We start from the raw sequence: 57,671 nt of genomic DNA, 5'->3' as shown, positions 1-57,671 counted from the left end.
GATCATCGAACCAACCGTCGCAACGATGGCCAGGCGCGGCATGCCCTTCAAGGGCGTGCTTTATGCCGGCCTGATGATTACCGACCAAGGCCCGAAACTGATCGAATACAACACCCGTTTCGGCGATCCGGAATGCCAGGTGCTCATGGTGCGGTTGAAAGACGATATCCTGACACTGATGCTTGCCGCCGCGGATGGAACCCTGGACAAGGTCTCCGCCCGCTGGAAAGACGACGTGGCCATGACCGTTGTGATGGCCGCCAAGGGATATCCCGGATCCTACCAGAAAGGTACGGAAATCCGGAACCTGGAGGATGCTGCGCAGGATCCCGATATCGAGATCTTTCATGCCGGCACCAAAGCCGACGGAGACCGGATCCTTGCCAATGGCGGCCGGGTTCTGAACATCACCGCGGTCGGGAAATCCGTTGGAGAAGCCAGGGACAAGGCCTACGCCGCCATCGCCAGGATCGACTGGCCGGAAGGGTTCTGCCGTTCCGATATCGGCTGGCGTGCGATCTCCCGGGAAAAGTCCTCGTAAGCCAAAAGACGACGATCGTTTTCGGGACGGCGGCGACTTGCACGTCTCATTTGCCCGTGCAAATCTCCCGGCGCAGAACACAGCCGAGGGAGCGATCACATGTCGGAAGCCGCATTGCCGGACCTGTTTCCGGGCTTCGAAACCCGGCATATTGAAACCCGGTCCGGCAGACTGTTCTGCCGCGTGGGCGGTCAAGGGCAGCCTCTGCTTCTGGTCCACGGATATCCGCAAACCCACGCGATGTGGCACAAGGTGGCGCCGGAACTCGCCAAACGCTTCACGCTTGTGATCCCCGATCTGCCCGGCTACGGCCGGTCATCGATCCCGGCCCTCAGTGACGATCACGCCGCCTATTCCAAGCGGGCCGTTGCAGATGCCCTGGTCGATCTGATGCTGTCTCTGGGACATGATCGCTTCACACTGGTGGGACACGACCGGGGCGCCCGGGTCTCCTACCGCATGGCGCTCGACCATCCGGACCGTCTCGTCAGAGTCGCCGTTCTCGATATTCTGCCGACCTTCGATTACTGGCGCAGGATGGACCGGGCCTTCGCGCTCAAGATCTATCATTGGGCGTTTCTGGCGCAGCCGGCTCCTTTTCCGGAAAACCTGATCGCCGCATCGGCCGGCTCCTATCTCGACCATACGCTGGCGAGCTGGACCGCAACGAAGGACCTCTCCGCCTTTCACCCGGATGCACTTGCCCACTACCACGCCTTCTTCAGCCAGCCGGACCGGATCGCTGCCACCTGCGAGGATTACCGCGCCGGCGCAACCATCGACCTCGACCATGACACCGCAGATGTCGAGGCAAGACATAAGATCGACGTTCCGCTTCTGGCCTTGTGGGGCGGCGCAGGGATCGCACAATCGGGCGAAACGCCACTCGATGTGTGGCAGAGGTGGGCCTGCGATGTCCAGGGTTTCGCGATTAACGGCGGTCATTTCATGGCCGAAGAAAACCCGGAAGAACTCCTGGAAAAGCTTCTGCCTTTTTTGCAGGAAGCGGCCTGAACCCAAGAGAAAAATATTCTAAAAAATACCTAGTTTCGGATCGATCCGCATTCAAATCGTGTTTTGGCGCGCAGACTTGGCCGTTTCGCAAAACCTTGGACACAGGGAAACAGATGCATTGCGCAAGGCCCCGGCTTGCAAGGCAGGGCTTTTCCTCCAGCGGCGAAAACACCAAGCTTTTCCCCGGTTATTCGACATCCATTTCTTGCTTACATAGCCTGACCAATGCACCGCTCAACTGCTTTTCCCGGAAGCATGTTAAATCACATACTGGAATTTACTGCCTGCCCAACACGTTACTGGTCGGTTAATCTTGAAAGATTCAACCCAGGTTAACTTGTGCAGTGTAAATTGCTTGTTGTTGATGGTGCGTCTTAAGCCCATTCGAGGAAACCAGAGAACAGAACTCCTCGACCGGGCGGCCAGTTCCGACGGACCAACATCACAGGAACAAGCAGCAAAATGCTGCCGGGGAGTTAGTTGTGGGCGTCGAAAAGCCATCGTCGAACACCAATGGTAATCGCTCGTACGGTGCACGGTTTTCCGCGCGCCTCGACCGAATATTACGCGATTGGACCGCAGGTGGCCGTCAGATCGCCAGACCTCTGAAGGCGATTTTCCTGCTCTTTCTCTTCCTGACCGTAGCAGCCCTGACGACACAAAACTTCGTCAATGAATATCATAACCTGGAAGCTCCGCTGGATCAGGCGACAGACACGGCGGAAAAGCTGCTCCAGCATCAAAAGGCTATCGGTTCATCCGGACTTGAACAGACGCTTTTGGGCATCACGACCAACAGCACAATGATCGAGGCCATGAAGAGCGGCAGCACAGACAGGATCCGTGCCGCGGCCTCCAAGCTGCTTGCCGAAATGGAGACCTTTCACGACGTCTCCGAATTCACGATTTACGACGCGGGCTTAACCCACGAATATCAGGCTTTTGAGCCGGGCCTGTTCGAAAAGGCAGACACGACCTATCTCGTCCAACTTGCGAAGACGGTCGACCGGGTAACCCGCGGTTTTGAACTGGACAGCAACGGGCAGACGGCAATCGCGGCCGTTCGACCGTGGAAGGTGGACGGAGAACTGATCGGTTTCGTCAAGCTGACCATGACTCTTCAGCGGCCGCTTATCCTGATCGGCTCATCATTGAATACGGAAGTGCTGGAGGTGTATTCCCAGGATCACCTGCAGAACAATCCGGGACTTATGCTGCGTTCCGACGGATGGGACAGCAGCGGCGGATATGCTTACCTCAAGGCAACGTCCGGGCATCTTCCGGAGAGTTTCCACACGTTGCTCGAACAGGGCCTTACCGCCAGTTCGTTCCTGTCCAGAGTTTTCGTGGACCGCGGGCGCCTGAAAGTCCTGTCGAGTGTTCCGCTGACCATGGCCGACGGCAGCATGCCGAGCACGCTGATCCTTCTGCACGACATCACCGACAGTTTCCGCTCCTTCGCCCGAAGCACCGGTGTCTCGCTCCTGATCGGCGTCATCCTTGCGACCCTGTCCTGGTTCATCTTCAAACGCCTGATTTTCTCACTCCAGAACTCGATCCGCGAGACGCGGCAAAAGCTGGAAAGCGAAGTCGCCGCCAATACCAAGGAACTGGAACACAGCCGGTACCGGCTCATCGAGGCGCAGAAGATCGCGGCCGTCGGAAGCTGGGAACGGGACCTGACGACCGGGATGCTGCACTGGACCCAGGAAATGTTCCGAATCGTCGGCCTGCCGGGCGATACGGATCCCATTGTCGGCAGACAATATCTCTACCGGATCATTCCGCCTCCCGAGCGGCCCTATGTGGAGGCCTGCCTGGACAAGGCGGTCAAGGATTGCGCCGACTTCGACTTCGAACACCAGATCGTCCGTCGCGATGGCGCAATCCGATACCTTCGCGTGCGCGGCTATGTCATCGCGGACGAAAACGGCGTTGCGTCACGGGTCATCGGAACGACCCATGACATCACGGACTGGCACGCAGCCCAGGAGCAGAACCAGCGCCTGGCGGGTATTCTCGAAGCGTCTCTGAATGAAGTCTATGTCTTCGACGCCAACACGTTCCTGTTCGAGCATGCAAACAAATGCGCCCGCGAGAACCTCGGTTACTCGATGGAAGAGCTGCTGATCATGCATGCCTGGAGCGTCAATCCGGACTATTCGGAAGACTATTACCGGGACCTCATCAAACCGCTTCTGAGCGGAGAAACCACACTCTTGAACATCCATGGCGCGCTGAAGCGGAAGGACGGCTCCGAATATCCGGTTGAAGTGCGCCTGCAGGTCCATCGGGAACGCAACAAGGATCTGATTGTTGCCATTGCCAATGACATTTCCGAACGGATGGTGCGCGAAAAGGAAACAGAGGCGGCCCGGGAAAAGGCCGAACGGATGGCCTATTTCGATGCCCTGACCCAATTGCCGAACCGGGCCGGATGTCAGCGCGAGGCAGAACGCCTGTTTGCCCCGGAAAATCAGGACCGGCCCGCGTTCATCATCCACATGGACCTGGATAACTTCAAGCGCATCAACGACACGCTCGGACACACAGCCGGCGACAGCTGCCTGGAAGAGGTCGGCGAGCGCCTCAAATTGTGCTGCGTCGGACTTGGCACCGCCTATCGCTGGGGCGGCGACGAATTCGTGGTGATTGCTCAGGATCCAGGGTCGGATCCGGAAGAACTCTGCGAACGGCTGAACGTCGTCATGCGTGCGCCGATGGAATTCGAAGGCAACCAGATCTGGCCATCCGTCAGCATGGGCGTCGCCCGCTGTCCGGAGGACGGCGATGATTTCGGTACCCTGCTGGTGCACGCCGACCTGGCCCTTTACCGGTCGAAGGACGATGGAAAGGACCGCTGGAGCTACTTCACCAGCGACATGAAGATCGACAGCGACGAAGAAGCCCGCATGGACAAGGAGCTGCGCCAGGCGATCCGCCGCGACGAGTTCTTCCTCGTGTTCCAGCCGCAGGTCAACATCCGCACCCAGCGGGTGACCGGCATCGAGGCGCTGGTCCGCTGGCAGCACCCGACGCGCGGCACGCTCGGACCGGGCGCCTTCCTGCCTGTCGTGGAGAAATCCAATCTTGCCTCCACGCTTGGCGAAATCGTGATCAACAAGGCCCTGGCCGCGGCCCGGTCCTGGCAGGACCAGGGCGTGGAGTTCGGGCGGATCGCCGTCAACCTGTCGCCTTCGCACCTGACCTCGGGCACCTTGCTTCACGATTTCAACAAGGCGATGGAGCGTCACGGCGTGGGGCCGGAAAATATAACCGCGGAAGTGCTGGAATCGGTATTCCTCGACGACAGCCGCTCCGACAACGTACAGGTTCTCGACGAATTGCACAGGCTGGGCGTACACATCGAGCTGGACGATTTCGGCACGGGCTATGCGTCGCTGTCCCATGTCGCGGACCTGCCGATCAACGGCCTGAAAATCGACCGTTCCTTCACGGCCCAGATCCTCGATGACAACCGCAAGGAAATCGTGGTCAATCAGTTGATCCACCTGGCCCGGGCGCTCAATATCGACCTGATCTGTGAAGGCGTGGAAACGGAAGCGCAAATCGACCGGCTCCAGATGATGGGCGACTTCTCCGTACAGGGGTACTTTATCGCCCGGCCGATGCCTTATGAGGATATCACAGGCTGGCTTCAGGATGCTCCGGAAGAACTGGTCTCCATGATCTGATCTTCCGCCCCGGCCTCAAACACCCAAAAAGATGTCCTGGGCTAGGGACAGGCGATATCATTTTCCTGCCGCATTGGATTCGCATTTACGCTCGCCGGCTCCCGCTAGCGGGCGCCACCGGCTGAATCCGGGGCTTTGACATTGCCTATCTCATCCCCACTTTCAAAATGGGCAGCAAAGGAGAAACCGACCCATGACGCAGCCGCGCATCGGCCTTGCCCTCGGGGGCGGAGGCGCCCGGGGCATTTCTCATATCCCGGTGCTGGAGGCTTTCGACGACCTGGGCATCCGTCCGCACGCGATTACCGGATCCTCGATCGGTGCGATCATGGGCGCGGCCTACGCAAGCGGCCTCACCGGCGCGGATATCCGCAAGATTGCCCTTGAGACGTTTGCGGACCGAAACACGGTCCTGTCCCATCTGTGGAAGTTGCGGCCGAAACGCTTCGCGGAAGTCTTCACCGGCAATCTGGTCACATTCGATCCGCAGAAGGTGCTTGAAGTCTTCCTCGCCGAATATCTTCCGGATACGTTCGAAGACCTTGCCATACCACTCAACGTCATGGCGACGGACTTTTACGGCTGCTCGGAAGTGGTGATCAGTTCCGGCCCGCTTCTGCCGGCCATCGCCGCCTCGATCGCCATTCCGGCGGTCTTCAAGCCGGTCGAGCGCCAGGGCCGGATCCTGATCGATGGCGGCGTGATCAATCCCCTTCCCTTCGACCGGCTGCCCGCAGACTGTGACATCGTCATTGCGGTCGACGTGGTCGGCGCACCGGTCAGACAGGCGGGGCGGGAGGTGCCGACAACCATGGAATCCCTTTTCGGCACCTCACAAATCCTGATGCAAAGTATTACCGCCGGAAAGCTGCAAAAACAGCGGCCGGACATTCTGGTTCAGCCGGAACACGACAACGTCCGTGTTCTGGACTTCTTGAAAACAAAGGACATTCTGGAGCGGACGGCGCCTTTGCGGGAGCATTTGCGCGCCCAGCTGGAAGACCTCGTCCTCCATAGTTTTACCAATGAACGGTAAGAGATATCTCAAATATAAATTATAGACAGTACTACCTAATTATTTTACCCAAGTCCGCAATTAATAAAAAATTAATTCCGTAACGCGACTCTAGTCTCACGTTAATGGAGACTTTGATCGATGCTTCGGGGTGCTGGGTCAATAGACATCGAAGGATGTCCGGTCGCAGAGGAGTTTTTGAACACGCTTCTGCGCCTGACGCCGACCGATGTCACACAACAGACGAATGCCTTGCCCGATGAGCAACGCGGCCGGCTTGCCGTCTACTGCTATCGGCGCTCGCATCTGCGCAGACTCGGCCTGACGATCGCAAGCCAGTGCAGCCGGCGCAGCCTGGTCGAAGAAGCAGGGCACGCCGGAGAACTCATTCACTTCCAGGCCACGCACATGGCTGCGACGCTGGCAAGCGACACCTACATGTCTTCCCGGATCCCGAAGCGGCAGGTCAGCCTGCATAAAGTCTGAGGTTTCCAGTCCGTATTTCCGGGGCAGGTTCTTCCTCCCACCCGCCCCCACCTGGCAACCGTTCCAATCCCTTAGAGTTTCCTCCCGGAACGGTTGCCAATTCTTTTTCTCCTTCGGCCACGACGCACCCTCCTCACCCTGATGGCGCGAGAATAGGCTTGCAACGGCCGGCAGCTGCCCTACCCTTAGGTAATCTGGACATTCGGGTCCGGATGCAACGGCCAGCCTGCGGGAGGACCCATCTTGAGACCTCTTTCATATGCATTGCCGCACCAGAACGCCTACGCGTTCCTCGCACTCCTCTTCTCCCTTCTGATTTCAACGCCCGCGTCCGCGGTCTGTCAGTTGATTGCGGACAATGCGCCGGCATACGGACCGCGCCTCGTCCGGGTCGCGCTGGCGCCGAACGAGGTTCAGATCCGCTATATCGGCCATTCGACCTTTGAGCTGGAGACGCCTCAAGGCATCCGGATCGCGACGGATTACAACGACAGTGTCCGGCCCCGCCGTGCACCAACGGTCGCGACCATGAACGGCGCGCACAGCACCCACTATTCCCTGCTTCCGGACCCCGCCATCGAGCACCTGCTTTACGGCTGGAACCGGCAAGGCGGACCGATCGACCACGATCTCACCGTGGGCGACGTCCGGATCCGCAATATCCAGACCAATACCCGCGGCTGGGACGGAGAGGTCCACCGGCTCGGAAATTCAATCTTCATCTTTGAAGTCGCCGACCTGTGCATCGCGCATCTGGGCCATCTGCATCAGCGGCTGACCCAGGAGGATTTGACGCGTCTCGGGCAGATCGACATCGTCTTCGCCGCCATCGACAATACCTCGACCCTGCGGATCGACAGTCTGATGGATGTGCTGGCCGCAGTCCGCCCGGCAATGGTCATCCCCATGCACTTTCACTTCCATGGGGCGCTGGAAACCTTCATGGCGCGCGCGACCGCGGACGGCTATGACGTGCAGATGGCGACGGACCCTGTTCTTATCGCAAGACGCGACAAGCTACCTCTTCAGAAGACCGTTTACGTGATGATGCCCGGTGGATCCTAAAGCCGGGTCCTAAGAACGCTTCAGGAAGATGACCTGGCTGTCGCCCGCAGTCCGGCGATCCAGTTCCTCGAATCCGGCCGGCCGTTCCACGAGCACGTTCGCCCGTTCTTCCAGCACGCAGATCGCGCCGGGTTTCATCCAGCCGCCGGAGGCCGCCGAAGCAAGCGCCTTTTCGCCCAAGCCCATGCCATAAGGCGGGTCGGCGAAAACCAGATCGAAGGGTTCGATCGTTCCCGCGTCCCCCATCCGGGTTGCGTCCCGTCGGAGGATTTTCGCGGCCCCGTTGAGGCCGAATGCTTCCATGTTCTTGCGAATGACACCGCGCGCTTCGGCGGCATCTTCGATAAACGTGCAATGGCGCGCGCCCCGGCTGATGGCTTCAAATCCGAGCGCGCCGGTACCGGCAAAGAGGTCCAGGACCCGCATGCCGTCCAGATCCAGTCCGATGCCGTGGGCGAGGATATTGAAAACCGTCTCGCGCAGGCGGTCGCTTGTCGGCCGCGTCGCCTGGGACTTCGGCGTCGCCAGTTGAGCGCCTTTGAAACGGCCCGCAACGATCCTCAAGAGCGGCCGCCTCTCGAGCCCCCGTCACGGGGCGGACCTTTGGGTCGGGACGTCCGGCTTTCCTGCTGCTTGTCCTCGACCAGCCCCTCGTCGCTCCAGATGCGGCGCTTGGGTGCTGCCGGCGCTTCGTCCCGGTCGAAGTCTCGCCGGGGCTTGGGTTCCGATGTCATGCGGAACCGGCTGCGCGGCGAAATCTTTTCTTGGCGCTCGCCCGCATTCTTGCGCCGCTTGGGCTTGTCGCCTCCCCGGTCCGGTCCGGACGGTTTACGAACCTTCTTGCCACGGGATGTCGCCTCAGCCCCGTCGCGGGCGGTCATCCAGCTGCCTTTCGGTCCGTCCTGCCGGCCTCTTTCCTGAGACCGCGCCCGGCCTCCAGCCGGTTTTTTCTCGGCAACCGGTTTCGGCTCGTGGAGGATCGGTGCGTCGAAATCGGCGCCGGCTTCCTCGGCCAGTTTTTCACCGAGCTGATCCCGCAGAACCCGGCCGCGGATTTCGCGGACCGCGCCTTCGTCGAGATCCTGAAGCTGGAAGGGGCCGAAAGAAAGACGGATCAGGCGGTTCACGGCGAGGCCGAGATGTTCCAGCACCCGCTTGACTTCCCGGTTCTTGCCCTCGCGCAGACCTACTGTGAGCCAGACGTTGTCGCCCTGCTCCTTGTCCAGGGTTGCCTCGATCGCCCCGTAGAGGACGCCGTCGATGGCAATGCCTTCCGCCAGACCATCCAGATCCGCCTGGGTTACCTTGCCGAACGCACGGACCCGGTAACGGCGCAGCCAGCCGGTCGCCGGCAATTCCAGAACGCGCGCCAGGCCGCCGTCGTTGGTCAGCAGCAGCAGGCCCTCGGTGTTGATGTCCAGCCGCCCCACGGCCAGCACCCGCGGCAGATCGTCGGGCAACCGGTCGAACACGGTCGGCCGGCCTTCCGGATCGCGGTTGGTCGTCACCAGTCCGCGCGGCTTGTGATAGAGCCAGAGCCGGGTGCGCTCGCGCAGCGGCAGCGGCTCGCCGTCGACCAGCACCTTGTCGCCTGCCGTTACTGTGACGGCCGGCGTGTCGAGCACCTTGCCGTTGAGTTCCACACGGCCTGCTTCGATCCATTTCTCCGCCTCGCGCCGGGAGCACAGGCCGACGCGTGCCATCACCTTGGCGATGCGCTCGCCACGATCCTGGCCCTCGTCTCTGAAAGAAGGTGCCTGCTCCGGACGGTCGCCCCGCTTTTGCGTGCGGGACGGAGCCCCTTTTTTCGGTCCGGCCGAACGGTTCTTGGGCCCGCCCGGTCCGGACGGACGATCGTTCTTGCGCGGCCCGGCATGGTCGCGGGCACCTGCGGCACGCTTCTTACCGCCTGAACCCTGGTGCGGAGGACGGCGTTTGCGGGAAGTCTGATCTGTTGTCATGCGCGCGTCATAGCAGAGCTTTGCCGTTTCGGGAATCGGCAAGTTCATCCATATTCGTCTTCCGTAACATTTTGGAAAAGCCTGCCCAGCGCGCATCTGCTGACTTTTTCCCGGCGCGCCGCTAGAACGGGGACAGGATCCACCATCGCGCAGCCGGCCACATGACGAAAGACAGCACCGCAAGTTCCATGAAATCCTTCATGGATATTGCCCATCAGGAAGCCGAGCGCGCCGGCGAACGCGGAGAGGTGCCCGTGGGCGCCGTGCTGGTCAGGGACGGCGAAATTCTTGCACGCGACGGCAACCGAACCCTGGAGTTCAACGATCCGACCGCCCATGCGGAAATCCTCGTGATCCGGGCAATTTGCCAGTCGCTTCAATCCCAGAGACTTCCCGATTGCGATCTGTATGTCACCCTGGAACCCTGCCCGATGTGCGCGGCGGCCATTTCCTTTGCCCGGATCCGCCGCCTCTATTATGGTGCGGGAGACGAGAAGGGCGGCGCGGTCGATCACGGCACCCGGTTCTTTTCCCAGAAAACCTGCCACCATGCGCCGGAAGTCTATGCGGGCATCGGGGAGCGACGTGCGTCCGAAATATTACGCAACTTTTTCAAGATCCTGCGATAGTATTTACGTTACGTTAGATGTAAACGTTCACGGCCCTAGCGTTAATTCAGGTTAAAAATTGCTTTCCAACACCTGTAGATCGCCCAAAATTTAGTCAATTACCTAAAATTAGTGCCGTTTTGATTTCGTCAAATTTTGCTATGAAAACCACTACTTAAGGAATTGGCCTCCAGTCTGGTACCCGAGACACCTCAGGGCCAGTTCATGAAAACGCTCACCCGTAACCTGTTCGGGTTATTCTTCATTTTGCCGATCTTTTCGCTCGTTTCGGGCGGGCAGGCCCATGCCGAATCCGTCACTCCGAACGTGGTGGCCGACCTTCAGCATCTCCTGAATCTGGTGTGGGTGATGATTGCCGCGGCACTCGTCCTGCTGATGCAGGTCGGGTTCATGCTGCTGGAAACAGGGATGGTCCGCTCGAAGAACTCCATCAATGTGGCACAGAAGAACCTGCTCGACTTCACGTTTTCGGTTCTGATTTTCGCCGCCGTCGGCTTCATGTTCGCGTTCGGCCAATCCAATGGCTACTGGGTCGGCATCGACAGCAAGCTCTTCATGCTGCAGGGGCTGGACAGCTGGTGGTTTGCGGTGTTCGCGTTTCAGGTCATGTTCTGCGGGACCGCGGCGACGATTATCTCAGGCGCTGTCGCGGAGCGCATGCGGCTGGCGGCCTATGTCTGGTGTTCGCTGATCACGGCCGGACTGATCTATCCCTTCTTCGCCCACTGGGCCTGGGGCAGCGCGATCGTTCACAATACCAGTGCCTTCCTTGCCGAAGGCGGGTTCGTCGACTTTGCTGGTTCGACCGTCGTTCACGGAACCGGCGGCTGGATCGCGCTGGCCGCCTGCCTCGTCATCGGACCGCGTATCGGCCGGTTCGATGCCAAGGGCCGGGCGCTACGGATCCAGGGGCACAGCGCCGCCACGGCAACGACGGGCGCCTTCCTGCTGTTTGTCGGCTGGATCGGCTTCAATGGCGGCTCGACGCTGGCCGCCAACAGCGACGTGCCGCTGATCATCGTCAACACCGTTGTGGCCGCAGCCGCGGGAGCTTCCATCGGCTATGGGCTCGGGTGGTATCGCGACAAGATCGTCCTGCCGGAAAACTCGATCTCCGGCATGCTCGGCGGGCTGGTCGCCATCACGGCCGGCTGTCACGTCTTGACCCCTGGCACATCGGCCGTCATCGGCCTTGTCGGCGGCGCTGCCGCTGTCTTCGGAGCGACACTCATCGAGCGGTTCAGGATCGATGATGCGGTCAACGCGATTGCCGTTCACGGCATTGCCGGTGTCTGCGGAACACTGGGACTTGCCCTGCTCGCTCCGCTAGAAAATCTTCCGCTCGACGACCGGGGCGCCCAGTTCCTGATCCAGCTCGAAGGGGTCGCGGTCAATTTCGTCTGGTGTTTCGGTCTGGGCTATCTGTCACTGAAACTGCTCAGCCTCGTCGTTCCCCTGCGTGTCGACCGGGAGGCTGAGGAAATCGGCATGAACGAGGCCGAGCACGGAACACGGCTCGGGATCGGCCATGTGGAGGATGCCCTCGACCGGTTGATTGCCGGCAAGGCGGATCTGACCATGCGTCTCGATGTGACGCCCGGTGACGATGCCGAACGGCTGACGCGCATGTTCAATGCCTTGATGGACACGATCCAGAGCGAGGAAACCGCTCATCTGAAAGCGGCTGACGCAAAGCGCACACGGGAAGAGGCAGAGCGCATGTCGGCGCTTGCCAATGCAACCTTCGATGCCATCGTCATTTCCGTGGACGGCCGGATCCTGGACGGCAACGCGGCACTGGAAGGCCTGCTCGGCCATCCGGTCGAAAAATTGAAGATGCGCGGACTTTACGAATTCGTGCAATCTGATCTCGCCGGAGATCTCGAACAGCATCTGGTCAAGGCGGAGAAAGAGCCCCGTGAGCTTCAGGTCACCCACAGCAGCGGCGAGCTGATCCCTGTCGAAATTCGCACCCGGGTGATTTCCTATCGCGGCATCCCGACCCGGGTTTCGGCCCTGGTCGACCTGCGCGACCGGAAGAAGGCGGAAGCCCAGATCCTGCATCTGGCCCAGCACGATCCCCTGACCGACCTTCCGAACCGGGCGGTGTTCAACGCGGAACTCGATCACGCGATCGACCAGGTTCTGACCGGTGTCGACACGGCCGCCCTCTTGCTGCTTGATCTGGACCGTTTCAAGGATATCAACGACCTGCACGGCCATCCGATCGGCGACACGGTGATCCGGATCACGGCGGAACGCCTGCGCAAATACACACGCGCCTGCGATACCGTTTCCAGGCTTGGTGGCGATGAATTCGCGATCATCCAGCACAAGATCCAGTTCGCCAATCAGGCCGAAGACATGGCCCACCGGCTGGTCCGCAGCCTTTCCGAACCGATCAATTGCGGCAACGGCCTGATCATCCGTCCGAGCGCCAGTATCGGCGTTGCCATGATCGGCCGGCACGGAACCATTGCCGAGCAACTGATCTCCAACGCAGATATCGCTCTCTACAATGCCAAAAGCCTTGGCCGGCACACCTATTGCCTCTTCCAGGAGGGAATGGGTGACAAGGTCCGCCAGCGCCGCGAACTGGAAGGCGACCTGCATGAGGCGATCAGCAAGGAGCAGTTCGAACTCTACTTCCAGCCGCGCCTCAACCTGCGGACCGGCGTGATCGATTCCTATGAAGCGCTGATCCGTTGGAACCATCCGGAAAAGGGTCTGGTCAGCCCGATGGACTTCATCGCGGTTGCCGAAGGGTCCGGCCAGATCATCCCGATCGGGAAATGGGTCCTTAAAGATGCACTCAAGACGGCGGCAGACAAGATCCGCGATGCCCGCATCAGTATCAACGTCAGCCCGGTCCAGTTCCGCGACGCGGACTTCGTGGACAATGTTCGCGCGGCGATCGAGGAGTCCAATGTCGCGCCACACCGTCTGGAGCTGGAGATTACCGAGAACCTCCTCATCGAGGACGACGCACGCGCGCTGTCGATCCTGACCCAATTGAAGGGCATCGGGGTCAATATCGCGCTGGACGATTTCGGAGTGGGCTATTCGTCCCTCGGCTACCTGAGCCGCTTCCCGTTCGACACGATCAAGATCGACCGGTCATTCGTTCGCGAAGCCGGATCGAACTACAGTTCCTTCGCCATCATCGAAACGGTCGTCCGTCTCGGCAAGGTCCTGAACATGACCATCGTGGCGGAAGGCGTGGAAGACCTGGAAAAACTGCGTCTGCTCGCATCGAACGGCTGCGACGAAATCCAGGGCTTCCTGATCGGCCATCCCGAACCCCTGGAGCGGCTGTGCACGACCGTGCCGCAGGAAGTTCTCGATGCGCTCAACGAAGATGAGACGCCGGCAGCCGACGAGAAGAAAACGGCCTAGCCGGACTATTTCCGCCCGAACAGACGCTCGATATCGGAGAGCTTGAGTTCCACCCAGGTCGGACGGCCGTGGTTGCACTGGCCCGACAAGGGGGTCGCCTCCATGTCGCGCAAAAGGGCGTCCATTTCCTGCGGCCGCATGCGCCGGCCGGCCCGGACAGATCCGTGGCAGGCCATGGTCGCCGCTACATGGTCGAGTTTTTCCCTCAAGCCCGTGGCCGTATCCCATTCGACCAGCTCATCAGCAAGGTCCGTGACCATGCCACGAATATCCATGTCGCCAAGCATGGCCGGCGTTTCCCTCACCGCGATGGCGCCGGGGCCGAACGGTTCCAGGACGAGGCCGACCTCCTCCAGTTCCGCCGCGTGCTCCGCCAGACGGCCGACGTCCTCCTCCGGCATCTCGATGATCTCCGGGATCAGCAGCAGCTGCCGGGCCACCTGTTTGCTGGCAAGCGCCTCTTTCAGCCGTTCATAGACGAGCCGTTCATGGGCGGCGTGCTGATCGACGATCACCACGCCGTCTTCCGTCTGGGCGATGATATAGGTTTCATGCACCTGCGCCCGGGCGGCCCCAAGCGGCAGCCGGGTCCGGTTTTCCTCAACCGGTTCCTCGTGCGTCCGGGCATCTGCGGACGGACGGACCAGTTCGGCGAGGCCTTGTTCTTCCAGCGGCTGTGAAAATGCCTGCGCAGGTTCAGCGAAACCGCCGAACTGAGGCGCCGGGGTTGTTGCATGGGGGCGAAAGGCGGAAGCGTCCCAGCCTGCGGAGCGCTGGAAGCTGCCGGACCAGCCGGCTTGCGGACGCGCGCCCGGACCGACTGCGCCGGATCGGATCGCTTCCATGGCGACAGCCGCATTGGATGTCGATGAGCGGTGCCCGGACTGGACCAGGGCCTGCTTGATCGCGCCGACCAGGAGACCGCGGACCAACTGGGGATCGCGAAAACGGACATCCGCCTTGGCCGGGTGGACATTGACGTCGACCAGGGCCGGATCGAGTTCGATGAACAGAACCACGACCGGATGACGGTCGCGGGCCAGGACATCCGCATAGGCGCCGCGCAAGCCGGACAGCAGCAGCTTGTCCTTCACCGGGCGGCCGTTGACATAAAAGAACTGCAGCTGGGCGTTGCCGCGATGGAACGTCGGCAAACCGGCAAAACCGGTCAGGGTCACGCCTTCGCGCGCCGCATCGATTTCCATGGCGTTGTCGACGAATTCCTGGCCCAGAACCTGGGCAATGCGTGCCTGGCGCGGGTCCTCGCCACGGGCGGCCGGCCAGCTCTGGCTTTGCCGGTCGGCGCCGGAGAGAGAAAATCCGACCTCCGGATAGGCCAGCGCAATGCGCTTGACCACCTCGGTGATCGCGGACGCTTCAGCCCGGTCGGATTTCAGGAACTTGAGCCGGGCGGGCGTGGCGAAGAAAAGATCCCGCACCTCGACCTGTGTGCCTTTGGTCCTGGCGGCGGGAACCGGCGGCGTCTCGGTGCCGCCTTCGACGGCGATCTTCCAGGCATGGTCATCCTCCGCATGGCGGGTCTGGATCGCCAGGCGGGCGACGGAACCGATGGAAGGCAGCGCCTCGCCGCGGAACCCGAGGCTGCGGATATCGAACAGATCGTCGTTGGAGATCTTGGACGTGCAATGGCGGCGGATCGCAAGCTGCAGGTCCTCCCGCTGCATGCCGATCCCATTGTCGGAGACGCGCATGAGGGTCTTTCCGCCGGCCGCGGTCACGACATCGATGGAAGACGCATGGGCATCGACGGCATTTTCGACGAGTTCCTTGATCACACTGGCCGGCCGCTCGATAACCTCACCGGCCGCTATCCGGTTGATCACCGCCTCGCCGAGCTGTCTGACCTGCATTCAATTCCCTTTCTGCGGTTTCCCGTTACGCACCATTCCTATATGGTCCGCCGCGCATCACTGTCGAATCCTTAGAGCGAGGCGCATTTAAATTGAACCATTTGACCGAGGTGATTTTGTCTGCTGACAAGGCGGGTTGCGCGCCGTGGTGTAGGTCCACCACAAGTGCGAGCCAACGCAGTCAGCGGGCAAAACCACCCGGCCCTTCGGGTGGAGAAAAGCGGTCCATCGGCAGCGTTGCGCCGCTTGCCCGATGCGCCGCATCGCGCTTCACGACGCGCCTTGCCGAGTGACCCGCTTTTCTCCATTAAATGGCTCAATTTAAATACGACTCGCTCTAATCCTACCAGATCCTACCATCCCCGAGTGACCCATCATGAACGCTTCTGCACCGCTTCTTGTTCCCGGCCTTGAAGCCCTTTCGGCCGACTATTCCGCTGTTCTGTGCGACGTCTGGGGCGTGCTGCACAATGGTGTCGCCGCCTTCGAACATGCGCACAAGGCGCTCAGGGCCTTCCGCGAAGAAACCGGTGGTGTCGTCGTTCTGATCACCAACGCCCCCCGCCCCGCTCCGCCGGTGCGCGAACAGCTCGCCCAGCTGGGCGTTCCGAACGAAGCCTATGACGACATCGTCACCTCGGGCGACGTCACCCGCGAATTGCTGGTGCAGAACGCCGGATCAAAAGTGTTTCATATCGGTCCGGGCCGGGACCTGACGGTCTACGAAGGGACAGGCGTCGCTCTCGGCACGGAAGGTGAAGCAGAGATCATCTGCTGCACCGGGCTGTTCGATGACGAACAGGAAACGCCTGACGACTACCGCGATCAGCTCCAGGCGCTCGCGGCACGCGGTCTGCCGATGATCTGCGCCAATCCTGACATCGTGGTGGAACGGGGCGAGCAGCTGATCTGGTGCGCCGGTGCCCTGGCGCGCCTCTACGAGGATCTCGGCGGTACCGTGATGATCGTCGGCAAGCCGCATGCGCCGATCTACGCCGCAGCCCTTGCCAGGGCCGCCAAGGCCAGCGGCAAGGATGTCGACAAAGGCAAGGTTCTCGCCATCGGAGACGGTCTTCCGACCGACATTCGCGGCGCTGTCTCCCAGGACATCGACGTCCTGTTCATCACCGGCGGCATTCACGCCTCGGATTTCGGACCGACCGACGCTCCCGACGAACAGCTCATCCGCCGCCGGCTTGCGGAAGAGGGACTGACCGCCCTCGCCGCAGTGCCGCGCCTGGTCTGGTAACGTCCACTTCCCCTTTCAAAAATTGTCAATCCGGCCGGGTCCGTTTGCCAGCAATTGGCAGACGGGCCCTGCCCTGCGACGTCTTCTGCCTTGGCGTAAGGGAGCGCTTATGTTTGAAATAGTGAAACTATAAATGCGCGAGGTCCCGGAATCACCCCGCGACGGCTGAATGCCGGCCCATCGCCCTGGAGCTGTTCATGTCCCTGCTGCGCAAGTTTCTCATCCTTCCGCCCATTCTGATCGGAGCAGGGCTTGTCTTTTATGCCGTTTCGCACCGCCAGCCACCGGTCAGAACGGAAATCGCGGAGACCGCGACAACGGCACGCGTGATAACGACCGCTCCGCAAAGCTTTGTCCCGCGCATCAGCGGCTTTGGCACCGCCGCACCGGCCCGGACCTGGAACGGCATCGCCCAGGTCGCCGGCCGGGTAACCTATCTCAACCCGAATTTCGTCAAGGGCGCCTTCGTCAGGGCAGGCGATGTTCTCGTGAAACTCGCTCCGGAAGACTATGAACTCGATATCGCGGAAGCGCAGACCGGTATCGCCTCGGCAGAGGCGGATATCGAAGAACTCAAGGCCACATTGGAGTTCAAGAACAAGTCGCTGGAAATCGAAAAGGCGGTGCTGGACCTGGAGCAAAAAGATCTTGCCCGCAAACAGGAACTGTCCGGGCGCAATGTGGTGTCCAGCCAGACGCTTGAGAACCAGCAATCCGCCCTGTTGCAACGGCAGATCTCGGTTCAGAATCTTGAAACCGAAATCGCCCTGATCCCGACGAAGCTGAAAGCCCTGGAGCAAGCGAAAAAGAAGAGCGAAGTCCAACTGGACAATGCCAGACTCGATCTGGAACGCACCACCATCACCGCGCCATTCGATGCGCGCGTCGCGGAAGTGACTATCGAGATCGATCAGTTCGTCGGCGGAGGCAGCACCATCGGCCATCTCGACGGGATCGATGCCTCGGATGTCGAGGTCCAGATTACCCCGAGAAAGATGGCCGGCTTCATCAAGCTGCAGTCGAACCACGGCTCGGCGCCGACCATCAGCTTCGAGAAGATGACCCAGCAATTGTCCCGCATGTCGGCGACCGTGCGCCTCGATCTGTCGGGACTGTCGGCAACCTGGCAAGCCGATGTCAAAAGGATTAGCGATACGGTCGATCCGGCGACACGATCGCTCGGGGTAATCGTCTCGGTCGCTGAGCCTTATAGGAATTTTGTCCCGGGAAGAACCCCACCCCTCATCAAGGGCATGTTCGTGGATGTGGAACTGCGCGGACCGGCGGTTGACGGCGTGACGGTGCTGCCGCGCAGCGCCCTGTTCGAAGGCCGTCTCCGCCTGGTCGATGGAGACAACCGACTGCGGTTTGAGCCGGCCGAAACGCTTTTTGAATCCGGCGATGCGATCGTTCTCCAGAACAGTCTTCCGGACGGAACGCGTGTCGTCATCGGCGATCTCTCCCCTGCCGTAGAGGGCATGCTTCTGGCGCCGATGGAAGATCCCGCCATGGGAGATTACCTGAAGCGCCTCGCCGCGGCCGACGACGCTCCGGAGGCGAACGACCAATGATCCGGTTCTTCGCCAAACATCCCACCGGGGCCAATCTGCTCATGGCGGGCTTTCTGCTCATCGGCCTGATCAGCCTGCCCAGGCTCTTGATCGAGACGTTTCCGAAGATCCCGATCAAGGAAGTCACGATCAGTATCCCCTATCCCGGCGCGACGGCGGCGGATGTGGAACGCACGATTTGCCGGCGGATCGAAGATGCGATCGACGGCGTCGAGAATGTCGAGGAAATCCAGTGCGATGCCCGCGAGAACGTGGCCATTGCCACCGTCACCATGATCGAGGGGAACGATATCGAACAGTTTCTGCTCGACATCGACCGGGAGATCGGCGCGATCAACGATTTTCCGGAAGCGGTCGAGGACGCTGTCGTCGAACAGGCGGGCCGGATGAGTTTCGTTGCCTCGCTTGTGGTCACGGGTATCTCGGACCGGACCCAATTGAAGGTCTATGCGGATGACCTCAAGGATCGGCTGCTCCGGTTCGGCGGCATTCCGAAGGTCGAAGTCAAAGGCTTCTCCGACCGGCAGATCCGGATCGAGGTGGACGATGCGGCGGCACGAGAACTCGGCCTGACGCTTGAAGAAATCGCCAATACCGTTTCTCGCCAGAACATCAACCTGCCGGCCGGTGAAATCGTCTCCAGGGACGGAACGACCCTCCTGCGGTTTTCCGATGAACGGCTCGCGGCCGACGCCTACCGATCCGTGATCATCCGGTCGTCGTCGCAAGGCGGCCAGATCCGTCTCGGCGATATTGCGCGGATTTCCGACAGGTTCGAGGATGAGGAGGTCGAAACCCGGCTCAACGGCGAAATCGCCGCGGTTCTCGACGTTTACATGACCCGTCAGGACGACCTGATCAAGGTCATCGATCGCCTCAAAGCGTTTGCCGACGCGGAACAGCACAGGGCGCCACCCAGTCTCAAGCTGACCGTGATCCGCGACGGCTCCGTTGCCCTGAAAGACCGTTTGAGAATTCTGATCTCCAACAGCATTCAGGGGCTGCTCCTCGTGGTCGCGGCCATGTGGATTTTCTTCGGCGGGCGCCAGGCGTTCTGGATCGGAATGGGGCTGCCTGTCTCGTTCCTGGGCGCCGTCGCCCTGATGGTTGCCTTCGGCATCACGATCAACATGCTGTCGCTGGTCGGGCTGTTGATCGTCATCGGCATCGTCATGGACGATGCCATCGTGATTTCCGAAAACATCGCCACCAAACGCCAGAACGGTTTGCCGCCCCTGGAGGCGGCGGTCGAAGGAACGAAGCAGGTCCTGCCCGGCGTGATGGCCTCGTTCCTGACAACCGCGGCCGTTTTCGGCGCGCTTGCCTTCCTGAGCGGGGATCTGGGAAAAATCCTGCGCGTCGTCCCGATCGTCATGCTGATGGTCCTGTGCGTATCGCTGGTCGAAGCGTTCCTGATCCTGCCGAACCATCTTTCCCACGGCAGCGGGTTTGAGAAGCCAAATTGGGTTACCCGGAAGGCGGAAGCCGGGATTGGTTGGGCGCGCGATCATTTCATCGGTCCGGTCGCCTCCTGGGCGGTCAGATACCGCTACATGACGCTCGGAATCGCAGTCATGATGTTCCTGGGAACTCTGTCCCTGCTGCTCGGCGGCGTCGTCAAGTTCCAGGCCTTTCCGGACGTCCAGGGCGACCAGATCGAAGCCCGGATCGAACTGCCGTCGCGCGCGACGCTCGGAGACACGCGAGCGGTGGTGGAGGAAACGGTCGCAGCACTCCAGCGGGTGAGCGACGAGCTGTCGTCCGGCAACGTCGATCGGCAATCGCTTACGACCAATATACTTGTCCGTTTCAACGAGAACGTCGACGCCGGCACGAACGGCGCCCATCTGGCGACAATCAACGTGGATCTGATCGCGGGAACGCTCCGGTCCGCGACGAACGAGGACATTATGGCCCGATGGCGGGAAGAACTGCCGGAGACGCTCGATGTCCGGAAGATCATTCTGACCGAATCCACCCGCCGCGCCGCGGGCCGACCCATCGAGCTGCGCCTGTCTCACGCCGATGTCGCCACACTGGACAAGGCTTCGGCCGACCTTCAGGCCTGGTTATCCGGCTACAAGGGCGTCTACAACATTTCCGATGACCTGACCGCGGGCAAACCGGAATTGTCCCTGTCCCTGCGGGACGGCGCCGGCGCCCTCGGGCTCGATGCCCGCTCGATCGCCAATCAGATCCGGGCGGCCTTCAATGGCATTGTTGCCGATGAAATCCAGATCGGCACGCAAAGCTATGAGATCGACGTCCGGCTGACGTCTTCAGGGCGGGACAGCCTGGAGGATATCGAACAGTTCACGATCGAGACGCCGCAAGGCAATCGGGTTCCGCTCGGCGCGGTCGCCAACGCGTCCTACGAGCGCGGATATACGCGGATCAACCGGATCGACCGGATGCCGACGGTGACTGTCACCGGCGACATTCAAACCGGTATCGCCAACGCCAATGAGATCGTCAGGAACACGCAGAAAGCGTTCCTGCCGAAACTGCTCGCCGCCTATCCGGGCCTGAGCGCCTCGACGGAAGGACAAAATGCAAAGGCCGGCAAGACCCAGGGCTCGATGATCACCTCCCTCGGGATCGGCCTGATCTTCGTCTTCTGCCTCCTGTCCTTCCAGTTCCGCAGCTACGCCGAACCCATCGTGGTCATGACGCTGATCCCGTTCGCCCTGATCGGCGCGGTGTTCGGCCATTATCTGATGGGGATCGACTTTTCGCTACCGAGTACGCTTGGCTTCATTTCCCTGACCGGGATCGTGGTCAATGACTCCATTTTGCTGGTGGAATTCATCAAGAACCATCATGCGCCGGGTGTCACCAGCGTCAGTGAAATCGCGCCGGCCGGGGCCAAGGCCCGGTTTCGGGCGATCCTGCTGACATCGTTGACGACAATTGTCGGGATGATGCCGCTTCTGTTCGAAACCAGCACTCAGGCCCAGGTCCTGGTGCCGCTGGTAACGTCCATTTCCTTTGGTCTGCTCGGCACGACCCTGATGATTGTTTTCATCGTCCCCGCTTTCTATACGATCCTGGACGATTTCGGCCTGACCTCGCTCGCACGGGAACGCAAACGGGCAGCAGCGGTGGAAGCCGGCAGAGAGCCGGCGCCAGCGGAATAAAGCGGTTTGCGCCTAAACGTCGTCAAGACATGAAAAAAGCCGCCCCGATAACGGAGCGGCTTTTTTGATTCTTCCGAATTCGGAACCGGTCAGTCGAACAGCTTGTCGATCTCGCTCTGGGCTTCGGCGAGCATGGCGTCGACATCGGACTGGGACACACCCTCACCCGCATGCTGCGGCCCGTGCAGGATGAGCTCGCGCTTGCGGCGCTCTTCCTCGGTTTCCTCGGTGGAAACACCCTCACCTTCCGGCAGCCGGAGCTTGTCCACGAAAGCCGAAACGCGCTCATCGATGAAGTTGAGCGTGGAGACGACCTTGGAAATCCGCTGCCCGGTGATGTCCTGGAACGTGCAGGCTTCGAAGATCGTGATCATCTTGCCGCTGACGAAATCCTGGTAAGCCTGCGGATCGCTTGCATCCGCGCTCATGATTTCTTCGGCCGCTTCCATGATGGTGTTGGTCGCGTCCTCGGTCGCCTCGACAATGGCGTCCAGCTCGCGTCCGGCTTCCGGAATGCGGCTGTTCTTCATGTCGTCGGCGCGGAGGTCCGTGATCTCCTGCTTCATCCGGGAGATTTCGCGAGCGATCGCGGTCAGCTCCTCGGTGACGGCAGGCTGGATCTTGGTCAGAACCTCATGCATCGAGCCGGACATGACCTCGGCCAGATGCATGACATCGGACAGGGACACGTCGCCGCCGCGGTTCTTGTTTTCTTGCAGGAAATCGATGACTCGCGCCACGTTATCCTTGGTCATTGCGGCCATTTTCTAAGCCTTTTCTTCCAGTCTGCTCCCTGCCGCAAACCTGTTTTCACATTGTTGCAAACAAGGAACAGGAGTCCGTTGCGCCAATGCCCCCGCACCAGTTTGTCAACGAACTCTTCCAATTCCGGTGGCAGATCCGGCCTGACGCCGGGGTCCGCCCATGTCGCCCGATTAGTCGGAGAAGACAGCTTCGATCTTGCCCTTCAAGGTCTGCGCATTGAACGGCTTCACGATATAGTTGTTCACGCCGGCCTTCTTGGCGGCAATGACGTTTTCCGTCTTGGATTCCGCCGTCACCATGATGAACGGGGTCTTGCTGAGGCTTCCGTCTGCACGGACCTGCTTCAGCAGCTCGTAACCGGTCATGGGTTCCATGTTCCAGTCGGAAATCACCAGACCGTAGCGGCGCTGCTTCATTTTTTCGAGCGCTTCGGTACCATCTGCTGCGTCATCAATGTCTTCGAAACCAAGCTGCTTGAGCAGGTTCCGAATGATCCGGATCATCGTCTTGTAGTCATCGACCACGAGGACCGGCATCTGAAGATCAAGGGCCATCATCTACTCCATACTGTCAATCGGCGCGGCCCCTGGCCTTGAGCCGTGGAAACGCGTTCTGACTTCAAAGGAGAGAGACACTTCACGTGTCCTCGCCTCCCCATACTCAAGCGAAATTACGCCAAGCCCCTGAAAAGACCGTTAATAAGACAAGTTTTTTTCTTCGCCCAAAGCCCAATTGTCGCCGCAACACCGCTCGCCTAGGGTCATTCTGCTTGGAATCCTCAAGACAAAACCAAAAAAGGCCCACAATGCTTGAACTGCAAAAACTCTGTTTCGAAGATCTCAAAGTCGGCATGACCGAAACGCTGCTCAAGCATGTGAGTTCGTCTGACGTTGTCGGTTTTGCCGAGGTCTCGGGAGACCGGAATCCGATCCATCTCTCCGAGCACTTCGCCGCACGGACCCCTTTCAAGACCCGCATCGCCCACGGGCTCTATACCGCAAGCCTGATCTCCGCCGTTCTGGGCACAAGGCTTCCCGGCCCCGGCGCGATCTATCTGTCGCAGACGCTGAACTTCAAGGCCCCGGTCAAGATCGGCGACGATGTTCTGGTCACGGTGAAAGTGGAAGAGCTGATGGAACGGGGCAACCGCGCACGGTTGTCCTGCGTCTGCAGCGTTGATGACATGGTCGTGCTGGAAGGCGAAGCACTTGTCAAGGTACCTTCCGCGGACGAAGACCGCTCCGGGCTTTAGGCGGTTTCGGCCAGCGCTTCCAGCCGGCCGGCCATTGCAACAGCAGTGCTTGACCTTTCGTGGCGGAGACGGCAGTTTCCAGCGCGCATTACCCCTGAGCGCGTCTGGAATCGCGGCATCGGGCGATGCGCACGAATCCCAATTAAGAGGGTAGCCGGGCGAGGCCGGTTCTGCCCGGCCACGAAGGTACCCTGAATGTCCGTTGCAAACCCGGCTGAATTTTCGGTTATCTCCGGTCTTGAGGCCTTTCCCGATCATCTGAGGGGCGGCGTGGTTGCCATCGGCAATTTCGATGGGGTTCACCGCGGGCACCGGGCCGTTCTGGAAGCCGCTCTTGCCGAAGGGCGCAAGGACGGGGTTCCTGTCTTTGCCATGACCTTCGAACCGCATCCGCGCACGGTGTTCAATCCGGACAAGCCTGTCTTCCGTCTCACGCCCCGCGACCAGAAGGCGGATATCCTGAAAGCCTGCGGTCTGGACGGCGTCCTGGTGCTGCCGTTCACCCGCGAATTCGCCGGGATCGAAGCGTCCGACTTTGTCGGCAACATCCTGATCGACCGGCTCGGGATCAGCCACGCCGTGACCGGTTATGATTTCCATTTCGGCAGGGCCAGGGCCGGAACACCGGATTTCCTGAGGGCCTCGGGCCAGACGCACGGTTTCGGCGTGACCATTGTTCAGGCCGAACAGGACGAAGCGGAGGAGACCATCTCCTCCTCGCGGATCAGGGAGTGCCTGGCGAACGGCGAACTGACCCTTGCAAACGGCCTGCTCGGTTACCGGTGGTTCGTGGATGCGGACGTCCGCCATGGCGACAAACGAGGCCGGGATCTGGGGTATCCGACGGCGAACCTGCAACTCGATCCCCATTGCCCGCTCAAGCACGGCATCTATGCGGTCAGGGTCAGGACACCGAAAGGTGTCTTTGACGGCGTGGCGAATTACGGCCGGCGCCCGACCTTCGATAATGGTGCGCCGCTGCTGGAAGTGTTCCTGTTCGATTTCGAAGGCGACCTCTACGGCGAGACGCTCCGGGTGCATCTCGTTTCCTTCCTGCGAAGCGAAGAGAAATTCGATTCCGCTGACGCGCTGATCGCCCAGATGGACCGGGACAGCGAGGAGGCGCGCGCTGCCCTTGCCTCGCTGCGGCCGATCTCCCCGGTCGACCTGACGCTGTTCGAGTTCGACAGATGACGGCCCCGGCGGGCGCGTCCGGCTCGAGCCAGGACAACAACCTCGTCGCTCTTTCGCTGATGTCCGGCGCCATGATGATCGTTCCGATCATGGACGTCATCGCCAAGTACCTCGCCCTGTCGCTTCCGCCGCTGGAGGTCACCTTCGGCCGGTTCGTGTTCCAGCTCATCATTTCGCTGGCGGCCGCCATTCTGACCTGGAACCTGAAGGGCCTGCGCAGCAAAAGACCCGCGGTCAATTACCTGCGCGGTATCCTGCTGTCGGCAGCGGTTTTGTGTTTCTTTACCGCCGTCAAATACATGCCGGTGGCAACCGCGATCTCGATCTTCTTTGTCGAGCCGATGATCCTGACGATCCTCGCCGCGCTGATCCTGAAGGAAAAGGTCGGTCTGCGCCGGATCACGGCCATCTTCATCGGACTTGCCGGCGCGCTGATCATTCTTCGGCCAAGCTTTGTGGAGATCGGCCCGGCGAGCCTGCTCCCTTTGCTGACGGCGACCTTCTTTGCAAGCTATCTCCTGCTCAACCGGCTCTACGCGGGCGCCGACGGGCTTCTGGCGATCCAGTTCAGTGCCGGGCTGGCGGGCAGTGTCGTCTTGGGAATTGCCCTGGCGGTCGGTACCTTGTTGGGCAATCCGGACTACGCCTTTGCGGTTCCCGACCTGAACCAGACCGGCTTTCTCTTTGCCATCGGCGCGATTTCCTTTGTCGGCCACGGTCTGGTCGTCTCCGCCTTCCAGAAAGGCGAAGCGGCCCTGTTGGCACCCCTGCAATATCTGGAGATCGTCAGCGCGACGCTGTTCGGCTTTCTGGTGTTCGGCGATTTTCCAGACGGGCCGACCTGGATCGGCATCGCCCTTATCGTCGGCAGCGGGCTTTACATCACCCAGCGCGAACGGGCGCTAAACAAGCGAAGAGCAAACGAACCGGGAGCTAAGCTGTAGCCGTTTTCCCGGTCGCGCCCTCGGTGCAACGCCAACCGATCCAGATCATGATGACCAACAGGATCGGTCCGAGGAACGGGAAGCCGACCTCACCCGCAAAGCGGGTCCCGGCCGCCATCAGTACGACAACGAGAGCAAGCGTCGCGCTCCAGGGCGGCAGGCTTTCGGTCTGGCCGAAGCGAAGCAGGAAGGCCAGCGCCACAGCCAGAAGAGCGAGGTCATAGGACAAGGCAAAGGGTGTCGCCAGCAACCCGGCGGCAACCAGAATAATTGCCTTCGCCTCAAACGGCATGCGGCTTCGCCAGGACAGCCAAACCGTAACCAGGGCTGTGAGCGCTGTTAGAGCCTGGAGGCCATAGGCAATTTGGATCGGCGCGCCGATTTGCCTTGCCGCCGCGTAGACCGAGATCATCTTGTGCAGGTCGACCAGGCCAAGGTTGAGGGTTTTCTGCGCAAACCCTGTCTGGGCGAAAAAGGCCTCCCAGGTCGCCGTTCCAAAGACGAGCCAGCTGAAAACGGCCAGAAGCACCGTTGTCACCGCCGCAGACAGAAACGTCCGTCCATACCCGCCCGCAATCAGCGCGAAGGGAATGAGCACGCCCAATTGCGGCTTGAATGTCATCAGGCCGATGAAGACACCGGCCAGGATTTGCCGCTTTTCGGCCAGCATGATCAGGCCTGCACCGAGGAATGCCGCAGCCAGCAGGGAATTCTGTCCATAAAAATAAGTGTTGAAGCTGGTCGGAAGGGCCGCCGCCAGAAGCAGCCCGTGCCAGTGGCGCATGATCCGGCAGCACGCCCATCCAGCCGCAAGGGATGCGAGGATCTGGAAGACCCAGTAGGCGGCCACGCCGCCCAACAGGCCGAGCGGCAGGAGCATCAGAAGGAACGTCGGCGGATAAAAGAATGCGAAATAGTGACCGGCACCGATATAGACCGCCTGGAGCGCGGCAAAATCCTCGATTTTGTAAGGCGTGGCAGGAGCCCCGCCAACGGCTTCGCGGGCGGCGACCCAGAAACTGAGAAAGTCGTTGACGACAGCAGTCCAGCCCGGGGCGGTCAGGATGCCCGGATAAAGGTAGAGGTAGCCGAGGACGACAAGATAACCGCCAAGGGCCATGAAACCAGCCGGAACCAGCCGGTCGCGGGTCGCCCAGCGCCCCTGCCTCAATGCCTCGATCATCGTCCCATCCATTCCCAGGTCCCTGCCCGTTCCTAAGGCAGGAGCGTTAAGAAACGATTTGGTGCGGGCGCGTCGCTCGATCATGCGCGCCAATGCGCGGAATGACTTTATTCATCGACAAAGTGCTGCTATGTCCTGCGCATGCTTCGCTGGCTGGAAACGAAAAGAGACTGCACCCTGCTGCAGCACCGTCGAATTACCGGCCCGGCCTTCGGCTGACGCATCCCTGCGGCGCCCAAGGACCGGGATAAATCTCTCATGGCCGGCATCTTCCGATCGCCGTGCAGCCGATAATGACCGTAGCAGCGCGCACGGGGCCTTTTCTCAAACCTGCCGTGCGCCTCTCCGAACGGATCCCATACGTGATGACCGAGACACCTGAACGCGACTATTCAGAAACCCTGAACCTGCCCAAGACCGACTATCCCATGCGCGCCGGCCTGCCCAAGAAGGAGCCGGAAATCCTGCAGCGCTGGCAGGAGATGAACCTTTACAAGAAGCTTCGGGAAGCCGGCACCGACCGGAACAAGTTCATCCTCCACGACGGCCCGCCCTACGCCAACGGCAACATCCACATCGGTCACGCGCTGAACAAGACGCTCAAGGACATCGTCACCCGCTCCATGCAGATGATGGGCTGGGACTCCAACTACGTTCCCGGCTGGGACTGCCACGGCCTGCCGATCGAATGGAAGATCGAGGAACAGTACCGCGCCAAGGGCAAGAACAAAGACGAAGTTCCGGTCAACGAATTCCGCCAGGAATGTCGCGAGTTCGCCGAGCACTGGATCGGCGTGCAGCGCGAGGAATTCAAGCGCCTCGGTATCGAGGGCGACTGGGAAAACCCCTATCTCACCATGCGCTTCGAGAGCGAGGCGGTGATCGCCCAGGAACTGATGAAGTTCGCAATGTCCGGGCAGCTTTATCGCGGGTCCAAGCCGGTGATGTGGTCCGTGGTGGAAAAGACCGCGCTGGCCGAAGCGGAAATCGAATATCACGACTACCAGTCGGACACGATCTGGGTGAAGTTCCCGGTGGTCGAGGCCGGCGGCACCAACGACGCGGAAGCGGACGAGTTGCTTGACGCCTCCGCCGTCATCTGGACGACGACCCCCTGGACGATCCCGGGTAACCGGGCGGTCTGCTTCTCCTCCAGGATCCATTACGGCCTCTACAAGGTGACCCAGGACGACCTGCCGGAGGAGAACTGGGTTCAGAAAGGCGACAAGCTGATCCTGGCCGATGCGCTCGCCGGCGCCGTCTTCGAGCAGTCCCGTGTGGAACGCTACGAACACGTGCGCGCCGTGACGCCGGAAGAACTGGCTGCGCTGACGCTCGCCCATCCGTTCCGTGACCTGGACCTTGGCGGTTACCAGTTCGACGTGCCTATGCTCGATGGCGATCACGTCACCGACGATGCCGGCACCGGCTTCGTTCACACCGCTCCGGGCCACGGCGCGGACGACTTCGAGATCTGGATGGCGAATGCCCGCGAACTGGAAGCGCGCGGCATCGACACCGCCATCCCGTTCACGGTCGCCGACGACGGCTTCTACACCAAGGATGCGCCCGGTTTCGAAGGCAACCAGGTGATCACCCACAAGGGTGAGAAGGGCAAGGCCAACAAGGCCGTGATCGAGGCGCTGAAGGAAAGCGGCGCCCTGATCGGTCTCGGCCGGCTGAAGCACCAGTATCCCCATTCCTGGCGGTCGAAGAAGCCGATCATCTTCCGCAACACGCCGCAGTGGTTCGTCTATATGGACCGCGACATCGACGGCAAGGACGACACGCTGCGCGCGCGCGCGCTGAATGCGATCGACAATACCCGCTTCGTTCCGGCCTCCGGCCAGAACCGGTTACGGTCCATGATCGAGAACCGGCCGGACTGGGTCCTGTCGCGCCAGCGCGCCTGGGGCGTGCCGATCACCGTGTTCATCCACAAGGAGACGGCGGAGGTCCTCAAGGACGAGGCGGTCAATGCCCGCATCTACGAAGCCTTCGTCTCCGAGGGCGCCGATGCCTGGTTTGCGGACGGCGCCAAGGAACGGTTCCTGGGCAACGACCACAAGGCCGACGACTGGGACATGGTCACGGACATCCTGGATGTCTGGTTCGATTCCGGCTCCACCCATGCCTTCTGCCTGGAAAAGCGCGAAGACCTGATGCCGAAACGCAAGGGTCTCGGCGGCGACGACTACGTGCTTTATCTGGAAGGCTCCGACCAGCATCGCGGATGGTTCCACTCCTCGCTGCTGGAAGGCTGCGGCACCAGGGGTCACGCGCCTTACGACGCGGTCCTGACCCACGGCTTCACCATGGCCGAGGACGGCCGCAAGATGTCCAAGTCGCTGGGCAACCAGGTGTTTCCGCAAGACGTCATCAAGCAGTACGGCGCCGACATCCTGCGCCTGTGGGTGGCCTCTTCGGATTATGCGGAAGACCAGCGTATCGGTCCGGAAATCCTGAAGACCAGCATCGACAGCTATCGCAAGCTGCGCAACACCCTGCGCTGGATGCTGGGTTCGCTCGGCCATGCGACCGGTGAAGAGGTGGCTCACGCGGACATGCCGGAGCTGGAGCGGCTGATGCTGCACCGGTTGGCCGAACTCGACGATCTGGTCCGCAAGGCCTATTGGGACTTCGACTACAAGCGCATCTTCCATCACCTGTTCACGTTCATGACGGTGGAACTGTCGGCCTTCTATTTCGACATCCGCAAGGATGCGCTTTATTGCGACGCCGCCTCCTCGGTGCGCCGCAAGGCGTCCCTCTATGTGATCGACAAGCTGTTCAACTGCCTGGTGACCTGGATGGCGCCGATGCTGCCGTTCACCATGGAAGAAACCTGGATGTCGCGCCACGGCGACGACGCTTGCGTGCATCTGGAACAGTTCCCCGCCGTTCCGGCGGACTGGCGCGACGAAGCGCTGGCCGCGAAATGGGCCAAGATCCGCACCGTTCGCCGGGTGATCACCGGTGCGCTCGAGGTGGAGCGCCGGGAAAAGCGGATCGGGTCTTCTCTGGAGGCCCATCCGGTCGTTCATGTGACCGATCCGGACCTCATGGCCGCCCTGGAAGGCAAGGACATGGCCGATATCGCCATCACCAGCCAGCTAACCCTGAGTGCCGATCCGGCTCCTGCCGGCGCCTTTGCGCTGGACGACACACCGGGTGTTGCGGTCGTTCCCGGCCTTGCCGAGGGGCGGAAATGCGCCCGTTCGTGGAAGATCCTGCCGGAAGTCGGGTCCGATCCGGACTACCCGGATGTGACGCTTCGCGATGCGGCAGCTCTGCGGGAATGGGATGCAGCGCATCAGGCGGCCTGATCGAGAAACCGGCAAAGGACAGTGGAACCGCCGATGAGAGATGGCGAAACCGCACAGAGCCCCTCGTCCTGGACTGCCCGCTGGCTCTGGGGGCGGCAGAGCGGTTTCGTTCTCGCCATCGCCTTTGCCGGACTGCTGCTGGACCAGGCGTCGAAGCTGTGGCTTCTCCATGGCTTCGGCCTCGCAGGACGCGGCCCCGTGCAGCTGCTTCCGGTTCTGGATCTCACCCTGGTGTGGAACAGGGGCATTTCCTATGGCCTGTTCCAGCAGGACAGCGAGGTCGGACGATGGGTCCTCGCCGTGGCAACCCTGATTGCCGCCATCGGCCTGTGGATCTGGTCGGTTCGCGCAGGTCACCGTTTCCTTGCCCTGGCATTGGCCCTGGTGATCAGCGGCGCGATCGGCAATGGCATCGACCGCCTTCTTTACGGCGCTGTCGTCGACTTCATCCATTTCCATGTCGGCGATTTCTCGTGGTACGTCTTTAACTTCGCCGACGTATGGATCGTTGCCGGAGTTTGCGGACTGCTGTATGACGGGTTGAAATCCGGTCCTAATTCAGCCGCAAAATAAGTCTTTATTGGGTGGACTGATCAGGAACTCAGGCTGAGTCCGGCTGCGCGCCCGAAGGTATGCGGCGGGAATCGCTTTGACGAAAACTAAGGAGTCTGCGGTGCTGCGGACCTATTTGAGAAAGCTTTCACGCCCGGTCGCCCTTCTGGCGTTTTCCGCGCTCGCCGCATGCCAGGCAGCCGATGGAACGACCCAGGCCCCGGATACGGCCATGGTCAGCGCGATCATGTCCGGGCTCGGCGCTGTCGACCCGAAGGCAAAGCCGATCGATTACAAGCCGCGTGCGCCGCTTGCCATGCCGGCTGAGCCGACCGCGTTGCCGAAACCGGAAACCAAGGTCGCCGGCTCGCAATCCCAAGACTGGCCAGCCGCTCAGGCGTCAGACGATTACGAAGCCGTGAAGGCGCTCTACGCACAAAAGAACGTTGGTGGACACGACGGCAACGAGAACACGCGGCTGACCCCGGAACAGGCCCGCGGGATCAATATCTACAATACCAAGCCGCGCGACTTTGCAGCCGAAAAACGTCAGAACGAGTTGGAAGACGGCGCCAGATTGACCCCGGAAGAAATGCGGGCGCAGGGCGCGGCAGCCGGCGATTTGAAGCAACGGGCGACCGGAGGCTCGCAGGATAAACTGGCCCGGCGGTACCTGATCGAGCCCCCGAGCGAATACAGCACGCCTGCCGAAGGGACGACTTTGCCCGAAGTTGTCGACGATGACGTCAAAAGGAATGCGTCCAGCGCGATCGCCTGCACCGGCGACAACCGCAACCTCAAGTGCAAGGATTAGAGCATCGGGCGATAACAGCGCCGGATTTCGGCGCTCCGTCAAGATGACCAATAATTAACGGGACCGACGCGGATCTCCACCCTATATGGGAAGGTGGAGTCTGTGCAGGTCCAAGCGAATCAAGGGCCTGCGGAACCGAGGAAGAACCCGGAGACGGATGTGCCCTGTTTCGAAAAACCAACCGTTCACAAGAAACCTACCCGCCTGACCCTTCCCGCGCTAGCGATGTGCCTGGCCGGCTTTCTAAGCGTTGCGCCCGGGATTTCCGCCTATGCCGCGGAGCCCGCGGCATCGGACCCGTCGGCGGGAATCTTGAAAATCGCGCCGAACCTCAGCCACTTCACGCTCGAAAACGGACTTGAGGTCGTGGTCATCCCCGACCACAGGGCGCCGGTGGTCACGCATATGATCTGGTACAAAACGGGCTCCGCCGACGAGCCGGAAGGCCAGTCCGGCGTGGCACACTTCCTTGAACATCTCATGTTCAAGGGTACGACCAAGCATCCTGACGGAGCCTTTTCCAAGATGGTTGCCGACATCGGAGGCCAGGAAAACGCATTCACCTCCACGGACTACACCGCCTATTTCCAGCGGGTGGCAAAGGAACATCTGCCCCTGATGATGGAAATGGAGGTGGACCGCATGGAAAACCTCCATCTGACCGATGACATGATCGGCTCGGAACGGGATGTGGTGCTGGAAGAGCGACGAATGCGGGTCGACAGCGAGCCCGCTTCGAAACTGCGCGAGACCATGAACGCGACCCTTTTCGTCAATCATCCCTACGGTTCGCCGGTAATCGGTTGGGAACACGAGATCCAGGCGCTCAACAGGACAGCGGTCATCGCCTTCTATGACCGCTTCTACACGCCGAACAACGCGGTGCTGGTGGTTGCCGGAGACGTGACGGCCGACGCGGTCCGGAAAATGGCCGAGGAAACCTACGGCAAGGTTGCCCGCCGTGCGGAACCGGGTGCCCGCGTCCGCCCCGCCGAACCGCCTCTGACGGGAGAACGCAGGATTTCGGTCTCCGATGCGCGCGTCCGCCAGGAAAGCCTGTCCCAGACATGGATTGTGCCGAGCCAGACGACCGGCGAAGGCCGTGTCCCCGTGTCCTTCGATGTTCTGTCCTACATTCTCGGCGGGGGGCCGACGAGCCGCCTCTATAAATCCGCCGTGCTTGGCAGCAAGATCGCCATCAATGCGGGAAGCTACTATCAGGGCGATGCGCTGGATCAGGGCAAGTTCGGGTTCTACGGCACACCTGCCCCAGGACATTCCCTTGGCGAACTCGAAACCCTGTTCACCGAAGAACTGAACAAGCTCATTGAAAACGGTGTCACCGAAGACGAACTGAAACGGGCCAAGCACAGCATGGTTGCCGACGCGATCTATGCCCAGGACAGCCAGTCGAGCCTTGCCCGGATATTCGGCAGCGCGCTGACGACAGGGCAGACCCTGGAAAACGTGCAAACCTGGCCACAACAGATTCAGAACGTCACCGCCCAGGACGTGCAGGATGCGGCCCGTACCTTCCTTTCGGGCCCGCCGGTAACGGGTCTGCTGAAGCACGCCGAACCGATCAAGGAAACCCGGACAGGGACTGCCGGCTCCGCAGAAGCGAAAGGAAAGTCCTGAACCATGCGTGCTCTTTTTGAAAAAAGCCTGGGTGTTCTGACTGCAGGTTGCCTGAGCCTGTTTGCCGCCTCCCTGGTCGTTCTGCCGGTACAGGCCGTCGAAATTCAAAAGGTCATCAGCCCGGGCGGCATCGAAGCCTGGCTGGTCGAGGACCACACGATCCCCCAGATTGCCGTGAATTTCTCGTTCAAGGGCGGCGCGGCCCAGGATCCGAAGGGCAAGGAAGGCCTGACCCGGCTCCTGGCGGCGACCATGGACGAAGGCGCGGGCGACCTCCCGTCGCAGGCCTTTCAGGCCCGTCTGGAGGAACTGGCCGTCAACATCAGCTTCGACACCGGAAAGGACCAGTTCTACGGCAATCTGCGCACGCTGACGCCGACGCGGGACGAAGCCTTCGACCTGCTGCATCTCGCGCTCACCAAGCCCCGGTTCGACACGGAAGCGGTCGAGCGAATGAAAGCGCAGCTGATTTCGAGTGCGAAACGCAACGCGGAAGATCCCAACGCGATCGCCGCCCTCAGCTTCACCGAGGCCGCCCTTGGCGACCATCCTTACGCGCGTCCGACCGGCGGCACCCCGGAAAGCCTCGAAACATTGTCGCCGGAAGACCTCGTAGAGCATCACAAACGGCTTGTCGCCCGGCCCGGACTGACGATCGGCGTGGTCGGCGCGATCGATGCGAAAACCCTGGCGCCTCTGCTTGATCGCGTGTTTGCGGGACTGCCGGAAGACAGCGACCTGTCACCGGTCCCGGAGGCAACGCCGAAGACCGGCCTGACCATTTCCAAGTCGCTGCAGGTTCCGCAAACGACCCTGATGTTCGGATTGCCGGGCCTGAAACGCGACGATCCGGATTACCAGGCCGCTTATGTGATGAACCATATTCTGGGCGGCGGAAGCTTCACATCCTGGCTCTATGAGGAAGTACGCGAAAAGCGCGGACTGGCCTATGGCGTCAATACGTCCGTTATCCCCTACGATCACATGGGACTGATCCTCGGATCGACAGCGACCCGCGCCGACCGGGCGGACGAAACCCTGAAAATCGTCCTGGAACAGGTAGACCGGATGGCCACCCAGGGACCGACGCAGGCGGAACTCGACAGCGCCAAGCGCTACCTGACCGGGTCCTATGCGCTCCGCTTCGATTCTTCGGGCAAGATCGCCAGCCAGCTCGTCGCTCTGCAGAATGCCGGCTTGGGGATCGACTACTTCGACCGCCGCAACAGCGAGATCGAAGCCGTCACGCTCGAGGATGTGAACCGGGTCGCGCAACGCCTGCTGGCCGGGAAGGAACCGACCGTCGTTTCGGTCGGGCCGGCGACCGACTAAGTAAAAAAGATCAGCCGGCTGCCCGCTGCTTGCGCGGCGCGGGAGCCGGCGCGCCCTGCAGGACTTCCGAGCGTACGGGGCGCGGCGGCGAGAACAGGTTGCCCTGGGCCAGCTTGACCTCGTAGTCGAGAAGTTCCAGCACCTGACTTTCGGTTTCCACGTGGTCGGTAATCAGCTCCATGCCATACCGATGAAGAAGATCGCCGAAATCCGACGGATGGATATGTCCGTGGTCTGTTGACCGGCGGCCGATCAGGAAGTCGGCTTGAAGCTTGGCGTATTTGAAGCCGCGCTGCGCGAGCGACTTGAAGTCCATCTTCATGTCGGTGATGCGGTCGATGGAGAAGTGGAAACCGATTTCCGCAAGCGCGTTCAGGCTCTCCATTTCCACGACGCCCATTCTGGACACATCGTCCTGAGAAAACTCGAAAATCAGAACATCGGCGATATTCTTGTTTGCGCTCGCGAAATCAAGGAACCCAGGGAAAAAGGTCTCGTCCACCAGGGATGAGGACGAAATATTGCAGAAAAGCGCGGCATTGCGGTTTCGGGACGTGAGGCGACGGATCACCTGGATCGACCGGAACAGCAGCAGATTGTCGATACGGGCAATCAGTCCAGCCCGAACCGCCTCGGGCAGGAAGGTGGCTGCCGGAACCAACTCGCCCTTCCCATCACGCAGTCTCGTAAAGGCCTCGTAATATTTCACCTGGCGCTGTGGTAGCGTCACGATCGGCTGCAAATGCAGTTCGACACGGTTCGCGTTCAACGCCGCGGTAATCAACTCCCGCATTGCCGGATCCGGCTGCGGCTCCGCCTTCCGGACGCCATCCGTTCCGAAATCGTCGCCGCCACCGAAAACACCGGAAGTTTCGGGAGTGTCGTACGGATCCTCTCCCTGAGGGAGATACGCCGAACGCGAGGCCGGTTCGTCCCGGCGAAAACCGGATGCGGCATCATGGTCCGAAGAGCCATACGGCCGTCCATAGTCTTCGCCCCTGGCGTAGTCGGAGGTACTGCCGTAGTCAGGCCCCCTGCCGTAATCAGTCGACCTCATCTCCGGTTCCGCTCGGGAATTCGGAGATCGATAAGGATCGTCCATAGGCGGAACACGCCGCACCGGGCTGGATGTCGCGCCCGGATCATAAGACGATACCGGAGTCCTATAGTTGGGTAGACCCGGCGCGGCAGGCGGCGGTGCCAGGCGTTGCTGATCATCGAAACGCGTTTCGAGGTCGGTCATGGCCTCTGCCATCTGCTTGACCAGAGAGCCCAGAACCTCCACTTCAGCGAACAGCGGATCGATTTCCTCGCGCGTCCGACGGGGGATGTTGCGCTCGACGCCGGTCAGGCGCCCTTCCAGATTGCCCACATCCTCATCGAGTTCCACCATCCGGTCTTCCAGACGATCCACGGTGTCGCTTACAGCGCTTCGGTCCGTCGCCCTGGCAATGAGCAGGTGGAACATGATCATCGTGCACATCAAGGCCAACGAGAGCGACACCGCTTCCCCGAACGGCCTACCGAACTGGAACACCAGCACAGCCGCAGCAGAAAGCGCAATCACGCTCATGCATATCGCTATGAATATGGTCGCCGTGCGGCCCATGTTCGCAAAACGCTCTCAACTCGAATCACAAATTCACCGTTAATCATGCCTTAAGAATTGGCCGCTTCCGAATCCGTTCCAGAGGCCATCGGGCGGATTCTCGCGGTTGTCCCCGATTAAGCGATCCGGTTTTCGGCAGATTGCGCATATTTACCCGTGATCCGCGGGGCGGATCGAAACAACCGAACTCATGAGCTGCCTTGTTTTTTTGCTTCCCTATCATCAATGTCTTGGCTAACCTTACGTAACGACATTTTCGATCCTGATTTCATACGTCATCGGAAGAATGCACGACTGATCAGAAAATGCAGGGGGGCAGACCATGACGACAGCCGGGCAACATTCCCGGCTTCCGCGGGAGAGCGAAAGCGAAACGGGCAGCCCCATATCTGCCGATCAACCGTCCGGCTTAACCGATCCGGCTCTGGTTTCCCGCGACGACGCGCGGCTGGCCCTGCACAAGGTGCTCACCAGCCCCGAATTCAACTCCGTCATTCAACTCCGCGCTTTCCTGAACTACGTGGTCTCCAAGGCGATCGAGGGCCGGCTTGACGAAATCAAGGGCTACACGATTGCGGTCGAAGCCCTCGGCCGGGACGTTTCCTTCAATCCGGTCACCGATCCGATTGTCAGGGTGGAAGCCGCCCGATTGAGGCGTCGGCTCACAAAATATTATGCGGGCAGCGGTTTACATGACCCGATCGTGATTTCGATCCCCAAGGGGAGTTATGTGCCGGTCTTCGAATTGAGGGCGAACGGCCCCGGGTCGACTGTCCCCTCGCCCGATAAGATCGCGGAACCAAGTGGGCAGCCTTGCGAAAATCCAAACCGGATCCCCCCCATCACCGGACAGATCCTTACCTATGCGGACAGCCCGGTTGCGAAGACACCACCCGAAACGGCCGCTTCCGAAATCCTGACCGGGACGGATTCCTTCGAAAATCAGCCGCCGACTTCTGCCGAAGCGACCACGATCTTGGGAAATATTCCGAACAAAATCAGGCTTCCCGTCGCAATTTGCATCCTGCTTCTTTCTTTTATTGCCGGCTATGCCCTTTGCACGGTTCTATGAGGCAAGCCCTCGTTAATCCGGGCCATTCTTGCTGAATTGACTGCGGGGCCCCCGCCGGTCCGGCACTATCCTGTATCGTTCTCCCTCCATGACAACGCTTTGTTTACCCTGTTCGTAGAAACATTCATCAGGTGATCAGTTCGATCCATGTCGAACCCTGCTTGAAATGATGGGGGATGCCCAGCGATGGGGAGTAATGAGGGTCTCACCGGACCCGTTATGGTACGCGTTCTTGACGCTTCGATCTCCGAAGCCACTCGCACCGCCGCGGTTTGTGCAAAACTGGCTGCTCCATGCGCGCAACCCGCGCTTTATACAAATCCGGACTCCTGTCTTGGAGAGCTTGCCGATAAGACGACCGACATCCTGATCCTGGACCTGGAAACAATCGGTGGTGAAGACGTCCTGGAATCTTTTGCGGTGCGCTGCCCCAAAACTGTTCTGGTCGCCGTCTCTTCGAAAGGCTCCGTGTCACGTGCCGTCAATGCGATGCGCGCCGGCGCGCATGATTTCCTGACCAAACCGTTCTCCCTGGACGCACTGGCTTCAAAAATCAATTTCCAGCTGGACCAGCGGGACCCGCGTCCCTGGGCTGAAACCGCCGTTTGTGCCGACGACCACACCATCGCCGCTGCGCCCGACTTGAGCGCGCCGATCATTGCCCCCGCCGCACACACCCGAGGTCTTGAAAAGCTGATTGGAAACTCGGCGCCGATGCTTGCCGTGTTCGATCAGGTGAAACGGATGGCGCCTTCGCAGGCCCCCGTTTTCATTACCGGGGAATCCGGAACCGGCAAGGAGCTGTGTGCCAGTGCCATCCACACGCTCTCCGACAGGAACAACAAGCCGTTTGTCACCATCAATTGCGCGGCCATTCCGCGAGACCTGATCGAAAGCGAAATTTTCGGCTACATGCGCGGTGCCTTTACCGGAGCGACCGAAAGCCGACCGGGCGCGGCCGAACAGGCGGATGGCGGGACCCTGTTTCTCGACGAGATCGGCGAAATGGACCTGCTGCTTCAGAGCAAGCTGCTGCGGTTCCTGCAGACCGGGACGTTTCAGCGCCTCGGCGACACAGCCAGCCGCCAGGTGGATGCGCGCATCATCTGCGCGACCAACCGCGACCCTCTCGCCGAAATTACCGCTGGCCGGTTCCGCGAGGACCTCTACTACCGGCTTCATGTCCTACCGGTCCAGCTTCCGCCCCTGCGCGAACGCCGTGATGACATCCTCCCGCTCGCCCAGACCTTCCTGGATCGGTTTTCCGCGGAAGAACGTCGCGGTTTCAAGGGCTTCGACGCTGACGCGGAAGCAAAGCTGCTGACCTACCCCTGGCCGGGCAACGTGCGCCAGCTTGAGAACACAATCCGCCAGATCGTCGTGATGAACGACGGAGCCGCCGTCACCCTGGATATGCTGCCGATGCTGATCCGCGACCCTTCCGGACGCGGGCACACGATCGTCGACCTGTCGCGGGAACGGGCGCGGGCGGCTGCGCCAAGCCGGGCCTTCGGCGCCATCGAACCGCTCTGGGCGCAGGAACGGCGGATCATCGAGGATGCCCTGGACGCCTTCGACGGCAATATTGCCATGGCGGCAGCGGCGCTTGAAATCAGCCCGTCGACAATCTATCGCAAGCGTCAATCCTGGACGGGGCGAAGCCTTTAGCCGGTTTCGCGTTTACCGCACTGCACGCAAATCCTTGTGTCTTGGCCAAAGGCGGTCTATATCGGCTGAAAAGCAGCTGAAAAAACAATGCTGTTGGGCTGGCTCAGGGGTAAGTAAATGCAAAACGGTTTCTTTGCACGGCAAGCGGTAAGGGGCGCGCTATTCCTGGCCGCGACGACGCTTTCCTGTGCATCTATCGCTCAGACAGGTACACCGGACTTTCCAAAACCGGAAGGCGCGCTTGCCGATAGTCTGGCCGCGCTCTCCGATGCCTGGAATACTTCCGGACTTGCCTTCACGGTGGCGGCCTTTGCCGAAGCGCCCGCAGCCGGATACGGACAGTACACGCCGCGCGCCAGCGCGTCCTTTGCCGCCGATGAGCCGCTCACGGTTTATGCAGAACCGGTCGGCTACGGATTTTCCTCGTCGGATGCCAGTTACAGCTATTCCCTTCAGGCAAGCTACCGCCTCTTGAATACGACCGGACAGGTTCTTGCATCCCAGGAGGGGTTCGCGGATTTCTCGGGCACGACCCGGTCCGCCAAACGGGAACTGTCGGCCTCCCTGTCGTTCCAGTTCAGCGGCCTGCCGGCCGGCAAATACACGCTGGAAACGACGTTCGCCGACAAGATCGGCGGAAAATCGGGAACGATCTCCCTCCCCTTCACCATTTCCACCAGCCAATAAGCCCTGCCGGGGAGCGGACGCGCACAGGCGAAGCGACCCGGCGGCGGACGCCTGATCGGTTAATGACGGTTAACCTGTCGTTTTCATCGGTTTCACAGGCGAGTTTTCTCCCGACCGACCATTGACAAGCCCCGGCGGCGGACCTAAATCGTCGCTTGTTAGCACTCGCCCGATGGGAGTGCTAGCAGACGCCGCGCCCGAGGGCCGGTGTCTTTATAAGACCCTTAAGTTCATGCCAGCACGCTGCCGTTAAGTGTGGGGCGTGCCCCATGAGAGGAAAAAGCCAAATGACATTTCGTCCGCTGCACGACCGTGTCGTTGTCCGCCGTGTCGGTTCCGAAGAAAAGACCGCTGGCGGCATCATTATCCCGGATACCGCCAAGGAAAAGCCGCAGGAAGGCGAAGTCGTTGCCGTTGGCAATGGCGCTCGCGACGAATCCGGCAAGGTGGTCGCTCTCGATGTGAAGGCCGGCGACCGTGTTCTGTTCGGCAAGTGGTCCGGCACCGAAGTCAAGATCGACGGTGAAGATCTCTTGATCATGAAGGAATCCGACATCATGGGCGTGATCTCCTAACCGGAGCCCCCTGATTTCATCCGATATTCCAAATAAAAAGTGAGACGGAAAAATGGCTGCGAAGGAAGTTAAATTCTCCTCTGATGCCCGCGAGAAAATGCTCCGCGGCGTCGACACCCTTGCAAACGCTGTAAAAGTGACCCTCGGCCCGAAAGGCCGCAACGTGGTCCTCGACAAGGCTTTCGGCGCACCGCGCATCACCAAGGACGGTGTTTCGGTCGCCAAGGAAATCGAACTGGAAGACAAGTTCGAGAACATGGGCGCCCAGATGGTGCGCGAAGTGGCTTCCAAGACCAACGACATCGCTGGCGACGGCACCACGACCGCAACCGTCCTGGCTCAGTCCATCGTCAAGGAAGGTGCCAAGGCTGTTGCCGCCGGCATGAACCCGATGGATCTGAAGCGCGGCGTCGACATGGCCGCTCTGGAAGCCGTCAAGTACCTGGAAAGCGCTTCCAAGACCATCACCACCTCTGAAGAAGTGGCTCAGGTCGGTACCATCTCCGCAAACGGCGACACGCAGGTCGGCAAGGACATTGCCGAAGCCATGCAGAAGGTCGGCAACGAAGGTGTCATCACCGTCGAAGAAGCCAAGTCGCTGGAAACCGAACTCGAAGTCGTTGAAGGCATGCAGTTCGACCGCGGCTACCTGTCGCCGTACTTCGTCACCAACGCCGAAAAGATGCTGGCCGATCTGGAAAAGCCGTACATTCTCCTTCACGAGAAGAAGCTTTCCAACCTGCAGGCCATGCTGCCGATCCTGGAAGCCGTGGTTCAGTCTTCCCGTCCGCTGCTGATCATCGCTGAAGACGTCGAAGGCGAAGCTCTTGCGACCCTCGTCGTCAACAAGCTGCGTGGCGGCCTGAAGATTGCCGCTGTCAAGGCTCCGGGCTTCGGCGACCGCCGCAAGGCCATGCTGGAAGACATCGCGATCCTGACCGGCGGTACCGTGATCTCCGAAGATCTCGGCATCAAACTGGAAAACGTTACCCTCGACATGCTCGGCACCGCCGAGAAGGTGTCCATCACCAAGGAAAACACCACGATCGTCGATGGTGCAGGCTCCAAGGACGACATCCAGGGCCGCGTGAGCCAGATCAAGGCTCAGATCGAGGAAACCACTTCCGATTACGACCGCGAAAAGCTGCAGGAACGTCTTGCCAAGCTGGCAGGCGGCGTCGCAGTCATCCGCGTCGGCGGTGCGACCGAAATCGAAGTTAAGGAAAAGAAGGATCGCGTCGACGACGCCCTGAACGCAACCCGCGCTGCGGTTGAAGAAGGCATCGTTCCGGGTGGTGGCACTGCTCTGCTTCGCGCCAAGGCGGCCGTTTCCAAGCTGACCTCCGACAACCCGGACATCATGGCTGGCATCAAGATCGTGCTCCGCGCTCTGGAAGCTCCGATCCGCCAGATCGCCGAAAACTCCGGCGTTGAAGGTTCGATCGTCGTCGGCAAGATCCTGGAAAACGACGACATCACGTTCGGCTTCAACGCCCAGAGCGAAGAATTCGTCAACATGATCGAAGCTGGCATCATCGACCCGACCAAGGTCGTGCGCACCGCGCTTCAGGACGCTGCTTCCGTCGCAGGCCTGCTGATCACCACCGAAGCCATGGTTGCCGAGCTTCCGAAAAAGGACGCACCGGCCATGCCGGGTGGCGGCGACATGGGCGGCATGGGCGGCATGGGCTTCTAAGAAGCCCCGCTCAAAAGCTTACGGAAAGGGCGGTCCTCGGGCCGCCCTTTTTGCATGTCGGCTCGCCGCCTATCATCCCGTCTAGCGCAGCTGTGCTGCGCGGGGGGCGGCATGGGCGGTATGGGCTTCTAAGAAGCCCCGCTCAAAAGCTTACGGAAAGGGCGGTCCTCGGGCCGCCCTTTTTGCATGTCGGCTCGCCGCCCATCATCCTGTCTAGCGCAGCTGTGCTGCGCGGGGGGCGGCATGGGCTTCTAAGATACCCCGCTCAAAAGCTTACGAAAAGGACGGTCCTCGGGCCGCCCTTTTTGCATTCCGGCGACCCCGCCCATCATTTTGGTTTGCGCAGCTGTGCTGCGCGGGGGCGGTATGGGCTTCTAAGAAGCCCCGCTCAAAAGCTTACGGAAAGGGCGGTCCTCGGGCCGCCCTTTTTTACGTCTCGCGGTCTCTGCGGGAGGGAAGATATTGTTAACCATCAGCCCTCAAGCTTAATTGCGGCACAGCGCCGCTATAACGGATAACAAGGCCCACCGGCTTTTTGACCATGCACAGACGTTGGATTGAATGGACACCGGCCCGGACACTCTTCGGGATCGATCTGCGAACCCTGGCCCTGTTCAGGGTGCTGCTGGGGTTCTATGTCCTGTTCGATCTCCTTCTGCGCGCCCGTGACCTGACCGCCCATTACACCGATCAGGGCATCATGCCCCGCGCGGTTCAGATCGATCAGCTGAATTCCGGTTCCTGGTCCCTTCATCTTGCGAACGGTCCCGCCTTTTTCCAGGGCCTGCTTTTCGTCATTGCCGCGCTGGCGGCCATCGGGCTGATCCTCGGATGGCGCACGCGGCTGATGACCGCACTTTCCTGGGTACTGCTTCTGTCCGTCCAGAACAGAAACATCTTCATCCTGTCGGGCGAGGACAATCTCGCGCTTCTGTTGATGTTCTGGGCCATGTTCCTGCCGCTCGGCGCCCGTTATTCGCTGGATCGTGCCTTGAGCCGAACTCCGGACTACACGGATAACGCTTATTTCTCCGTTGCAACGCTCGCCCTGCTTATCCAGGGCATGTCGATGTATTTCTTCAGTGCCCTTCTGAAAACCCACCCGATCTGGGTGTCTGAGGGCAACGCGGTCTATTACGCGCTTCAACTTGACTACCTGGTGACGCCATTTTCGCTGTGGTTCCGCCAGTTCCAGGGCGCGATGACGGGCCTGACCTACTACGTCTATGGGCTGGAACTGATCGGACCGTTCCTGATCTTTTCGCCGATATTCCACCGCACGTTCCGGACGCTCATCATGGTCGCCTTCATGACCATGCATCTCGCCTTCTGTTTGTTTCTTGAGATCGGGCTCTTTCCCTACATCTCCATCGTCATGAACCTCACCTTCATGCCTTCCTGGATGTGGGATGCGATCGCCGGACGCTTCTTCCGCAAGCCCTCTCCGGCCATCATCCTGTGGTACGATAAGGGCTGCACCTTCTGCGAAAAGACATGTCGTATCCTCCGGGTGTTTCTGCTTCTGCCCGAGGCTACTACTCGCCCCGCACAGGAGGATCCGGAGATCGGGGCCGAACTGACGGCGCGCAATTCATGGGTCGTGACGATCGGCGATGACCGGTTCTTCAAGGCAGGCGGGCTGATCGCGCTCCTGTCCGCATCCCGGGTGTTCCGGCCTCTGGCAATGATCCTGAGCTTTGCGCCGTTTCGAAGGCTCGGCGACCGCTGTTATGACTTGGTCGGCCGGCACCGGAGCGGATTTTCGCGCCTTACCACACGGCTTTTGCCATGGCGGGAGAGAACCGTCCGGATCGGATTGCCGACCCAGGTACTGGCGGCCGTTTTCCTCGGGTTCATCACCGTCCAGAATATCTCGACGCTACCGGCCAGCCCCTTTTCGCTGCCCAACGCCTTCATCAACCCGCGCCAGGCTTTGGGCCTCTATCAGAACTGGACCATGTTCGCTCCCTATCCGGAGATGAACAGCCCCTGGCCGGTCATTCCGGGCGAGCTGGAGGACGGAAGCCAAGTGGACGTCTATAACGGCAGGATCGGCCCCGCCGTCTTCCAGAAGCCCGACGTCGTCTCGAGGGTCTATGCCAATTACCGCTGGCGGAAATTCCTGTCCAATCTGGAAGACAATTCCTATGAGGACGGTCCGCAGATCCTTGCTCTGAATTACGCACGGTTCCTGTGCCGGAACTGGTCCGAGGAACATCCGGACCTGCCCGCCCTTTCCACCTTCAAGATTTACTTTCAGGTGGAAGAGACACCGCCTCCGGGGGGCAGCAAGACGCCGAAACCGCGGCTGGTCTGGAGCCACAACTGTTTCGGCTGATGACGGCAAATAGCCTTCGCGTAGGCAGTCCAGGACCAATTCCCCGCCGACCGGCCTCCAAGCTATCCCCGCAGATATAAAAAGGGCGGCTGAAACGCCGCCCCTCACCGGTTGAAATCGCACTCAAGGATGCCTGCAGTAACGCAGTTCCGACCCGGTTCATGCTACGCGCACCTGGGCCAGGAAATCGTCGACCTGGTGGCGCAGGGTTTGCGCATGGTCGGAGAGATCCACGGCAACGTCCAGCACTTCCCGCGCCGCCGAGCCGGTCTCAGAAGCGGCCCTTGCCACTTCGTTGATCGTGTGTCCGACTTCCGCGGTACCGGCAGCCGCCTGTTGCGTGCTCGCGGCGATTTCCTGAGTCGCAATGCCCTGCTCGCCCATGGCGCCTGTGATCGTATCGGAGATATCCTTGATACGGCCGATGGTCTGGCTGATCGACTGGATCGCCTCGACCGCATCGCCCGTCGCCGACTGCATGCCGGAAATCTGCATTCCGATTTCCTCGGTGGCCTTTGCCGTCTGCGTGGCAAGGTTCTTGACCTCGGACGCAACCACCGCGAAGCCCTTGCCCGCTTCACCGGCGCGCGCGGCCTCGATCGTCGCGTTCAAGGCAAGCAGGTTGGTCTGTTCGGCAATGCCGCTGATGAGCTCGATGACCTCACCGATCTTGCTTGCGGCGTCGGCCAGCCCGCGCACGGACTCATTCGACCGGAGCGCTTCGGCATTCGCCTGATTGGAAATTTCCGCGGATTCGCCGACCTGCCTGTTGATCTCACCGATGGATGCGGACATCTCTTCGGCGGCGGAGGCAGCGGTCTGGACGTTCTCCGATGCACTTTCTGCAGCGGATGCGACCGCGGACGCCTGACGCTGTGTCTGTTCGGCGACCGATGACATGGACTGAGCGGTCGTCCGCATCCGGTCGGAAGAGGCCGAGACCGTCTCGACAATATCCACCAAGGCGGCTTCGAACCGATCGGCAAGGGCATTCATGCTGGCGCGCTTTTCTTCCGCCGCCCGTTGTTCGTTCGCGATCTTTTCCTGTTCCATACGCTCGACTTCGATCGCATTTTCACGGAACACTTCCAAGGCCTTCGCCATCCGGCCGATTTCGTCGCGGCGCTCGGTCGCCGGGACGTCGACATTCGCATCCCCGGCCGCAAGAGACGTCATGGATCCAATGATTTCGGTGATCGGGCGGGAGATCATGCGGGTGATCAGCCAGTTGAGCAGAATGCCCATGGCGGCGACAACGGCAACCGTAATCAGAAACAGGCGCAAGGATTCATCCGCACCGGCCATTGTGGTTTCTGTGGCGGAAACCCGGAGCGCATCGACCGCCTTGTTCAGGCTATCCACTTCCTTGACCAGTTGCTCGTGCGTGATAATGGCGTCGTTCATAAAGATGCTTGCGGTCGCAACATCCACCGTAGCCATGTCAGAGGTACCCAGCGCGGAAGTCTGGTATTCGCCGGACCTGGCAACGATGGCATCGCGCATTTTCTGGATTTCGGCGTTCCCGAGCGCGCTCAGGTCCAGGGCTTCGAAGTTCGAAACGATGGCGTTCAGCTTTTGATTGGTTTCTTCGAACTGGGCATTGATCTTGTCGGTATCGGACTCATTCACCGCAGTCGTCATGAGATCGTAGAGGGACAACTGCGCATCCGCCAACTCCTCCTTGACCTTGCTCATATCGGCGAAAGCCTTGATCTGGACATTGCTCAGTGCGTCGATCGCGTTTCTTTGCTGATCGATCGCGAAATAAGAAATCACTGACACAATACCCAGGCCGACCAGCAAGATGAACGGTGCTACGAACATCTTCTTGGCAAGGGCGAGATTGGCGAACCAGTTCATGGATTGTCCCCATCCGTTTTTATTCTTGGAAGGACCGATGGCTGTTGGGTCATCGGTCCTTTTGTAGATTGGTAAACCAAAGCAATCCGCCAGAAGCGGCCGTCTGACTTACTTGTAGATACCTACACCGCAGACATAGTCGCCTGCCTGCTTCACGATCGAGGACTTCTGCTCCACCTTCTTGCTGACCGGGTTCGGCCACCGGTAGTCGACCCAGCCGCCGCCGGCATACCCGGTCGAAAGCAGCTCGCCTACGAAGGCCTTGCCATCCGCATCCTTGAGCTGGGAGAGGTCACGGCCCAGCAATTTTTCGTTGGCGCCGTGCGCGAGCGTTGTTCCGTTCTTCTCGAAGCAAAACACATAGAGGTCGCGATCCTGCCAATCACCGCCTTTCGCGGTAAAGTCCTTGAACGCCTGATCCGCACCCACTTCGTTGTAGTGGGCAATTGCCTTATCCAGCATTGCCGTTGCTTCATCGGCCGAGCCGTATTCGCCTGCCATGGCGGACGCAACGCCAAACATAAGAGTGCCAGTGATTGCAAGCGCTGCGATTTTAGCTTTCAGCATTTTTATCTCCTCCTGAGAGCTTGGCTAACTCTCCGAAGATTAGAGAAAAGCACTAAAATAAAGCTAATTCCCTCAATATAAATATTTCAAATATTCCATTTAAGATCGATCATTTCAAATAAAACCAAAATTTTGGAAGTAGTATTGTTATAATTACGGATACTTTCGCGGCGTAATTCGCCATTACCGGCGAATTTATTCTTACCTAACGTAATCTATACTAATTATCGTATTTTATTCTAAATTTTCGAAATTATAAAATATTCTTCGTATTCTGTCAGATGAATCGAAGATTTTCCGCTCCCGCCAAATACATTCTCACCATTTTATCGATATATTCTTCTTCCTCAGCCTCTCCTCCTCCCCAAGGGACCTTGCCTGCCACCGGAGACGTCACACCGTTCAATTGTCATCCTTTGTCCGGTTCAAATTCCCAGCACCTTGTGCTGACCTTTTGTCCATGGATGGGGTAGAAAGGGCGAATGATACCCGTAAGGAGCCGCAAACCGTGAGTGACGACCACGAATCCCGCATCGAAAAACTGGAAATCGACCTGGCCCACGCCACTCACACGATCGATGAATTGAACACGGTCGTCTTCGACCAGGGCCGGCAGATCGACCGTCTCACCCGCAAGTTGTCAGACATGACCGATCAGATGGAAGAGCTGATCGAGAATGCCTTACCCGGACACCGGGTCGACAAGCCGCCGCACTACTAGGGTACGAACTCATAAAATAGCTCAGCGTTACCCACAGGGTCCTGGCTGCCCGCCACCTGCCAGCCACAGTTGCCGGCTAACGCTCGATCCGTGCTTGCGGAGATGAGGGACCCGTGTCATAAGGCCCGCCATCATCAAGAGAAGGGCTGGCGCCCTCACCAACCTGCCTGACCGGGCAAGGTGGTTCCCGCCGGGGATGTGGCCGAGTGAAACGTCTTGCAGGACGTTCGGCAACCAAGCGGTTCGACCAGGAATTTTTGCGCCAGTCCTCCTCGGGAAACCGATGGAGGATTTTTTGTCTCAAGACGCTCTTGCCGGACAGGCGGCCAGCCTGATTGCCGGTTTCGAAAACCCGGATACGGGCCACAGCTTCGCCGACGAAGCACAGCGATGGATCGAAGCGGCCGAGGCGTGCGTTCTGATGCGCATCGATCAGTTGCGTCTCATCGGCGGACTGCCGCGCCACGAACCGCCGCTGTCCGTTGAGGAGCGCCTGCACCGCCTTCAGCGTCTCATGCACCTTTGGGCAGAGGGATGTCTTTTTGCCATCGATGAAAGCCTGTTTGCCGATATTCTGAACCGGCGTGCAGGCAGGGCTTAGAATCCTTGGGGGCATTCCTTCGGAACGGGCCTCGGACGGCCGTCTTCATCGACGGCAACCATGGTGAAGGTGGCCTGGGTGACCTTTTCCCGGTGGCCGAAACGATGGCGCAAGGCCCAGGCTTCCAGTTGCACCTCTATCGAAGAGGTTCCGACACGGCCGATGCGGCTGTAGACGCACAGGACGTCGCCGACATGGACCGGACGGATGAATTTCATCTTGTCGACGGCGATCGTGACGACGCGGCCCGCGGCCCGCTGGCCGGCGGCGATCCCGGCGGAAAGGTCCATCTGGGACAACACCCAGCCGCCGAAGATATCACCGGCCGCGTTGGTATCGGCCGGCATGGCCATGGTACGCAGCGTGAGTTCGCCGAGAGGGGTTTCTTCGGTGTCTGACAATGTCCACTTACCTTTGTTTTCAGAAAATTACAGTGTTGCCGCCTGCTGCAGCAGCTCCGGCTGTTCCAGGCAGTAATAGCCGGAGATCCGGCTGATCGTGCCCGCGCGCTTCCAGTCGTTCAGCACCCGGCTGACGTTTTCACGCGCCGCTCCAGCCATGTTAGCGATGTCCGCCTGGCTCAGCTTGTAGTGGATCAGGACGCGCCCGCCGTCGATCGGCTTGCCGAAGGTCTCCGCGAGCTGCAGCAGCGCCTGTGCGACACGCCCGGGCAGCGGCAGGAAGGATCGTGCCGCAAGGACGTCGTTCGCCTGGCGCAGGCGCTTGCCGACGATCGACAGCATGTGCCGGTAAACGGCCGGGTTGGCATCCGCGAAGCGCTCGAATGCGGCCTTTTCGATAAAGGCGATATTGGCGGCCTTCAATGCGCTGACGGTCGCGGATCTGGGTCGGCCGTCCAAAAGCGCCAGTTCGCCGACGAGATCGCCCGGCCCAAGAACGGCCAGCAGCTGTTCATCGCCGTCCACCGAGAGAATGGAAACCTTGAGAGACCCTTCCAAAACGGCATAGCAGCCGTTGCCCGGGTCACCGTTTTCGAACAGGATCGTACCGGCCCCGATCTTCATCGGCCGCGCAAGAGACGATAGACCTTCCGCCAGTTCCGAAGACAAGCCTTCCAGCGAAAAACTGTTTTGCAGAAATTCCTGTATTTCGGCCACTGCCCCGCCTCCTGCCCCGACACCCGAGGCACATCTTTTGCCGCCAAGCGCACTTTTGTGACCCACATCACGTGCACCCGATCAAACTAGCCCTATATACAAAGACATGGAAGCGGGTTCCCCCCTCCCCCTTCCTGACCTCCCCGAAAAACGGTTCCGTCTCCCCGCCGGAACCGTTTTTTCGTTGTGAAGGAGCTAAACCGACGTCCCGCCAACGCGCCAATCGGCAGCCCCCCGGCTAATTCAGGAAAACATCAGTTTCCTCAAGGGTATGGAAGAAGCGGTCGCTGCGAAGCACTTCCCACTGGCACTCCCGAATGGCGACCTTTTCGCGCGGCTCCTCGCGGCGCAACCGATCATCCACCTGAGCGGGGATGCAGTGGACGAAGGTCATGTCCTGCAGGCCGTCGAAATGACGCCGGAGTTTGCGGTGCAGATCTTGGGAGTCCGCCGTTTCAGGAAGAGATGGCCCCTTTGGCAGCACCTCAAGCCCTTTTTTCGCGGCGATCCGGTTAAGGCGCCTGGCATGCAACCCCGGCTCGAATGGCGAAATGATCTTCGGAGGGCGTTCAAATCCGGCCCGTTCGATGGCATCGAACACATGCCTTGCGATCGCCGACCGCTCCATGAGCCCTTCCCGGACGGCGATGAAATCCGGTTCCCGGTTCATAAAAAAGGTAAAGCGGGTCAACTGGGCATCGGCCTCCGCAGCGAAGACCTCATCCGGCAACAACCGCAGCATAGCCCGGCGCTCGACCAGGCCTCGGCTCGGCATTTTCTCATGGTAGAGTTCGCGCATCCGTTCGCTGACCGGCTGGACCCGATCGCCGCTGAAGGCCAGCGTGACGCCGATCAGCGCCCGTTGCCCCACCTTCTCGGCGACTTCCTGCATGGGCTTGAATTCGCGCGCCCAAAGCTCGCTCGCCACCAGACATCCGACCGCGCTCAGGCGGCCTTCAAGAAGCAGGGAGCGCAAGGCTCTGTCGACGCCGAAGGCCACCGCGTAGTCGAGGGCGCCCAGTGTAATTCTTTTCATTTTCCCAAATGCCCAGGATTGGCGGTAACCATGACGGTATCTATCCCTGCGGCAATATCATGCGGAATTCAACCTTTGAAAGACTAATCCTTTCAAAGATCAATCGTCTTCGTCAGGTAGAAACGGCATGTTCGGAAGTCCGGGAACCTCATAGACCACGATATGTTCCAGAAAAGTTCCGTCCACACTCCGGGTCAGGGAGGCGATCTTCGGCACGTCGCCATAGATTTGCCTGAGCCGATCGATCCGGTCGCGGCGTGCCAGGGTGACATAGAGCCCCTTTTGGCCGAACAGAGCCGGATCGGGCGGCGGTGTCATGGCATAGCGGATGCGTTCGTTGAGCTGAATGACCGGTAGCTCGTCCTTGAACAGATAGGCAAGCTGGGCATTGAGCCCGTAGCCCGTGGTCTCGATAAAGGCGGCACCGGTCCTGTCCGCGATGCTCCGGATCTCCTCGCCGATCTCGGGCCAGCCGCGTAGCTGGAACGTGGGATCCTTGCGAGCGAGCGTACCGGTGAATGGCGTGACCGCATGGATCTGGATAACGACGGCAACCGCCACGCCCAGCGCGATGCCGGCGATCGACAAGCGCCGCCACCAGGCGTCCCCTCCGTTCGGATGGGCAACGAAGACCGCCGCCATGATGGCAAAGGCCGGAAATAATGGCGCTGGCCAATTGGCCTGAACCCTGGCATGCAGCGAATGGAAGACGAGATACGCGAGGAACGGCAGCACGGTCAGAATGATGAGCGCAGCCGCTCCGTCCCGACGCAGCGCTTTCCCGCCAAGACGAACAGCACCAAACAGTGCCGGGATCGCGATCAAGGGATTGATCAGCCCCAGAAGGGCGCCAATGAGCTCGAAGACGTATTTCGAGGTCCAGTCGCCGCGCCCCGCCCGACCGAATTGCTTGTAGAAGCTCGCCCACTCGTGGAGATGGTTCCAGTAGAGGACCGGAACGAAGAGAAGCAGCGCGAGTATGCCACCGGCCCAGAGCTTCCAGGTGAAGAACCAGCGCCGCGCGTCTCTCGCCCACACCAGCCACAAGACGATGCCGGCCCCGAGGAACAGGACCGAATACTTGGACAAAAGTCCCAGGCCTGCAAAAAGACCGACGGCCAGCCACCAGTTGGCGTTGTCCGACCGGTAGAGCTCCGCCAGCGCCCATAACGCCAGGCCCCAGAAGAGGACCGATGGAGCATCCGGGGTCGCCAGAATGCCGCCGACGCCGACCAGAATGCTGGCATTCAGGAACAACACCGCCCAGCCCGCGACGCGCCGGTCGAACAGCAGCATGGCCGTGCGCCAAAGGGCCAGCGACCCGAGCACCGAGGCCAGAACAACGATCAGCCGTGTCCCAAGGAACGTATCGCCGACGAGCTGCTGTCCCGCCCAGGCCCACCAGCCGATCATCGGTGGATGGTCGTAGTAGCTGAGCGCCGGGAACTGCCCCCACAGGCGATAGTAGGCTTCGTCCTCGACGAACCAGGCGTTGGCCGCCGACCAGAGCTTCAGTGCGGTCAGGGCGAGTACGAACAGACATAGAAAGGCCGGCCGCAGATAGAACGGCAAGTCCTGCCTGTCAGACATGCTTTTCATTTCCATGCCCTTTTTGGCGATCAGCCCTTGCGCCAGGTCAAGGCCGAACTTGCCGCATAATTCCAGACAGCCCCCATGATCGCACCGGACGCGCCGGCAAACCACCAGTAGGACGGTTCGGAATAGATCAGGCTGGCAACGCCCACATTGGCCAGCACCCCGACGCTGCAGACCGCATAGAATGTCAGCAACCCCTGAATGGCCTTGAAGCCGCGCAAACGCCGGTCGCGATAGGTGAGCTGGTTGTTGAGGAAGAAGTTCGAGGTCATGGCGACGAAGGACGCCGCCGTCTGCGCCAGATTGAATTCAAAGGCGCCGACCGTGAGAAAGAGACGGAGCGCGACCAGATGCACGAACAGGCCGCTTGCGCCGACCAGGCCGAACATCAGGAAGCGAACGGAAATCATGTTGCCGAAGTATTTTGCGAGCAACAAGCCGAAGTAGTCGAGCGTGACCAGCGTATCGAGCTTGCTCTCGCCGTGCTGGCGTTCGCGGAAGGTGAAGGGCAGTTCCCTGATCTTCAGGCTTCCCTTCGCGCTGGAGACCATATCGAGCAGGATCTTGAACCCCTGGGCCGACAGCTTGGGCGCGAGCGCTTCCGCCTCTTCCCGGCGGATCATGAAGAAGCCGCTCATGGGGTCCGACAGGGACACGTTCAAAAGCTTCTGGGCCAGGCGATTGGCGACATTGGAGCCCCAGGTGCGGATGGAGGACAGGCCGGTGCCGATGTCGCCGCCCTCAACCTTGCGGCTGGCGACCACCAGATCGGTATCGGTATGGCGAAGTTCCTGCAGCATGCGCGGAAGCAGCGTCTCGTCATGCTGCAGATCGGCGTCCATCACCGCCACGTAAGGTGCGGAGCTTGCCAGCATGCCTTCGATGCAGGCCCCGGAGAGCCCGCGACGGCCAAAGCGGCGGATCACCCGGACGCGCGGATCGCGGCTTGCGATGTCACGCGCAACATCCGCCGTACCGTCGGGCGAATTGTCATCGACAAATATCGCTTCCCAGGCGATGCCGTGCAGCGCCTCGTCGAGAAGCCCGATCACGATCGGAACGTTTTCCGCCTCGTTGAACGTCGGCAGGATGACACTCAGTTCAGCCGAAGGCCCCACGGCCTCCTCCGCTTCGACTGAGACTTTATCGATCATGAGCATGAAACTTCCGTCCATGGCCACCGCTGCCGGAGGCCGTCCTATCCCGGAGGGATAAAGTGGCCGGGACCATATCCCAAACACTATTCGTTGCAAACCGAGCGTGATGACGCCTTATTCATGAGACCCATTGCCACACAGACCCTAAAACCGGCTTAATTTTGCTGGCTGAAGTGAACTTCACCTCCTACATCTGGACGAACCAAAGGGCCTCCCGACCGGAAACGACATGGAACCCAATATCGACATTCGCCCCGCCGTCCGCAGGCAGCCGGCGCACCCGTCCATCGACGGCACGCAGATTTCCGCGCTGGTCGACACGTTCTACGAACGGATCCGTGAAGACGACCGGCTCGGCCCGGTCTTCGACGGCAGGCTAGGCGACCGCTGGGAGCCGCACCTTGGAAAAATGAAAGCCTTCTGGCGGACGGTCCTGCTCAAGACCGGTGAATTCAAGGGGCAGCCGGTTCCGACCCATTACAAGCTGAAGGAAGTCGTTTCCGACGACTACCGGATCTGGCTGGAGCTTTTCCGGGAAACCGCCTTCGAGGTCTTCAGGGACGAGGAAGCTGCCCGCATCGTCATCCGCCAGGCGGAGAAGATTGCCCAAAGCCTGTGGATGGCGACCATCGCCTCTCCATTTGACAAGGTTCCGGACTTTCTGACCACCGCCGATACCCAGGCTCAAAGCACAACCTGAGTTAAGCCTGACCTCCCTGCCGCCTTGCCCTTGAACGACGTTTCGTTCAGCCCGCATTTTCCACACTCCCTGCACCCTGCGCCGGTTGAAACAGGCAACTGGGCAGGAGAATAGCGCAGTACGATGTGGGTCATCGGACTAGCTATTCGACGCCCCCAGTTGCCTGTTTCAACCGGCCCGAAGGGGCGTATTTTGGCCGCCGCCTGCAGGCGAAAGCCGCTTGACCATAGCACCAGCTATGCTCTACGCGTCTTTCGCCTGCACTCGACTGGCCAAAATGCGCCGCAGAGTGTAGTGAGTGTGGAAAATGCGGGCTAAGACAGCGCGTGAAAATTGCGGTTCCCGCAGGTTTCGGATTTGCCGACACCTGAAAGGGATCCGAAAAGAGCTCGCCGGGACGTTTAAGATTTCATGGCCAAGAAACCAAACAAGCTGAAAGCCCGCCTGCCGCGCGGCTTCGTAGACCGGTCTGCCAGCGACATCCGGGCAACGGACGAGTTGCTCGGGCGGATCCGCGAAGTCTATGAAAAATACGGCTTCGATCCGGTCGAAACGCCCGCTTTCGAATATACGGACTGTCTCGGCAAATTCCTGCCCGACACGGACCGGCCGAATGCCGGCGTGTTCTCCGTGCAAGACGACGACGAGCAGTGGATGAGCCTGCGCTACGACCTGACCGCGCCGCTCGCCCGCCACGTCTCGGAGAACATCAACGACATCCAGCTTCCCTACCGCACCTACCGGGCGGGCTGGGTGTTCCGCAACGAAAAGCCGGGCCCCGGACGGTTCCGTCAGTTCATGCAGTTCGACGCCGACACGGTCGGCGCGCCCGGCGTCCAGGCGGATGCGGAAATGTGCATGATGATGTCGGACACCATGGAAGCGCTCGGCATCGCCCGCGGCGACTATGTCATCCGGGTCAACAACCGCAAGGTTCTGGACGGCGTCATGGAAGCCATCGGCCTCGGCGGCGAGCAAGACAACGAACGCCGTCTCACCGTGCTGCGGGCCATGGACAAGCACGACAAGTTCGGCTCCGAAGGGGTCCGCCTGCTTCTGGGCGAAGGACGCAAGGACGAGAGCGGCGACTTTACCGCCGGCGCGAACCTGCACCCGGATGCCATCGAGGCAATCCTGGAAATTCTCGATGCCTCGGCCATCGACGACCTGATCGACTATACCAACGACCTAACTTTCAAGACGGCGGCGCTTTCGAAATTCGCCATCAACGAGCATTTTGAGGCCGGCTTTACCGAGCTGAAGCTGATCTCCGACCTGGTCAAGGGCGCGGGCTATATGTCCGACCGGATTTCTATCGATCCGTCGGTCGTGCGTGGCCTGGAGTATTACACCGGCCCGGTCTACGAGGCGGAACTCCTGTTCGACGTGACCAACGAAAAGGGCGAAGTGATCCAGTTCGGTTCGGTCGGCGGCGGCGGGCGTTATGACGGCCTGGTGAAGCGCTTCACCGGACGCGACGTGCCGGCGACCGGTTTTTCCATCGGTGTCTCGCGCCTGATGACGGCACTGAAGAACCTGGGCAAGCTCGGCACGGCGGATGTGGTCGCGCCCGTTCTGGTCACTGTGATGGACGGCGAGACGGCCGCGCTTGCCCGCTACCAGAAGATGGTTCAGGACCTGCGCGCTGCCGGCATCCGCGCCGAGATGTACCAGGGCAACTGGAAGAAGTTCGGCAACCAGCTGAAATACGCCGACCGGCGCGATTGCCCGATTGCGATCATCCAGGGTTCCGACGAACGGGATGCGGGCGAAGTCCAGATCAAGGACCTGATCGAGGGCAAGCGCCTGTCGGAAGAAATCACCGACAACGTCACCTGGCGCGAAAGCCGGCCGGCACAAATCACCGCGAAGGAAGACGCGCTGGTGGACACCGTGCGGCAGCTTCTGGCCGATCAGGCCGAAGACCGCAGACGCGCGATCGAGGGCCGGTGAGATGAGCAGTCAGGCCCGGATAGACACCGTCCTCAAGCTGTTTCAGGACGCAGGCCACCTTCAGGTGGAACCGCCGATCCTGCAGCCCGCGAACACGTTCCTGGACCTGACGGGCGAAGACATTCGCCGCCGCCTGTTCCTGACCAACGGTCCGGACGGGTCGGACCTGTGCCTGCGTCCGGATTTCACCATTCCGGTCTGCCGCCAGCACCTGGAACTGGGCGATGCCGGCCGGCGTGCCGACTATTGCTATTCCGGACCGGTTTTCCGGCAACGGGCCCAGGGCAGCGGCGAAATTCCGCAACTGGGCGCGGAAAGCCTCGGCCGGGACGACCGGGACGAAGCGGACGCGGACATGCTCGGCCTTGCGGTCGCAGCGCTTGATGCACTGGGTATCGGCGAGCGCGACATCATCATCGGCGACGAGACGCTGTTTGCCTCCGTGCTGAGCGGGCTCGACCTTCCCGCCGTCTGGCAGCGGCGCCTGCGCGACCTTTTCGGCGAGACGGACAAGCTCTCGGCCGCCATCGACCGCATGGCAGGCGCCGACCGGTCGAGCGACGACACGAGGGATGTCCGGCTCGGTTTTCTGGCGGCCCTGGAAGGCGCCGATCCGGAAGCCGCCCATGCCGTCGTGGAAGACCTTCTGTCGATCGCCGGCATTTCCGCCGTCGGCGGCCGTACCCCCAGCGAAATTGCCGACCGGTTTCTGGAACAGGCCGCTCTTGCCAACGGTTCGGGCAACCACGCGCGCGCAGCCGAGGTGCTGAAGTCCTTCCTTGCCATTCGCGGCAACGCGGCGGACAGCGTGTCGGCGCTCGAAAAATTCGCCGGTGAGACCGGCCTCGATCTGGGCGACGCGATCGCAGGCTACAAGAACCGGCTTGAAGCCATTCGGGCGAAAAACATCGATCCGGCCGATCTGACCTTCGCGGCGGATTTCGGACGGCGGCTCGACTATTACACCGGCTTCGTGTTCGAGATTCACAGCAAGAACGCGGAGGCCGGCGGCCAGCTGGTCGGCGGCGGGCGCTACGACCGCCTCGTCAAGCTGCTTGGTGCCGGCACGGAAGTTCCCGCGATCGGATTTTCCATCTGGCTTGACCGGATTGCAAAACTGTCGGGGCGCAGCCAATGACGAAGCTCACCATCGCCATTCCGTCCAAGGGGCGCTTGCAGGAAAATACGCACGACTTCTTCGGCCGAGCCGGCCTGAAAGTGCTGCAGCCCCGGCGGCGCGCGGAACTATCGCGGCGCGATTGCCGGACTGGATAATGTGGAGATCGCCTTCCTGTCGGCCTCCGAGATCGCCCGCGAACTGTCCGCCGGCAGCGTGCACTTCGGCATCACCGGTCTCGACCTGGTCCATGAGAACATCACCGATCCGGATGCGAACGTGCACATCGTGACGCCGCTCGGCTTCGGCCCGGCGGATGTGGTCGTTGCCGTGCCTAACGCCTGGATCGACGTGGAGACCATGGCCGACCTCGGCGATGTGGCGTCCGATTTCCGCAACCGGCATGGTCGCCGCCTGCGGGTGGCAACCAAATACGTTACCCTAACCCGGGCCTTTTTCGCCCGCCACGGGATTGCCGATTACCGGATCGTGGAAAGCGCAGGCGCCACGGAAGGCGCGCCCGCAGCCGGGTCCGCCGAACTGATCGTGGATATCACCACCACCCGCTCGACGCTGACGGCCAACAACCTGAAGATCCCTGGCCGACGGTGTGATCCTGAAAAGCCAGGCCCATCTGGTCGCGTCCCGCAACGCGGATTGGTCCGAAGAAGGCCCTTGCCGGCGCCCGCGCCATTCTCGACCGCGTGGCGGCGGAAGAACAGGCCCGGACGACACGCGTCTGGTCAAGGCGAGCGTGAAGGATCGGACCGCCGCCCTGGCTGCTGCGGAAAAACTCGGTGCCAGCGAACCTTTCCCGAGAGCACAGAACAATCGGTGCTGACCCTGCCTCTGTTCGAAGAAGGCCGTTCCGGACTGCGCCAAGATCCTGATCGAGGCCGGCGGTGCGGATACGGTCACGGTGGAAACGCTTGAATATGTGTTCAAGCGGGAGAACCGCCTGTTCGAGCCG

Annotated in this window: 44 protein-coding genes, 1 pseudogene and 1 riboswitch (1 of these 46 running past the window's edge); of the genes and pseudogenes, 31 read left to right on the top strand and 14 right to left on the bottom strand. The window is 60.6% G+C overall.

All coding sequences use genetic code 11. The features are described 5' to 3' along the window. The 6 genes from purD to ABIN98_RS04925 form a co-directional block, all read left to right on the top strand. Positions 1 to 541, top strand: partial view of a phosphoribosylamine--glycine ligase gene (gene purD / locus ABIN98_RS04950; RefSeq protein ID WP_346907934.1) — the 3' end only. The gene continues 740 nt to the left of window position 1, outside the view; only the last 541 of its 1,281 coding nucleotides appear in the window; its start codon lies beyond the left edge, outside the window; the stop codon is at positions 539 to 541. A 99-nt stretch (positions 542 to 640) separates the two neighbouring features. Further along, on the top strand, positions 641 to 1,555 hold the full coding sequence (locus ABIN98_RS04945) for an alpha/beta hydrolase (protein WP_346907932.1): 915 nt from the start codon (positions 641 to 643) through the stop codon (positions 1,553 to 1,555). 482 nt (positions 1,556 to 2,037) lie between these two features. Beyond that, positions 2,038 to 5,250, top strand: coding sequence for an EAL domain-containing protein (locus ABIN98_RS04940; protein WP_346907931.1), 3,213 nt, complete (start codon positions 2,038 to 2,040; stop codon positions 5,248 to 5,250). Positions 5,251 to 5,443: 193 nt separating this feature from the next. Then, positions 5,444 to 6,286 (top strand): patatin-like phospholipase family protein, encoded by an 843-nt coding sequence (locus ABIN98_RS04935; RefSeq protein WP_346907929.1) that lies wholly within the window; start codon positions 5,444 to 5,446, stop codon positions 6,284 to 6,286. A 120-nt stretch (positions 6,287 to 6,406) separates the two neighbouring features. Next, positions 6,407 to 6,751, top strand: coding sequence for a hypothetical protein (locus tag ABIN98_RS04930; protein WP_346907928.1), 345 nt, complete (start codon positions 6,407 to 6,409; stop codon positions 6,749 to 6,751). Positions 6,752 to 6,994: 243 nt separating this feature from the next. Further along, positions 6,995 to 7,816, top strand: coding sequence for an MBL fold metallo-hydrolase (locus ABIN98_RS04925; protein WP_346907926.1), 822 nt, complete (start codon positions 6,995 to 6,997; stop codon positions 7,814 to 7,816). A 9-nt stretch (positions 7,817 to 7,825) separates the two neighbouring features. Here ABIN98_RS04925 and rsmD read toward each other — a convergent pair whose 3' ends face one another. Next, positions 7,826 to 8,380, bottom strand: a complete 555-nt coding sequence (gene rsmD / locus ABIN98_RS04920; protein WP_346907924.1) for a 16S rRNA (guanine(966)-N(2))-methyltransferase RsmD — start codon at positions 8,378 to 8,380, stop codon at positions 7,826 to 7,828. Beyond that, the gene (locus ABIN98_RS04915; protein WP_346907922.1) at positions 8,377 to 9,825 is read right to left on the bottom strand and encodes a pseudouridine synthase; all 1,449 of its coding nucleotides are present in this window, start codon (positions 9,823 to 9,825) and stop codon (positions 8,377 to 8,379) included. Before ABIN98_RS04915 ends, rsmD begins: the two co-directional genes overlap by 4 nt. A gap of 113 nt (positions 9,826 to 9,938) precedes the next feature. On the opposite strand from ABIN98_RS04915, the gene ABIN98_RS04910 reads away from it, so the two are divergent. After that, positions 9,939 to 10,406 (top strand): nucleoside deaminase, encoded by a 468-nt coding sequence (locus ABIN98_RS04910; protein WP_346907920.1) that lies wholly within the window; start codon positions 9,939 to 9,941, stop codon positions 10,404 to 10,406. Between the two features lie 204 nt (positions 10,407 to 10,610). Then, a complete protein-coding gene (amt, locus tag ABIN98_RS04905; protein ID WP_346907918.1) occupies positions 10,611 to 13,802 on the top strand; it encodes an ammonium transporter in 3,192 nt (1,063 codons plus the stop codon). A 5-nt stretch (positions 13,803 to 13,807) separates the two neighbouring features. On the opposite strand, the gene mutL is transcribed toward amt, so the two are convergent. Then, entirely contained in the window at positions 13,808 to 15,673 is a 1,866-nt protein-coding gene (gene mutL, locus ABIN98_RS04900) for a DNA mismatch repair endonuclease MutL (RefSeq protein ID WP_346907916.1), read from the bottom strand. Positions 15,674 to 16,049: 376 nt separating this feature from the next. Here mutL and ABIN98_RS04895 point away from each other — a divergent pair, with 376 nt between their 5' ends. From ABIN98_RS04895 to ABIN98_RS04885, 3 genes are all read left to right on the top strand, one after another. Further along, positions 16,050 to 16,922 carry a TIGR01459 family HAD-type hydrolase gene (locus tag ABIN98_RS04895; protein WP_346907914.1) on the top strand — a complete coding sequence of 291 codons (873 nt, stop codon included), beginning with the start codon at positions 16,050 to 16,052 and terminating at the stop codon, positions 16,920 to 16,922. A 197-nt stretch (positions 16,923 to 17,119) separates the two neighbouring features. Further along, positions 17,120 to 18,493: a hemolysin D gene (locus ABIN98_RS04890; protein ID WP_346907912.1), complete on the top strand. Its 1,374-nt coding sequence runs from the start codon at positions 17,120 to 17,122 to the stop codon at positions 18,491 to 18,493. Next, positions 18,490 to 21,630, top strand: a complete 3,141-nt coding sequence (locus tag ABIN98_RS04885; protein ID WP_346907911.1) for an efflux RND transporter permease subunit — start codon at positions 18,490 to 18,492, stop codon at positions 21,628 to 21,630. The genes ABIN98_RS04890 and ABIN98_RS04885 overlap by 4 nt, the downstream gene beginning before the upstream one ends. Before the next feature lie 89 nt (positions 21,631 to 21,719). Here the strand turns inward: ABIN98_RS04885 and ABIN98_RS04880 are convergent, their stop codons facing one another. Both ABIN98_RS04880 and ABIN98_RS04875 read right to left on the bottom strand, forming a co-directional pair. Further along, positions 21,720 to 22,385 carry a chemotaxis protein gene (locus ABIN98_RS04880; RefSeq protein ID WP_346907909.1) on the bottom strand — a complete coding sequence of 222 codons (666 nt, stop codon included), beginning with the start codon at positions 22,383 to 22,385 and terminating at the stop codon, positions 21,720 to 21,722. Positions 22,386 to 22,565: 180 nt separating this feature from the next. Beyond that, positions 22,566 to 22,949, bottom strand: a complete 384-nt coding sequence (locus ABIN98_RS04875) for a response regulator (protein ID WP_006935666.1) — start codon at positions 22,947 to 22,949, stop codon at positions 22,566 to 22,568. A gap of 251 nt (positions 22,950 to 23,200) precedes the next feature. Here ABIN98_RS04875 and ABIN98_RS04870 point away from each other — a divergent pair, with 251 nt between their 5' ends. From ABIN98_RS04870 to ABIN98_RS04860, 3 genes are all read left to right on the top strand, one after another. After that, positions 23,201 to 23,647 carry a MaoC family dehydratase gene (locus ABIN98_RS04870; RefSeq protein WP_346907907.1) on the top strand — a complete coding sequence of 149 codons (447 nt, stop codon included), beginning with the start codon at positions 23,201 to 23,203 and terminating at the stop codon, positions 23,645 to 23,647. Between the two features lie 195 nt (positions 23,648 to 23,842). Next, the gene (locus ABIN98_RS04865; protein WP_346907905.1) at positions 23,843 to 24,841 is read left to right on the top strand and encodes a bifunctional riboflavin kinase/FAD synthetase; all 999 of its coding nucleotides are present in this window, start codon (positions 23,843 to 23,845) and stop codon (positions 24,839 to 24,841) included. Continuing rightward, positions 24,838 to 25,785, top strand: coding sequence for a DMT family transporter (locus ABIN98_RS04860; RefSeq protein WP_346907903.1), 948 nt, complete (start codon positions 24,838 to 24,840; stop codon positions 25,783 to 25,785). The genes ABIN98_RS04865 and ABIN98_RS04860 overlap by 4 nt, the downstream gene beginning before the upstream one ends. Here ABIN98_RS04860 and ABIN98_RS04855 read toward each other — a convergent pair. Continuing rightward, complete coding sequence (locus ABIN98_RS04855) at positions 25,775 to 26,980, bottom strand: glycosyltransferase family 87 protein (RefSeq protein ID WP_346907901.1); 1,206 nt, start codon at positions 26,978 to 26,980, stop codon at positions 25,775 to 25,777. The two genes, ABIN98_RS04860 and ABIN98_RS04855, sit on opposite strands and share 11 nt — an antisense overlap. Before the next feature lie 353 nt (positions 26,981 to 27,333). On the opposite strand from ABIN98_RS04855, the gene ileS reads away from it, so the two are divergent. From ileS to ABIN98_RS04830, 5 genes are all read left to right on the top strand, one after another. After that, entirely contained in the window at positions 27,334 to 30,294 is a 2,961-nt protein-coding gene (gene ileS, locus ABIN98_RS04850) for an isoleucine--tRNA ligase (protein ID WP_346907899.1), read from the top strand. 33 nt (positions 30,295 to 30,327) lie between these two features. Continuing rightward, positions 30,328 to 30,867 (top strand): signal peptidase II, encoded by a 540-nt coding sequence (gene lspA / locus ABIN98_RS04845; RefSeq protein WP_346907897.1) that lies wholly within the window; start codon positions 30,328 to 30,330, stop codon positions 30,865 to 30,867. 100 nt (positions 30,868 to 30,967) lie between these two features. Next, positions 30,968 to 31,660, top strand: coding sequence for a hypothetical protein (locus tag ABIN98_RS04840; RefSeq protein ID WP_346907895.1), 693 nt, complete (start codon positions 30,968 to 30,970; stop codon positions 31,658 to 31,660). 225 nt (positions 31,661 to 31,885) lie between these two features. Then, entirely contained in the window at positions 31,886 to 33,298 is a 1,413-nt protein-coding gene (locus ABIN98_RS04835; RefSeq protein ID WP_394701432.1) for a M16 family metallopeptidase, read from the top strand. A gap of 3 nt (positions 33,299 to 33,301) precedes the next feature. Continuing rightward, a complete protein-coding gene (locus tag ABIN98_RS04830) occupies positions 33,302 to 34,630 on the top strand; it encodes a pitrilysin family protein (protein ID WP_346907891.1) in 1,329 nt (442 codons plus the stop codon). Between the two features lie 10 nt (positions 34,631 to 34,640). On the opposite strand, the gene ABIN98_RS04825 is transcribed toward ABIN98_RS04830, so the two are convergent. Then, complete coding sequence (locus ABIN98_RS04825; RefSeq protein ID WP_346907889.1) at positions 34,641 to 36,203, bottom strand: EAL domain-containing protein; 1,563 nt, start codon at positions 36,201 to 36,203, stop codon at positions 34,641 to 34,643. A 358-nt stretch (positions 36,204 to 36,561) separates the two neighbouring features. Between ABIN98_RS04825 and ABIN98_RS04820 the strand changes: the two genes are divergently transcribed. From ABIN98_RS04820 to ABIN98_RS04795, 6 genes are all read left to right on the top strand, one after another. Then, complete coding sequence (locus ABIN98_RS04820) at positions 36,562 to 37,311, top strand: hypothetical protein (RefSeq protein WP_346907887.1); 750 nt, start codon at positions 36,562 to 36,564, stop codon at positions 37,309 to 37,311. A 186-nt stretch (positions 37,312 to 37,497) separates the two neighbouring features. After that, a complete protein-coding gene (locus ABIN98_RS04815) occupies positions 37,498 to 38,979 on the top strand; it encodes a sigma-54 dependent transcriptional regulator (RefSeq protein ID WP_394701431.1) in 1,482 nt (493 codons plus the stop codon). A gap of 117 nt (positions 38,980 to 39,096) precedes the next feature. Continuing rightward, positions 39,097 to 39,666 carry a hypothetical protein gene (locus tag ABIN98_RS04810; RefSeq protein ID WP_346907883.1) on the top strand — a complete coding sequence of 190 codons (570 nt, stop codon included), beginning with the start codon at positions 39,097 to 39,099 and terminating at the stop codon, positions 39,664 to 39,666. A gap of 287 nt (positions 39,667 to 39,953) precedes the next feature. Next, positions 39,954 to 40,241, top strand: coding sequence for a co-chaperone GroES (gene groES, locus ABIN98_RS04805; RefSeq protein ID WP_346907881.1), 288 nt, complete (start codon positions 39,954 to 39,956; stop codon positions 40,239 to 40,241). Positions 40,242 to 40,293: 52 nt separating this feature from the next. Then, positions 40,294 to 41,937: a chaperonin GroEL gene (gene groL / locus ABIN98_RS04800; RefSeq protein WP_346907880.1), complete on the top strand. Its 1,644-nt coding sequence runs from the start codon at positions 40,294 to 40,296 to the stop codon at positions 41,935 to 41,937. A gap of 541 nt (positions 41,938 to 42,478) precedes the next feature. Beyond that, entirely contained in the window at positions 42,479 to 44,275 is a 1,797-nt protein-coding gene (locus ABIN98_RS04795; RefSeq protein ID WP_346907878.1) for an HTTM domain-containing protein, read from the top strand. Positions 44,276 to 44,434: 159 nt separating this feature from the next. Here ABIN98_RS04795 and ABIN98_RS04790 read toward each other — a convergent pair whose 3' ends face one another. Beyond that, on the bottom strand, positions 44,435 to 46,135 hold the full coding sequence (locus ABIN98_RS04790; protein ID WP_346907876.1) for a methyl-accepting chemotaxis protein: 1,701 nt from the start codon (positions 46,133 to 46,135) through the stop codon (positions 44,435 to 44,437). Positions 46,136 to 46,243: 108 nt separating this feature from the next. Then, positions 46,244 to 46,702 (bottom strand): cache domain-containing protein, encoded by a 459-nt coding sequence (locus ABIN98_RS04785; protein WP_346907874.1) that lies wholly within the window; start codon positions 46,700 to 46,702, stop codon positions 46,244 to 46,246. Positions 46,703 to 47,210: 508 nt separating this feature from the next. Between ABIN98_RS04785 and ABIN98_RS04780 the strand changes: the two genes are divergently transcribed. Continuing rightward, positions 47,211 to 47,423 carry a SlyX family protein gene (locus ABIN98_RS04780; RefSeq protein WP_346907873.1) on the top strand — a complete coding sequence of 71 codons (213 nt, stop codon included), beginning with the start codon at positions 47,211 to 47,213 and terminating at the stop codon, positions 47,421 to 47,423. 126 nt (positions 47,424 to 47,549) lie between these two features. Then, positions 47,550 to 47,671: riboswitch (SAM-I-IV-variant riboswitch) on the top strand. 47 nt (positions 47,672 to 47,718) lie between these two features. Next, complete coding sequence (locus ABIN98_RS04775; protein ID WP_346907871.1) at positions 47,719 to 48,024, top strand: hypothetical protein; 306 nt, start codon at positions 47,719 to 47,721, stop codon at positions 48,022 to 48,024. Here ABIN98_RS04775 and ABIN98_RS04770 read toward each other — a convergent pair. The 5 genes from ABIN98_RS04770 to ABIN98_RS04750 all read right to left on the bottom strand — a co-directional run bounded on the left by ABIN98_RS04770 (position 48,021) and on the right by ABIN98_RS04750 (position 52,928). Further along, positions 48,021 to 48,377 carry an acyl-CoA thioesterase gene (locus ABIN98_RS04770; protein ID WP_346907935.1) on the bottom strand — a complete coding sequence of 119 codons (357 nt, stop codon included), beginning with the start codon at positions 48,375 to 48,377 and terminating at the stop codon, positions 48,021 to 48,023. The genes ABIN98_RS04775 and ABIN98_RS04770 overlap by 4 nt on opposite strands. A 75-nt stretch (positions 48,378 to 48,452) precedes the next feature. Then, complete coding sequence (locus ABIN98_RS04765) at positions 48,453 to 49,142, bottom strand: Crp/Fnr family transcriptional regulator (protein WP_346907869.1); 690 nt, start codon at positions 49,140 to 49,142, stop codon at positions 48,453 to 48,455. 238 nt (positions 49,143 to 49,380) lie between these two features. After that, positions 49,381 to 50,178: a ChbG/HpnK family deacetylase gene (locus ABIN98_RS04760; RefSeq protein WP_346907868.1), complete on the bottom strand. Its 798-nt coding sequence runs from the start codon at positions 50,176 to 50,178 to the stop codon at positions 49,381 to 49,383. Between the two features lie 99 nt (positions 50,179 to 50,277). After that, on the bottom strand, positions 50,278 to 51,768 hold the full coding sequence (locus tag ABIN98_RS04755) for a glycosyltransferase family 39 protein (protein WP_346907866.1): 1,491 nt from the start codon (positions 51,766 to 51,768) through the stop codon (positions 50,278 to 50,280). A gap of 29 nt (positions 51,769 to 51,797) precedes the next feature. Continuing rightward, entirely contained in the window at positions 51,798 to 52,928 is a 1,131-nt protein-coding gene (locus ABIN98_RS04750) for a glycosyltransferase family 2 protein (protein ID WP_346907864.1), read from the bottom strand. Between the two features lie 232 nt (positions 52,929 to 53,160). Here ABIN98_RS04750 and ABIN98_RS04745 point away from each other — a divergent pair, with 232 nt between their 5' ends. The 4 genes and pseudogenes from ABIN98_RS04745 to hisG all read left to right on the top strand — a co-directional run. Then, positions 53,161 to 53,631 carry a group III truncated hemoglobin gene (locus ABIN98_RS04745; RefSeq protein WP_346907862.1) on the top strand — a complete coding sequence of 157 codons (471 nt, stop codon included), beginning with the start codon at positions 53,161 to 53,163 and terminating at the stop codon, positions 53,629 to 53,631. A gap of 411 nt (positions 53,632 to 54,042) precedes the next feature. Continuing rightward, on the top strand, positions 54,043 to 55,584 hold the full coding sequence (gene hisS, locus ABIN98_RS04740; RefSeq protein WP_346907860.1) for a histidine--tRNA ligase: 1,542 nt from the start codon (positions 54,043 to 54,045) through the stop codon (positions 55,582 to 55,584). Between the two features lies 1 nt (position 55,585). After that, entirely contained in the window at positions 55,586 to 56,722 is a 1,137-nt protein-coding gene (locus tag ABIN98_RS04735) for an ATP phosphoribosyltransferase regulatory subunit (protein ID WP_346907858.1), read from the top strand. After that, positions 56,719 to 57,671, top strand: a pseudogene (gene hisG / locus ABIN98_RS04730) (ATP phosphoribosyltransferase); the annotation flags it as partial. The gene ABIN98_RS04735 and the pseudogene hisG, both read left to right, overlap by 4 nt.

The organism is uncultured Roseibium sp., assembly GCF_963675095.2.
In the GTDB taxonomy this organism is placed as follows: Bacteria; Pseudomonadota; Alphaproteobacteria; order Rhizobiales; family Stappiaceae; genus Roseibium.
Note: the sequence above shows the minus strand (reverse complement) of the source record. Positions and strands in the feature narration are given on the sequence as shown.

Bases quoted from the DNA above. Each gene is read 5' to 3' on its own strand.
- groES (WP_346907881.1), top strand. From the start codon at position 39,954: ATGACATTTCGTCCGCTGCACGACCGTGTCGTTGTCCGCCGTGTCGGT.
- ABIN98_RS04750 (WP_346907864.1), bottom strand. From the start codon at position 52,928: ATGATCGATAAAGTCTCAGTCGAAGCGGAGGAGGCCGTGGGGCCTTCG.
- hisS (WP_346907860.1), top strand. From the start codon at position 54,043: ATGGCCAAGAAACCAAACAAGCTGAAAGCCCGCCTGCCGCGCGGCTTC.
- ABIN98_RS04825 (WP_346907889.1), bottom strand. From the start codon at position 36,203: ATGAGCGTGATTGCGCTTTCTGCTGCGGCTGTGCTGGTGTTCCAGTTC.
- ABIN98_RS04830 (WP_346907891.1), top strand. From the start codon at position 33,302: ATGCGTGCTCTTTTTGAAAAAAGCCTGGGTGTTCTGACTGCAGGTTGC.
- ABIN98_RS04810 (WP_346907883.1), top strand. From the start codon at position 39,097: ATGCAAAACGGTTTCTTTGCACGGCAAGCGGTAAGGGGCGCGCTATTC.
- ABIN98_RS04735 (WP_346907858.1), top strand. From the start codon at position 55,586: ATGAGCAGTCAGGCCCGGATAGACACCGTCCTCAAGCTGTTTCAGGAC.
- ABIN98_RS04885 (WP_346907911.1), top strand. From the start codon at position 18,490: ATGATCCGGTTCTTCGCCAAACATCCCACCGGGGCCAATCTGCTCATG.
- ABIN98_RS04760 (WP_346907868.1), bottom strand. From the start codon at position 50,178: ATGAAAAGAATTACACTGGGCGCCCTCGACTACGCGGTGGCCTTCGGC.
- ABIN98_RS04890 (WP_346907912.1), top strand. From the start codon at position 17,120: ATGTCCCTGCTGCGCAAGTTTCTCATCCTTCCGCCCATTCTGATCGGA.
- ABIN98_RS04915 (WP_346907922.1), bottom strand. From the start codon at position 9,825: ATGAACTTGCCGATTCCCGAAACGGCAAAGCTCTGCTATGACGCGCGC.
- ABIN98_RS04820 (WP_346907887.1), top strand. From the start codon at position 36,562: ATGACGACAGCCGGGCAACATTCCCGGCTTCCGCGGGAGAGCGAAAGC.
- ABIN98_RS04755 (WP_346907866.1), bottom strand. From the start codon at position 51,768: ATGTCTGACAGGCAGGACTTGCCGTTCTATCTGCGGCCGGCCTTTCTA.
- ABIN98_RS04770 (WP_346907935.1), bottom strand. From the start codon at position 48,377: ATGGCCATGCCGGCCGATACCAACGCGGCCGGTGATATCTTCGGCGGC.
- ABIN98_RS04795 (WP_346907878.1), top strand. From the start codon at position 42,479: ATGCACAGACGTTGGATTGAATGGACACCGGCCCGGACACTCTTCGGG.
- ABIN98_RS04875 (WP_006935666.1), bottom strand. From the start codon at position 22,949: ATGGCCCTTGATCTTCAGATGCCGGTCCTCGTGGTCGATGACTACAAG.
- ABIN98_RS04790 (WP_346907876.1), bottom strand. From the start codon at position 46,135: ATGAACTGGTTCGCCAATCTCGCCCTTGCCAAGAAGATGTTCGTAGCA.
- ABIN98_RS04745 (WP_346907862.1), top strand. From the start codon at position 53,161: ATGGAACCCAATATCGACATTCGCCCCGCCGTCCGCAGGCAGCCGGCG.
- groL (WP_346907880.1), top strand. From the start codon at position 40,294: ATGGCTGCGAAGGAAGTTAAATTCTCCTCTGATGCCCGCGAGAAAATG.
- ABIN98_RS04835 (WP_394701432.1), top strand. From the start codon at position 31,886: ATGTGCCTGGCCGGCTTTCTAAGCGTTGCGCCCGGGATTTCCGCCTAT.
- ileS (WP_346907899.1), top strand. From the start codon at position 27,334: ATGACCGAGACACCTGAACGCGACTATTCAGAAACCCTGAACCTGCCC.
- ABIN98_RS04895 (WP_346907914.1), top strand. From the start codon at position 16,050: ATGAACGCTTCTGCACCGCTTCTTGTTCCCGGCCTTGAAGCCCTTTCG.
- ABIN98_RS04865 (WP_346907905.1), top strand. From the start codon at position 23,843: ATGTCCGTTGCAAACCCGGCTGAATTTTCGGTTATCTCCGGTCTTGAG.
- ABIN98_RS04880 (WP_346907909.1), bottom strand. From the start codon at position 22,385: ATGACCAAGGATAACGTGGCGCGAGTCATCGATTTCCTGCAAGAAAAC.
- ABIN98_RS04785 (WP_346907874.1), bottom strand. From the start codon at position 46,702: ATGCTGAAAGCTAAAATCGCAGCGCTTGCAATCACTGGCACTCTTATG.
- ABIN98_RS04870 (WP_346907907.1), top strand. From the start codon at position 23,201: ATGCTTGAACTGCAAAAACTCTGTTTCGAAGATCTCAAAGTCGGCATG.
- amt (WP_346907918.1), top strand. From the start codon at position 10,611: ATGAAAACGCTCACCCGTAACCTGTTCGGGTTATTCTTCATTTTGCCG.
- ABIN98_RS04855 (WP_346907901.1), bottom strand. From the start codon at position 26,980: ATGGATGGGACGATGATCGAGGCATTGAGGCAGGGGCGCTGGGCGACC.
- ABIN98_RS04815 (WP_394701431.1), top strand. From the start codon at position 37,498: ATGGGGAGTAATGAGGGTCTCACCGGACCCGTTATGGTACGCGTTCTT.
- ABIN98_RS04930 (WP_346907928.1), top strand. From the start codon at position 6,407: ATGCTTCGGGGTGCTGGGTCAATAGACATCGAAGGATGTCCGGTCGCA.
- ABIN98_RS04945 (WP_346907932.1), top strand. From the start codon at position 641: ATGTCGGAAGCCGCATTGCCGGACCTGTTTCCGGGCTTCGAAACCCGG.
- ABIN98_RS04910 (WP_346907920.1), top strand. From the start codon at position 9,939: ATGACGAAAGACAGCACCGCAAGTTCCATGAAATCCTTCATGGATATT.
- mutL (WP_346907916.1), bottom strand. From the start codon at position 15,673: ATGCAGGTCAGACAGCTCGGCGAGGCGGTGATCAACCGGATAGCGGCC.
- lspA (WP_346907897.1), top strand. From the start codon at position 30,328: ATGAGAGATGGCGAAACCGCACAGAGCCCCTCGTCCTGGACTGCCCGC.
- ABIN98_RS04860 (WP_346907903.1), top strand. From the start codon at position 24,838: ATGACGGCCCCGGCGGGCGCGTCCGGCTCGAGCCAGGACAACAACCTC.
- ABIN98_RS04935 (WP_346907929.1), top strand. From the start codon at position 5,444: ATGACGCAGCCGCGCATCGGCCTTGCCCTCGGGGGCGGAGGCGCCCGG.